The 57,671-nt window shown below is 65.3% G+C and carries 36 protein-coding genes and 1 pseudogene (2 of these 37 running past the window's edge); 20 read left to right on the top strand and 17 right to left on the bottom strand.

Annotated elements, in window-relative coordinates; translation table 11 throughout:
• Positions 1-192, bottom strand: partial view of a hypothetical protein gene (locus H3005_RS09560; protein ID WP_100552529.1) — the 5' end (the start) only. The gene continues 519 nt to the left of window position 1, outside the view; the window shows 192 of its 711 coding nt (coding positions 1-192); the start codon lies at positions 190-192; its stop codon lies beyond the left edge, outside the window.
• A gap of 578 nt (positions 193-770) precedes the next feature.
• Here H3005_RS09560 and H3005_RS09555 point away from each other — a divergent pair.
• Both H3005_RS09555 and H3005_RS20930 read left to right on the top strand, forming a co-directional pair.
• Complete coding sequence (locus H3005_RS09555) at positions 771-1,127, top strand: hypothetical protein (protein WP_100552530.1); 357 nt, start codon at positions 771-773, stop codon at positions 1,125-1,127.
• Positions 1,128-1,139: 12 nt separating this feature from the next.
• Positions 1,140-1,643: a hypothetical protein gene (locus tag H3005_RS20930; protein WP_223880157.1), complete on the top strand. Its 504-nt coding sequence runs from the start codon at positions 1,140-1,142 to the stop codon at positions 1,641-1,643.
• Positions 1,644-1,733: 90 nt separating this feature from the next.
• Here the strand turns inward: H3005_RS20930 and H3005_RS21095 are convergent, their stop codons facing one another.
• The 4 genes from H3005_RS21095 to H3005_RS09530 form a co-directional block, all read right to left on the bottom strand.
• Positions 1,734-9,104: a calcium-binding protein gene (locus H3005_RS21095; protein ID WP_191078031.1), complete on the bottom strand. Its 7,371-nt coding sequence runs from the start codon at positions 9,102-9,104 to the stop codon at positions 1,734-1,736.
• A gap of 747 nt (positions 9,105-9,851) precedes the next feature.
• On the bottom strand, positions 9,852-11,273 hold the full coding sequence (locus H3005_RS09540) for an HlyD family type I secretion periplasmic adaptor subunit (protein WP_191078030.1): 1,422 nt from the start codon (positions 11,271-11,273) through the stop codon (positions 9,852-9,854).
• Positions 11,270-13,432 (bottom strand): type I secretion system permease/ATPase, encoded by a 2,163-nt coding sequence (locus H3005_RS09535; protein WP_100552532.1) that lies wholly within the window; start codon positions 13,430-13,432, stop codon positions 11,270-11,272. Before H3005_RS09535 ends, H3005_RS09540 begins: the two co-directional genes overlap by 4 nt.
• 273 nt (positions 13,433-13,705) lie before the next feature.
• The gene (locus H3005_RS09530; RefSeq protein WP_100552533.1) at positions 13,706-16,348 is read right to left on the bottom strand and encodes an excinuclease ABC subunit UvrA; all 2,643 of its coding nucleotides are present in this window, start codon (positions 16,346-16,348) and stop codon (positions 13,706-13,708) included.
• A gap of 204 nt (positions 16,349-16,552) precedes the next feature.
• Here H3005_RS09530 and H3005_RS09525 point away from each other — a divergent pair, with 204 nt between their 5' ends.
• From H3005_RS09525 to H3005_RS09515, 3 genes are all read left to right on the top strand, one after another.
• The gene (locus tag H3005_RS09525) at positions 16,553-25,264 is read left to right on the top strand and encodes a glycoside hydrolase family 94 protein (protein WP_223880155.1); all 8,712 of its coding nucleotides are present in this window, start codon (positions 16,553-16,555) and stop codon (positions 25,262-25,264) included.
• The gene (locus H3005_RS09520) at positions 25,261-25,521 is read left to right on the top strand and encodes a hypothetical protein (RefSeq protein WP_191078029.1); all 261 of its coding nucleotides are present in this window, start codon (positions 25,261-25,263) and stop codon (positions 25,519-25,521) included. The genes H3005_RS09525 and H3005_RS09520 overlap by 4 nt, the downstream gene beginning before the upstream one ends.
• Before the next feature lie 228 nt (positions 25,522-25,749).
• A complete protein-coding gene (locus H3005_RS09515; RefSeq protein WP_191078028.1) occupies positions 25,750-26,997 on the top strand; it encodes an arsenic transporter in 1,248 nt (415 codons plus the stop codon).
• A 38-nt stretch (positions 26,998-27,035) separates the two neighbouring features.
• On the opposite strand, the gene H3005_RS09510 is transcribed toward H3005_RS09515, so the two are convergent.
• The 3 genes and pseudogenes from H3005_RS09510 to H3005_RS09505 all read right to left on the bottom strand — a co-directional run bounded on the left by H3005_RS09510 (position 27,036) and on the right by H3005_RS09505 (position 29,804).
• Complete coding sequence (locus H3005_RS09510; protein WP_191078027.1) at positions 27,036-28,385, bottom strand: chloride channel protein; 1,350 nt, start codon at positions 28,383-28,385, stop codon at positions 27,036-27,038.
• Positions 28,386-28,616: 231 nt separating this feature from the next.
• A pseudogene (locus tag H3005_RS21125) lies at positions 28,617-28,804 on the bottom strand (hypothetical protein); the annotation flags it as partial.
• A 37-nt stretch (positions 28,805-28,841) separates the two neighbouring features.
• Positions 28,842-29,804 (bottom strand): helix-turn-helix domain-containing protein, encoded by a 963-nt coding sequence (locus H3005_RS09505; protein WP_191078026.1) that lies wholly within the window; start codon positions 29,802-29,804, stop codon positions 28,842-28,844.
• Positions 29,805-29,898: 94 nt separating this feature from the next.
• Between H3005_RS09505 and H3005_RS09500 the strand changes: the two genes are divergently transcribed.
• Positions 29,899-30,354: a tautomerase gene (locus H3005_RS09500; protein WP_100552539.1), complete on the top strand. Its 456-nt coding sequence runs from the start codon at positions 29,899-29,901 to the stop codon at positions 30,352-30,354.
• Between the two features lie 41 nt (positions 30,355-30,395).
• Here the strand turns inward: H3005_RS09500 and H3005_RS09495 are convergent, their stop codons facing one another.
• Entirely contained in the window at positions 30,396-30,935 is a 540-nt protein-coding gene (locus H3005_RS09495; protein ID WP_100552540.1) for an NADPH-dependent FMN reductase, read from the bottom strand.
• Positions 30,936-31,058: 123 nt separating this feature from the next.
• Between H3005_RS09495 and H3005_RS09490 the strand changes: the two genes are divergently transcribed.
• The 4 genes from H3005_RS09490 to H3005_RS09475 all read left to right on the top strand — a co-directional run bounded on the left by H3005_RS09490 (position 31,059) and on the right by H3005_RS09475 (position 35,232).
• A complete protein-coding gene (locus H3005_RS09490) occupies positions 31,059-31,754 on the top strand; it encodes a response regulator transcription factor (RefSeq protein ID WP_191078025.1) in 696 nt (231 codons plus the stop codon).
• A 45-nt stretch (positions 31,755-31,799) separates the two neighbouring features.
• A complete protein-coding gene (locus tag H3005_RS09485; protein WP_100552542.1) occupies positions 31,800-33,020 on the top strand; it encodes a HAMP domain-containing sensor histidine kinase in 1,221 nt (406 codons plus the stop codon).
• Between the two features lie 60 nt (positions 33,021-33,080).
• A complete protein-coding gene (locus tag H3005_RS09480; protein ID WP_100552543.1) occupies positions 33,081-33,473 on the top strand; it encodes a diacylglycerol kinase in 393 nt (130 codons plus the stop codon).
• Positions 33,474-33,540: 67 nt separating this feature from the next.
• Entirely contained in the window at positions 33,541-35,232 is a 1,692-nt protein-coding gene (locus H3005_RS09475) for a phosphoethanolamine--lipid A transferase (RefSeq protein ID WP_331273759.1), read from the top strand.
• A 13-nt stretch (positions 35,233-35,245) separates the two neighbouring features.
• Here the strand turns inward: H3005_RS09475 and H3005_RS09470 are convergent, their stop codons facing one another.
• From H3005_RS09470 to H3005_RS09455, 4 genes are all read right to left on the bottom strand, one after another.
• On the bottom strand, positions 35,246-35,827 hold the full coding sequence (locus H3005_RS09470; protein WP_100552545.1) for a hypothetical protein: 582 nt from the start codon (positions 35,825-35,827) through the stop codon (positions 35,246-35,248).
• A gap of 70 nt (positions 35,828-35,897) precedes the next feature.
• On the bottom strand, positions 35,898-37,031 hold the full coding sequence (locus H3005_RS09465) for a serine hydrolase domain-containing protein (RefSeq protein WP_331273758.1): 1,134 nt from the start codon (positions 37,029-37,031) through the stop codon (positions 35,898-35,900).
• 153 nt (positions 37,032-37,184) lie between these two features.
• On the bottom strand, positions 37,185-39,128 hold the full coding sequence (locus H3005_RS09460) for a MacB family efflux pump subunit (RefSeq protein ID WP_191078022.1): 1,944 nt from the start codon (positions 39,126-39,128) through the stop codon (positions 37,185-37,187).
• A 2-nt stretch (positions 39,129-39,130) separates the two neighbouring features.
• Complete coding sequence (locus H3005_RS09455; RefSeq protein ID WP_191078069.1) at positions 39,131-40,312, bottom strand: efflux RND transporter periplasmic adaptor subunit; 1,182 nt, start codon at positions 40,310-40,312, stop codon at positions 39,131-39,133.
• Positions 40,313-40,548: 236 nt separating this feature from the next.
• Between H3005_RS09455 and H3005_RS09450 the strand changes: the two genes are divergently transcribed.
• The 3 genes from H3005_RS09450 (at position 40,549) to H3005_RS09440 (ending at position 43,408) form a co-directional block, all read left to right on the top strand.
• Positions 40,549-41,265, top strand: a complete 717-nt coding sequence (locus H3005_RS09450) for a response regulator (protein ID WP_165377186.1) — start codon at positions 40,549-40,551, stop codon at positions 41,263-41,265.
• A gap of 3 nt (positions 41,266-41,268) precedes the next feature.
• On the top strand, positions 41,269-42,345 hold the full coding sequence (locus H3005_RS09445) for an ATP-binding protein (RefSeq protein ID WP_100552549.1): 1,077 nt from the start codon (positions 41,269-41,271) through the stop codon (positions 42,343-42,345).
• Positions 42,346-42,475: 130 nt separating this feature from the next.
• Positions 42,476-43,408: an ABC transporter six-transmembrane domain-containing protein gene (locus H3005_RS09440; protein ID WP_100552550.1), complete on the top strand. Its 933-nt coding sequence runs from the start codon at positions 42,476-42,478 to the stop codon at positions 43,406-43,408.
• Here H3005_RS09440 and H3005_RS09435 read toward each other — a convergent pair.
• Positions 43,359-44,306: a methylenetetrahydrofolate reductase gene (locus H3005_RS09435; RefSeq protein ID WP_100552551.1), complete on the bottom strand. Its 948-nt coding sequence runs from the start codon at positions 44,304-44,306 to the stop codon at positions 43,359-43,361. The genes H3005_RS09440 and H3005_RS09435 overlap by 50 nt on opposite strands.
• The gene (locus tag H3005_RS09430; protein WP_100552552.1) at positions 44,306-45,220 is read right to left on the bottom strand and encodes a LysR family transcriptional regulator; all 915 of its coding nucleotides are present in this window, start codon (positions 45,218-45,220) and stop codon (positions 44,306-44,308) included. The genes H3005_RS09435 and H3005_RS09430 overlap by 1 nt, the downstream gene beginning before the upstream one ends.
• A gap of 175 nt (positions 45,221-45,395) precedes the next feature.
• On the opposite strand from H3005_RS09430, the gene msuE reads away from it, so the two are divergent.
• The 3 genes from msuE to H3005_RS09415 are packed head-to-tail and all read left to right on the top strand — an operon-like array spanning position 45,396 to position 48,093.
• A complete protein-coding gene (gene msuE, locus H3005_RS09425; protein WP_100552553.1) occupies positions 45,396-45,977 on the top strand; it encodes an FMN reductase in 582 nt (193 codons plus the stop codon).
• 57 nt (positions 45,978-46,034) lie between these two features.
• Positions 46,035-47,012: a DUF1852 domain-containing protein gene (locus H3005_RS09420; protein WP_100554123.1), complete on the top strand. Its 978-nt coding sequence runs from the start codon at positions 46,035-46,037 to the stop codon at positions 47,010-47,012.
• A 40-nt stretch (positions 47,013-47,052) separates the two neighbouring features.
• Entirely contained in the window at positions 47,053-48,093 is a 1,041-nt protein-coding gene (locus H3005_RS09415) for a methionine synthase (RefSeq protein WP_100552554.1), read from the top strand.
• Between the two features lie 117 nt (positions 48,094-48,210).
• Here H3005_RS09415 and H3005_RS09410 read toward each other — a convergent pair whose 3' ends face one another.
• Together H3005_RS09410 and H3005_RS09405 are read right to left on the bottom strand one after the other, a co-directional pair.
• Positions 48,211-49,215 carry a PHB depolymerase family esterase gene (locus tag H3005_RS09410; protein WP_100552555.1) on the bottom strand — a complete coding sequence of 335 codons (1,005 nt, stop codon included), beginning with the start codon at positions 49,213-49,215 and terminating at the stop codon, positions 48,211-48,213.
• Between the two features lie 87 nt (positions 49,216-49,302).
• Positions 49,303-50,706 carry a GntP family permease gene (locus tag H3005_RS09405; protein WP_100552556.1) on the bottom strand — a complete coding sequence of 468 codons (1,404 nt, stop codon included), beginning with the start codon at positions 50,704-50,706 and terminating at the stop codon, positions 49,303-49,305.
• A 170-nt stretch (positions 50,707-50,876) separates the two neighbouring features.
• Here H3005_RS09405 and H3005_RS09400 point away from each other — a divergent pair, with 170 nt between their 5' ends.
• The 4 genes from H3005_RS09400 to H3005_RS09385 all read left to right on the top strand — a co-directional run.
• Positions 50,877-53,051 carry a TonB-dependent receptor gene (locus H3005_RS09400; RefSeq protein WP_191078068.1) on the top strand — a complete coding sequence of 725 codons (2,175 nt, stop codon included), beginning with the start codon at positions 50,877-50,879 and terminating at the stop codon, positions 53,049-53,051.
• 11 nt (positions 53,052-53,062) lie between these two features.
• Positions 53,063-53,941, top strand: coding sequence for an alpha/beta hydrolase (locus H3005_RS09395; protein WP_191078021.1), 879 nt, complete (start codon positions 53,063-53,065; stop codon positions 53,939-53,941).
• Positions 53,938-54,423, top strand: a complete 486-nt coding sequence (locus tag H3005_RS09390) for a MaoC family dehydratase (protein WP_191078020.1) — start codon at positions 53,938-53,940, stop codon at positions 54,421-54,423. The genes H3005_RS09395 and H3005_RS09390 overlap by 4 nt, the downstream gene beginning before the upstream one ends.
• Positions 54,424-54,493: 70 nt before the next feature.
• Positions 54,494-57,671, top strand: the 5' portion of a protein-coding gene (locus H3005_RS09385) for a PAS-domain containing protein (protein WP_191078019.1). It continues 155 nt past the right edge of the window; the window shows 3,178 of its 3,333 coding nt (coding positions 1-3,178); it begins with the start codon at positions 54,494-54,496; the stop codon falls past the right edge of the window.

The following is a 57,671-nucleotide window of genomic DNA, read 5'->3' as shown; positions in this document are numbered from 1 at the left end:
CAACACCATGCCGATGCCTGCCAGGCCGGCTAGGGCCAGCTCGCTCACGGCGACAAACTGAAAGGGATCAAGGCCAAAGTGGCCCCAGTACGCCTTCAGATAGAGCGCGCCTTGAATCAAGCCAAACGTGACGACGGCCGAACCCCAGCCAGCCACATCGGCCATCGTTAGTTTTTTTTGCGTACTTTCCATGTACTACCCCTTTCAAGCGCCCCTGACGCATCCCGGATAGTGCCATGGCGTGGAGCGCGGCGTCAGCCACGCAGTGCAATCGGATTGCAGCGGACCAGGGCGGACCTGAAGGGTGCGTTGAGGGTTCGACCCGCCCATCCCTTTGTCGCATCCGCCCCGCTCGCAATCCCGCCGGGCGGATGCCGACAGTCCGCAGGCAGGCACAGCCGACATCGCCGATAGCATTGCAGCGCAAGGCTCCAGCGTCGCTGCGTCGTATGCAACGATTCTGAAAATGTTGAAAGTGGTGTCGGCTTCAGCCCTACTGCATTGGCATCGCGCACAACCGGGCGTATTCCTTGCTGTGCCACCTTGAACAGGTGGCCGGGCTTCGAAACCCCGGTTCTACGCTGAAGTAAACGCTTGCCAGCCGGCATCACCCATCAGGTGGTGCCGGCTGGCAATCCGTCGGCCGGCTATGGCGGGCGGTGCGTGGAGGCCTTGTGCCTGCCGGTTCCAGCGTAGACCGGGTTTCGAACCACGCACCGTCCGCCACCTTTATCGGTGGCGGCTTCTGCCTGCACGCAAGGAGCCCAGCCATGACCACGCCCTACTCCCCTGCCCCACAGCCCATCCATGAGGCGCCCTCCCCCGGGCCCGCCGTGGACCCCAACACCCTCATCGCGCTGCTGCACAGCATCGGCTCGGGCGTTGCCGCCAACGGCCAGCCCTGGCCAGAGCGCCATCAGCTACGTGGCCGGCAGATGGCCCTGGCGGATACCGATTGCTCACTGACAGGCCTGCGCGTGGTGCTGGAAGTGCTGCTGGCCGCAGAACGCACCCGCCAGAACGGCGAGCCGGAACAGTACGTTGGCGACCGGGTGATGGAAGGGCTGATCATGGCCGGCATGGGGCTCGTAGCCCACGCAAGCGAGCGGCTGCAGCCGGCAGACTGAAGGATTGCCCTGGTGAAGTGCACGGTGGTTGCGCGCACTCCGCTGATGAAGGTGCACCACGCAGTGATGTGGGTGCTTTTCCTGGCGCTGGTCGTTGCAGCACGGATTCATTGGCCAGAGCCTGAAGAGCCAGAGATCCTCGCGTACCGGGGCGTATCCGATGAGACGTTCTGGACGCTGCGCCGCCACGCAGTCCGCTTCGCAGAGGCGCGGGCGCGGGAAGGCTTCGAGTTCACAGATGGGTCGAACGCAGCGTCTTCCTTCCAGATCCAGTGCAGGGGTGTACCCGTCCTGTACGTGGAGAGGGAGCAGTCCCTTCTATTGATCAGCCTGCCACTTGGGGCCGGGCGACGGGCGCCTGCCATCTTCTTCCTGCAGGCCACGCTGGCGTGGCCACTGCAGCCATTGAGCTATCTGGATCAGGTCCTCGAGGGTGTGCAGGAGCCAACGTTGCAGGATCGATTGCTGCTGATGGTTGCTGGCGATGTGCCAGAGGATGAGCGCTGTGGCAGGTAAGAGCAGTCGAGCCGGTGCCGAAGGACTTGGGTCTAATCGTCGATGACCATGTGCCGAGGCGCCTTCGCGGGCGCCTCGGCGGCCGCTCCCTTACGCGCTGATGCGCGCCGCGGCGCTCATGGCATGCCCTTGATCGTAAGCCGCATGACCCAGCAATGGCTCCGCCACCTTGCCCTGCGCCTCACTCCAGCCGGTGCTGGCATCTCCGGCAAATCCGCCGATGGCCTCAATCAGCTGCCGCACTTCGGCACTGGTCGACGCATCCACCGCACGGGCCGAAGCAAGTGAGGTTGCTGCTGACAGCGGCTTTAGCTGGCCGGCGATCGCCGATGCCGAGATGGCGTTGCCTCCATCCCCAGGCTGCACGAACGCGATGGCGTACTGCCCGCCCTGGAAATGCTTCAGCACCCGCATCTGCTGAGCAGAATCGCCGTCAACCCGCACGAGCAGATCATCGCCATCACGGTAGTAGCTCAAGCGGCTGCGTGCGATGCCGTCGAAGTACAGCCAGTCGGTGCCGCCGCCGGTGTTATCCACGGTATCCACACCGCCACCTGCACGGTAGAAGTAGGTGTCGTTGCCTGTACCACCGAACAACAGGTCGTTGCCGTCTTCGCCCACCAGCTGGTCGTCGCCCGCACCACCGATCAGGATGTCGTTGCCTGAACCACTGAAGCTGCCATTGCCGCCTGACAGGTAGTCGTTGCCATCGCCTCCCTCGAGCTTGTCATCCCCACCCATGCCGAACAGGGTGTCGTCGCCGCCCAGCCCCTGGATACGGTCGCGGCCATTGGTGCCCACCAGCTGCTCGCCCGCGGCAGTGCCAGCAATCTGGGACGGGTAGTCGCCATCGTTGCCGCCCCCCGGGTTGCCGCCGGCACCTGGCACCAGGGCGTTGATGGCGGCCGTATTCAACGCATTGCCGCCGACAGGTTGCAGGTAGTCCAGTGCCATGTCGCCACCGAGGAAGTGATTGGTGACGGTTACCTTCTGGTTGGCATTGCCGTTGACGGTGATCACCAGGTTGTCGCCGTCACGGGCGAAGGCCAGCTTGGAGAGCGAGATGTCGTTCTGGAAGATCAGCCAGTCCGTACCGCCGCCCGTGTTGTCTATGACATCGATGCCGCCGCCATAGACGTACTGATCATCACCTGCGCCGCCGATGAGTGCGTTGCTTCCGTCCTCGCCGCGCAATGTGTCATTGCCCAGCCCGCCTTCGAGGCGATCGTCGCCTGAGCCGCTGCCGCTGCCATTGCCGCCGGACAGGTAGTCGTTTCCGTCGCCGCCGCGCAGGGTGTCATTGCCGCCCATGCCGAACAGTGTGTCGGCGCCGGCCAGGCCCTCGATGAGATCCTTGCCCGAGCTGCCCGCCAGCTGTTCGCCGGCGGCCGTTCCCTGGATGACTTGGTCGAACTGCCCGCCGGTGCCGCCACCGGCGACAATCTGGTTGATCTGCGCGGTGGTCAGGTACGAACCGCCATCCGGTTGCACATAGTCGATCGCGGCGTCGCCGCCGATGAAGTGGTTTGTGACGCGGACGGACGGCGTGGCCGCGTTGTCCAGCGTGATCAGCAGGTCGTTGCCGTCGCGGCTGAACGAAATCCGCTCGCGGCTGATGCCGCCGGTGAAGAACACACCGTCAAAGCCTCCCCCGGTGTTGTCCACCTTATCGGTGCCGCTGCCGGTGTCGAAGACGTACTTGTCATCGCCGCTACCGCCGACCAGCGTGTCGTTGCCGCCCCCGCCGACGATCGTATCGTTCCCCCCCAGCCCGTGGATGATGTTGGATTCCGCATTGCCGGCAAGGTAGTTGTCGAGCGCATTGCCACTGCCATTGATGGCACCAGCACCGTTAAGGAACAGATTTTCGATGTTGTCCGACAGCGCGTACGAGGCGCTCGACTGGACCTGGTCCTTGCCGGCACCGACGGCCTCGATCACCACGTCGGCACTGTCATCGACAATATAGACATCATCGCCGGCGCCGCCTTCCATGCGGTCGATACCTTCGCCGCCATCGTGGTAGTCGTTGCCGTTGCCTCCGTACAGAGTGTCGCTGCCGCTGCCACCAAACAGCGAATCATTGCCATCCAGGCCGTACAGCAGATCGTCGCCATCCCAGCCGCCCAGGGTGTTGGCACCGGCATTGCCGGTGATCACGTTGTCCAGCCCGTTACCATTGCCGGTCTGGATGCCGACGGCCAGAATCAGATTCTCGACCTCATCGGCAAGCACCAGGTTCGTTTCATAGCGCCGCTCTATGGTATCGACACCCTCCCCGACATGCTCGACGATCCAGTCGCCGCTGCTGTCGTTGATGTAGTAGTCGTCTCCTTCGCCACCCTGCATCCGGTCGCCACCGGCGCCACCGTCGAGGCGGTTGTTGCCTGCATTGCCGGTCAGCTGGTTGTTGCTGCCGTTGCCGGTGCCATTGATGTTGCCGGTGCCGGTCAGCACCAGATCTTCCAGGGTATCGCCGAGCACATAATCGATGCTGGATTCCACCGTGTCATGGCCTTCGTCGGCGAGTTCGACTACGACATCGCCCGCCTGGTCGACGACGTAGGTGTCGTCCCCCAGGCCACCCAGCATGCGATCAGCGCCCGCCCCGCCGTCCAGGCGATTGCTGTTGCTGTTGCCCATCAGTTCGTTGTCATCAACGCTGCCAATGGCGGTGATGGCGTTGCTCCCTTCCACCAGCACCAACCGCTCGATGTTGCTCGACAGAGCGTAGTCACTGGTGGCATGCACGACATCGAGCCCCTCGCCTGCGAGTTCGACGATGCTGTCCAGCTGACTGTCCACGTAGTAGATGTCATCACCGGCACCGCCCTCCAGGTGATCGTCCCCGGACTGGCCATCAAGCACGTCGTTGCCGCTGTCACCCAGCAGGCGGTCGTTTCCTTGGCCGCCAAACAACTGGTCATCGCCGGCGCCGCCATCCAGCCGGTTGGCACCCTCGCTACCCGTGAGCACGTTGGCCAGTTCGTTGCCGGTGCCGTCGATGTCGGCTGCACCTGTCAGGGTCAGGGTCTCCAGCTGCGCGGATAGCGCGTAGGTCGCACTGCTCAATACATGGTCGTGTCCGCCGCCGGCGATCTCGACGATGCGGTCATTGCTGCTGTCCACGACATAGGTGTCGTCACCCGCACCGCCGCGCGCCTCATCCACACCCTCGCCACCGTCGAGCCAGTCGTTGCCAGCTCCGCCCTCCAGCAGGTCGGCACCCTGTCCGCCGAACAGACGATCATCACCGGCTTCGCCGTACAGTGAGTCATCGCCGTCATGGCCATGGACCATGTCGTCGCCATCTCCGGCGTGCACGGTGTTTTGGCCGGCGTTGCCATGGATGACGTCGGCCAACGGGGTCGATTCGAGCACCGCCAGATCCAGAGCTGCAGGATCCAGCAGGCGGGTGTGGCCGCCGGCCACCAGCGACAGACCCAGGACCGCCAGGCCGGTGATCGGATCGAAATAGCGCTCAAGGCGGATCTGGTCGGCACTGCCGTCGAGGAATGTCAGGACCAGATCGGCATTGTCACGTCGCAGTACGGCCGAGGCCAGCGCCCGATCGACAAGCTGCACGGTGGTTGTGCCCTCTGTATCCAGGATCATGTCCTGGCCGTCACCGATGGCGAACCGGTACTGGTCATCACCACTGCCACCGGCCAGACGGTCATTGCCCGCATCGCCCTGCAGGAGGTCATTGCCCTCCCCGCCCATCAGCTCATCGTCGTCGGCACCGCCGCGCAGCTCGTCGTTGCCCTGCTCGCCGGCCAGCCAGTCGCGCCCCTCGCCGCCATCCAGCACGTCGTTGCCGCCACCGCCGTAGAGCGCGTCCATATCCGCGCCACCGGACAACTGGTCATCGCCTTCGCCGCCATCCAGCGTGTCGCTGCCCTGGCCGCCATCCAGCAGGTCGCTGCCATCGCCGCCCTGCAGTGTGTCGTCGCCTTCGCCGCCGAACAGCTGGTCATTGCCTTGCCCGCCGGACAGGGTGTCATGGCCACCCTCACCGGAAAGCACGTCGTCGCCTTCATAACCCTGCAGGTGGTCATCGCCGGCAGTGGCCACCTGCACCCGCTGGCGCACGGCTGCAACGGTCCATACGGTGCCATCGGCAAAGCGGATCTCATCCACACGCGAGGGTCCATTGCCGTCGTTCTGGAAGTAACGCGATACCGTCAGGCGATCGGTGCTGCCTGCACGCACCAGCAGCAGGTCGTCGCCGACGCGGCTGGCAATGATGTTCGCCGGCGCTATGTCCGCTGCGAACGAAATCGCGTCAAGGCGTCCAGCACTGTCATCATGATTGTCGATCACATCCTGGCCGAATCCAGCGGCGAACGCGTACACGTCATTGCCGTGGCCACCACGCAGCTGATCGTTGCCGACGCCGCCCCACAGCTGGTCATCGCCGGCCCCTCCATCCAGTGTGTCGTTGCCGCTGCCGCCCACCAGCAGGTCCTGGCCGTCACCACCATTGAGGCGGTCGTCGCCCTCTCCACCGTCAAGCTGGTCATTGCCATCGTCGCCGTTCAACGTGTCCGCGCCACCACCACCGGTCAGGGTGTCGTTGCCGCCGCGGCCACTGAGCCACTCGTTGCCGTCCCCGCCATGGATGATGTCGTCGCTGTCGTAGCCATAGAGATCATCCACGCCCGGCACCGGGATCAGGACCAGCGCCTTGACGTCGGCAATGCTCCACTGCACCCCGTTGGAGAAACGGATGCGATCCAGGCGATAGTCACTCTGGCCATCCGCGCGGAAGTAGTCCTGGATATCGACGCGGTCGCCGGTACTGATGATCTGGATGCACAGATAGTCGCCACTGCGCCATACCTTCAGGTCTGAAGGCAGGATGCCCGCGCCGATCTCGAGCGTGTCGATGCGGCCGCCGGAGGAATCGTAGTTGTTGATGCGGTCATGACCGCTGCCACGCCCGAACAGATAGCGGTCACTGCCTTCGCCGCCCTGCAGATAGTCATCCCCCGCGCCGCCGTCCAGAACATCGTTGCCAGCACCGCCGTAGAGTGCATCCGTGCCCAGCCCGCCTTCCAGGCGATCCGCACCGGCACTGCCGCTCAGGCTGTCGTTGCCTGCGTCGCCGTACAGCAGATCATCGCCCTCCCCGCCATCCAGATTGTCTTCACCTTCGCCTCCGGACAACAGGTCGGCACCGGCGCTGCCGGACAGGGTGTCGTTGCCTGCACCGCCGTACAGGGTGTCGCTGCCCTGGCCGCCGTCCAACAGATCGTCGCCGGCACCGCCGAGGATGAGGTCATCACCTGCGCCGCCGCGCAGCTGCTCGCGCACATCGGAGGCCTGGTCGCGTCCAACAAGGATTCCATCATTGCTGCCCAGGTTGCCTGCCACCGAGCCGTCCGTCGCTACGCTGCTCAGCAGCAGGCCTGCGGCGGCCAGTGCCGCACCAAGGTCAGGCTGGGCCTCCGCCTGCAGAAGCCAGGTGCGCAGCATGGTCTCGCCTGCGGACCATCCGTTGCCCAACAGGAAGCGCCCCTGCGCCCGCAGCAGCTCGGCCAGGTCGATGATGGCATCGGCCTGGCTGTTGGCGAAGCGCGTGTTGAGCTTCGCTTCAAGTGGCGCAAAGGCAAAGCTGACCTGGCCCGCCTGCACATCCCAGGTGGGCTGGATCAGGTCGGTGTAGCCCTTCAGGCGCGACTTGCTGCTGAGCGTTGCGTAGAAGGCTTCAAAGATCGCATCGTAGACCTGTACATACTGCTGCACGGTCTGCGTTCCCCACCAGACATCGGTAATCGGCGCGTAGCCCATGATCGCTTCGACCACGCGCATCTTCATGGTCTGCACCTCATCCAGCCAGGTTGGTTCAGGCCATACCAGCACTTCATTGGGGCGCAGCCGCACCACGTTGGTGGAGTTGGGGTCCTCCACGCCACCGCCGCTGTTGACGCGGATGGCCTGCGAAGAGAAGTAGGGACTGGTACGCGCCCATTCCAGGATCAGATCATCAAGCAGGTCACGCTGTACCTGGCGGGTCTCTCCCGCAGAGAAGCTGACCAGCAGGGCCTGCAATGCGGGAGACAGTGCGGCGGCCTGGTGCAGAGAGCGCAGGTTGCCGATGCCGCGGCTGTTGACCAGCCCGCGGATGGCCTCCGGTACCGCAACATCCTCGGCATAGTCCGAGCGCAGGCTGTCGTTGTCGAAGTTGAAATCCTGAAGCAGATGCGTCTGTTCCGCACCATTCGCATCGCGCCGGCCAAATGTTGAAGAGCCCAGGAGTGCCCCCCCCTCCACGTCGCCGCTGGCGCCGCCCATGGTGGTACCGAGGAAGGTGATGCCCAGCTCCTGCAGGGTCAGCAGCTCCCCTGCATCGGTGATGCCGTTGCCATTGGCGTCGCGCCACACCGACAGCGACGCGAAGGACGCATCGTTCACATCGATCCGGCCGTCGGCGTTGTCATCCAATGCCGCCAGTGCCTGGAAGCCATCAGCGGCTCGCTGCCCGTTGGCCAGACGTGTCTGGTCGCCGAACAGTTCGCGACCCGAATCGATTCGACCGTTGCCATCCAGGTCACGAACCAGCAGACCATCGCGAGCATCCACCCAGCCGCTGGCGGTGCGGATACCATCGCCATCGTGGTCGAAGAGGGTGCCGGCCCAGCCTCGTTCGGCCACCGTGCGCACTTGGCCGTCTCCATCCAGATCCAGTGCCAGTGGATCGTAACGCTCGATGCGGTAGGTGTTGTCGCCGCGGATGCGCCGCGCGAGGTCCTCGAACCGATCAATGAAGCGGCCCAGGCCATTGTCCATGGCCCAGCCCATTCCCTCGCCGAGCAGGTCAAGGAACCGACCGAACCCATGGTCCATGGCCCAGCCCATCGCCTCGCTCAGCGGCGCTTCCAGGCCGGCCGCGCGCAGCACGCCGTTGATGTTCGACAGGATGGCGGCGGCAAGATCCTGCACGTAGCCGGTCACCGTACCGTCCTCGCTCTGCACCTGGACGAAGTCCTCCCCCAGCCCCAGCGGCGGATCGAACTGGTCACCCAGCGTGCCCGCCCATCGGTCAGCCTCACCGAGCTGCATATCCTGCACGGCGGTCATCACATCCTTGCCAATGATGTCACCCAGCGATTGCACATTGCCGCCCAGTACGTCGTTCACCACTGTGTTGGCAAGGTGATCGGAGCCCTGCTGGAACCATGCCTCATTGGCGTTGAGTCCATTGATCGTGCCCTGCCACATCGTGGCACCACGGACCAGGTCGCTTACCAGGCTGCCGTCATTCGCATTGATCTTGCCAGCGGCATCGAACCAGTTGGACATCTTGTTGAGCTCGGTAGCCGTGGCAGCGTCCGAGGTGCGGGCCTGGGCTGCGGCCAGATCTCTGAGATAGCGATAGGCCTCGGCATGCTGGCCTGAGTTGCTGTAGTTCTGAAGCGTTGTGCGCTGGGACGAATCGAGATTGAGAATACCGGACATGTTCTTCCTTGATGCGGCATGGTGAAGGTTGAGGGGTAAGCAAGACCGTTACGAAGTGCACTGCAAATGCATCAGGGGGCATGCCCGCCGGGCGCGATGCGCGTTCCCGTGCGCGGGCCCCTCTCGAAATCCTGTAGCGGCTGCGAGCAAGGCCGACCCTTGTACCAGGCATATGCCCAAGCCGCGAAGCGCAGATGGTCGGCGTGGCTCTCCGCGCCATATGAGTACTGCAGGTACAATCCATCCATCTGCATTTCTGCACGGTAGATACCCCTGCTCGGTGAGTCGTTCGACCATGCGGTGGCAAGCACCTCGTGTCCGCAGGGACCTATGAAGCGAAGCACGCTGTGCACCCGGGACCCGCTGTCGCGTTCCAGTCGCTCGAATCCACCGCCTTCATCAGTGACGCGCTCATCGCCTCGAAGTGACATTGACGAAGGCAGCGTGGCACCGACGCCCACAAGCAGGCGGAGGGTTGTCCATGGCGTCCCTGCTGCTCTGCCCGGTCCTTCCTTTACGCGGCCGTTGTCGCGGTTCAGGTAGACCACCACGGCGTTGGCGCCAGCCGGGTCAACGCCGGGCCGCAGCAGGTAGGGTCGAAGCATCACATGTACTGGGCGCTGGGGTGGCGGATCCTGGCACGCGGACAGGACTGCCAGCAGCGGAAGCAGGAGCAAGCGCAGAATTCGCACGAATGACCTCATTTGTAGAGTGGTATGGACGCCCGCCGCAGGCGCCAGGCGTGGATCAACGCTCGCGCAGCGACTCGCCGGCATGCTGGCGCAATGGACTCAGCAGGTAATCGATGACCCGCCGTTTCCCGGTCTTGATCTCGGCACTCAGGCTCATGCCCGCCGTCATGCGCACGCTGACACCGTCGATCTGCAGGGTGGCCTTGTCCAGTTTCACCCGAACCGGGAATATCAGGCCCAGATTCTCGTCCTGCATCGCATCGTGGGAGACGCTCACTACTTTTCCTGTGAGGTAGCCGTAGCGGGTGTACGGGAAGCTCTCCACCTTCACGGTTACCGCCTGGCCGGTGCGCACAAAGCCGATGTCCTTGTTGAGGATGCTGGCTTCAACCTCCAGCGCTTCCTCGCTGGGGACCACAGCCAACAGCGGTTGCGCCGGAGTAACTACGCCGCCCACCGTGTGCACGACCAGTTGCTGCACGGTGCCATCGACCGGGGCGCGCAGGGTCATCTGGCGGTCGCGCTGTTCCGTCCGCGATACTTCCGGAGTCATCTGCCCGATCTGTTCCTGTGCCGCGCGCAGCCCGTCCAGGGCTTGTTGCCGAAAGTCGGCCACCAACACCCTCAACTCTTCTTCAGCTGCCCGCTGGGCCGACCGGATCTCCTGCACGCGATTGCGCTGTGCGGCAAGGTCACGCTCGCCTGCGATGCGTTCCTGCTCGCGCAGCAGATAGTCGTGGCGACCCACGTAGTTGCCTTGCAACAAGCTGCGGTAGTCGTCTGCGCGCAGCCGAGAGATGCGTGCAGACTCCTCCAACGGTTTCACCGAGGCCTGGGTGGTTTCCAGTTCCGCGCGCCGCTGTGCGATCAATGCCTGCAGATTGTGGCGCTTGGCCTGCAGTGCCTCGTACTGGCTGCGCGCCAGCGCCTGCTCGGCCTGCACACGGTCGGCAGGGAGGTCGTTGTCGACACGGAACACGGGAGCCGCGCCGTCCTCCAGAGCCTCGGTGAGGGCGCGCAGGCGCAGAGCGGACATGCGCGCGTTCAGCAATGCATCGTCCGCTTTGGCAACGTCGGCCGCAGTGGCAGTGGCATCGAGCTCGATCAGCACCTGCCCTGCTTTCACCGTCTGGCCGTCACGTACCAGGATCCGCCGCACCACGCCGGTTTCCGCGGGCTGCACCACCTTGGTCCGCGAGTCCACGACGGTCCTGCCGGGCGCCACTGCGACGATATCGAGCTTGCCGAGGGTAGCCCAGAGCAGCGCCACGCAGAACAACGCGATGATGATGCGCATGGTCCACCGCGCGGTGGGCGACGCAGGTGTTTCAATCAGTTCCAGGTGCGCGGGCAGGAAGGCGCGCTCTTCGGCCTCGCGCGAAGGCGGATCCATATCGTGCCGGACACGCCAAGCGCTACGGAACACTGCCAGGTAGCGCGCTGCGAAGACACGCACTCCGTCACGGATGTGCTTCATGCCGCACCCTGTTGCAGGCGATGCAGCTGAGCGTAGTGCCCGCCTGACTGCGTCAGCAGCTCATCGTGCGTTCCGCTCTCGACGATGCGGCCGCGATCCACGACCACGATCCGGTTGGCCCTGCGCACAGTGGACAGGCGGTGCGCGATGATGATGACGGTACGACCCCTGCAGATCTCGCGCATGTTGGACATCACCGCGTGCTCCGACTCGTAATCCAGTGCACTGGTGGCCTCGTCCAGGATCAGAATGCGTGGGTCGGTGATCAGTGCACGGGCAATCGCCACGCGCTGTCGCTGGCCGCCTGAAAGGCCTGCGCCTTGCTCACCTACCTTGGTGTCGTACCCTTCAGGCAGCGCCGAAATGAACTCGTGGGCGCCGGCCAGGGTTGCCGCCTTGATCACTCGCTCGAGCGGCATGCCTGGATCGCTCAGTGCGATGTTCTCGCGCACGCTGCGGTTGAACAGGAAGTTCTCCTGCAGCACGACGCCCAGCTGCCTCCGCAACCAGGCTGGATCGGCCAGGGCCAGATCGTGCCCGTCCACCAGGACCCGCCCTCGCTCAGGCGTGTACAGGCGCTGGACCAGCTTGGTCAACGTACTCTTGCCGGATCCTGAGCGCCCAACGATGCCGATCACCTGCCCGGCGGGAATATGCAGGTCGATGCCTGCAAGGATCTCGGGGGTATCTGGGCGGTAGCGGAATCCAACCTGCTCGAAAGTGACATCACCACGGATGGGAGGCAATGCCATCCGGCTGCCTGGGAGCTCGGTGCGGGTATTGAGGATGTCACCCAGTCGCTGGACCGAGATGCCCACCTGCTGGAAGTCCTGCCACAGCTGCGCAAGGCGGATGATTGGGGCGGCCACCTGCCCGGACAGCATATTGAAGGCGATCAGTTGCCCCAGTGACAGCTTGCCATCGATCACCAGCTTCGCGCCCCAGAACAGGATGGCCACGCTGACCAGCTTCTGCACCAACTGCACGCTCTGCTGGCCGACGGTGGCGATCTTGGTGACTCCAAAGCCGGCATTCACGTACCCGGCGAGCTGGTTGTCCCAAGTGCGCGTGACGCGTGGATCGACTGCATTGGCCTTCACTGTGCCGATACCGCTGATCGTTTCGACCAGGAAGGACTGGTTGTCAGCGCCTCGTGCGAACTTCTCATCCAGCCGTTTGCGCAGTACCGGTGTGATGCCCGCCGAAATGAGCGCATACAGCGGTAACGAGATCACGACGATCAGAGTCAGCCAGCCACTGTAGTGGAACATCACTGCCAGGAAGACCACGGTGAAAAGCAGGTCCAGTACCGAGGTCAATGCCTGTCCGGTCAGGAAGTTCCGGATGTTTTCCAGCTCGCGCACGCGTGCGATGGTGTCGCCCACGCGGCGGGATTCGAAATACGCCAGCGGCAATGCCAGCACATGCCGGAAGAGGCGGGCGCCGAGCTCTACGTCGATCTTGCTGGTGGTGTGGGCGAATACGTAGGTACGCAGTCCACCGAGCACGATGTCGAAGACGGCGATGGACACCAGGCCGATGGCAATCACATCCAGTGTAGTCAGGCCTCGATGCACCAGCACCTTGTCCATCACCACCTGATAGAACAGGGGTGTGACCAGTGCGAACAACTGGATGAAGAACGAAACCGCGAAGACCTCCAGCAGCATCTTCCGATACTTGACCACCGCTGGGATGAACCAGCTGAAATCAAACCGGGCCAGTTCGCCGAGAACCGAAGCCCGCGACGCCACCTGCAGCAATCGCCCACGATAGCGTTGCTGGAGCGTCGCCATGTCGATACTCTGCGGGCGCTTCTGGGCCAAGTCGTGGATCAGCACCTGATCGCCATTGATGCGGGCGATGATGAACGCATCACCATCCTCACCGAGCGCCAGTGCAGGCAGGTTGGCCAACGCGAGGCGCGCAGGTGGCGTCGACACCATCCGCGCCTTGAAGCCCAGCTTGCGGGCCGCCAATACCAATGTTGTCTCGTCCGTGGGGGTATTGCCCAGCCCAGCGTCGTGCGCCAGCTGACTTGCGTCAGCCGCAATACCGTGGAATTGAGCAAGCAGTACCAAACCGCGCAGCGCGAGATCCTGCTGATCCTGCACATGCACTTCCCCCGGCACCGAAGGTGCCGCGTCTCCCTGTGGCATAACATCCCCTGCGCAGCTTCCATTGTGCGCAACCCCGCGCGGAGCTTGGAGCCAGTGAATAGCCCTGTCAAGTGGAAGCGGGGCTGGATACGGCTAGCCCCGTCAACAGACCCAATCTGCTTGTTGAAACTTGAGTGTCACGTGCCGGCGGGGCCCCTTGGCTTCAATGCGTGAGAGGTTTCGGTCATCTCAAGTGCGTGTAGGCGCTCTCAAGCAAAAGCGTCATCTTCGCTTGCAAGTAAAAGACGCACCGAAGACATCGGCTCAGCCACGCTACGCCAGCTCGCGCGCAAGGAACGGCGCCGTCCGGCTTCCTTTGGCGCGGGCCACCTGTTGCGGCGTTCCCTTCGCCACAATGGTGCCACCCGCACTGCCCGCGCCAGGCCCGAGGTCGATTACCCAATCTGCCTGCGCGACAGCACGCATGTCGTGCTCGATCATCACCACCGTATTCCCCGCGTCGACCAGCCGCTGCAGTTGGACCAGCAGCCTGTCCACATCCGACGCATGCAGGCCGGTGGTGGGTTCGTCCAATACGTAAAGCGTGCGCCCACGCTGGCTGCGCTGCAGTTCGGTCGCCAGCTTGATGCGCTGTGCTTCACCGCCTGACAGTTCCGTGGCCGGCTGGCCCAGCCTCAGGTAGCCCAAACCGATTTCCTGCAGCAACTGCAGCGGGCGGGCAATGGCATCCTCCTCGATGAAGAACGCATGCGCCTGCTCCACCGTCATCTGCAGGACCTCGGCGATGTTGCGGTCATTCCACAGCACGGCCAGCGTGGCTTCGTTGTAGCGGGCGCCGTGGCAGGTGGGGCACGGTGCATAGACGCTGGGCATGAACAGCAGTTCGACGCTAACGAAGCCTTCGCCCTCGCAGGTCTCGCATCGGCCCTTGGCAACGTTGAACGAGAAGCGGCCCGCGTCGAAACGCCGGCGGCGCGCGGCGGGCGTCGCGGCGAACAGCTTGCGCACGTGGTCGAACAGCCCGGTATAGGTGGCCAGGTTGGAGCGTGGCGTGCGGCCGATGGGCTTCTGGTCCACCTGCACTACCCGCTGGATTGCGTCGACATCACCTGCCAACTGGCCTCGCGTGGTTTCGATCACGGTCGGCCCGTCCGTCGGCGAGGCCTCCGCGCCATCATCCGCGGGCTCATGCCCAAGATGCAGCAGCATCAGCTCAGGCAGCGCCTGCGCCATCAGGCTGGACTTTCCGGAGCCCGAAATGCCGGTCACTGCGGTCAGCAGCCCCAGCGGCAGCTGCGCATCCACACCCTGCAGGTTGTGGCGGTGGATGCCCTTCAGTTCCAGCCAGCCCCCAGCGCTGCGTTGCCGGCTGGCAGGCGCAGGTACCTGCTCGAACAGATACAGGGCCGTGCGTGAATCCTGTACGTGCCGCAGGCCATCCGGCTCGCCGCTGTAGAGCACGCGCCCGCCATGCTCGCCCGCCTCAGGGCCTACATCCACCAGCCATTGCGCGCGGCGCATCAGCTCCAGATCATGTTCGACAACAAACACCGAGTTCCCGCCGTCGCGCAGTCGGTCCAGCGCGTCGTACAGCGCTTGGCTGTCGGCGGGATGCAGACCGGCCGAGGGCTCGTCAAGCACGTACAGCACACCAAACAGCAATGAGCTGAGCTGCGTGGCCAGCCGCAGGCGCTGCAGTTCGCCGGCCGATAGCGTTGGCGTGGCGCGATCCAGCGAGAGATACCCCAGGCCCAGGCCTCGCAGCTGGTGTACACGCGCCATGACACCGCCTGCGAGCCGCTGTGCAGCCAGACGTTTCTCCTCCGACAGTGCCGAGGTCAGCCGTACGTCGGGGGCCGAAGCATGGACAGCACGACCACTCGCTGCCCGCGTGGTGCGGTCGCGGCGGGTGGCGCTTTTGCTGGTGCGTTCACCCCGGCCATGCGCGCTGAAATCGCCCTGCGCGATGGGCTCCAGCAGGTCCGCCAGTTGATCCAGCGGCAGTCGCATGAATTCACCGATATCCACACCGGCGAAGGTGACCGAAAGTGCCTCCGGCTTCAGGCGCTTTCCGTGACAGGCCGGGCACAGCTTGCCTTCCATGTAGCGGGAGACCCGCTTCCTCATCAGCGCGCTCTGGGTATTGGCAAACGTGTGCAGTACGTAGCGGCGGGCGCCGGTGTAGGTGCCCATGTAGCTGGGCTCAAGTTTCCGCTTGAGCGCGGCACGGGTCTCGGCGGGTGTGAAGCCGGCATAGACCGGCACGCTGGGCGTTTCCTCGGTGAACAGGATCCACTCCCTGTCCTTCTTCGGCAGCTTCTTCCACGGTATGTCGATGTCGTAGCCGAGCGTGACCAGGATGTCGCGCAGGTTCTGGCCATGCCATGCCGGCGGCCAGGAGGCGATGGCGCGTTCACGGATGGTCAGCGACGGATCCGGAACCATCAGCGCTTCGGTCACCTCGTAGACATGCCCCAGGCCATGGCAGGTGCTGCAGGCGCCCTGCGGCGTGTTGGGTGAGAAGTCCTCGGCGTACAGCATGGGCTGATTGGCCGGGTATGCCCCTGCACGCGAATACATCATGCGCACCAGGCTGGACAGCGTGGTGACACTGCCCACAGACGAACGTGCATTGCTGGCGCCACGCTGTTGCTGCAGGGCCACTGCCGGTGGCAGCCCATCGATGGCATCCACATCGGGCACGCCCGCCTGGTCGATCAGGCGTCGTGCATACGGCGCAACCGACTCGAAGTAGCGCCGCTGCGCCTCGGCGAAGACGGTGCCGAAGGCCAACGATGACTTGCCGGAGCCCGACACGCCGGAGAACACCACCAGTGCATTGCGCGGAATGGAGACATCGACATTCTTGAGGTTGTGCTCGCGCGCGCCGCGTACCTCGACGCAACCGCTGGCGGCGGCAGCGCATGACGACTCGCCAAAGGGGGTGTTGGACATCTTCGCGATCCTGCGGGCAGTGAGCGACGCGCATCAGAGCGCGCCCGGTGATGCATTTTCGCTGCTGCGGGGTGAATGTGGCGAGGGAGTTCCGTCCTGGGGGCTCAACTCCGGCATCACGGGCCGACAGCCCGGCCTTCACGGCTACCACGGCACCTGCAATGCAACCATGCAGAACGCACCCTCCCCCCCCCTCGGTAACCCATGCCCCACCTTCGTCGTCTATTTGGCCGCTGGCTGCGCCTGCGTCGTCGCGTGCGTTGGCGCTGGCGTGAGCACCAGGCCTCGGTGCCGGCCATCGAGGCCACCGAGGGTCCACTGCGTGCCGCGCTGTACAGCGTTGAACAGATGGAGGTGTACGGCCGCGCGCTTGCGCGCCAGCATCGCGTGCGGATGCGCCCCGGCCCGGAGCGCTTGCTCGAACGCCTGCAGGCCAACGAGCGTGTGCTGGAAGACGCCAATACGCTGCTGAGCAGCGTGGTGCGGGAACAGCGGCCAGTAACCCCGGCGGGGGAATGGCTGCTCGACAATTACTACCTCATCGAAGAACAGATCCAGACCGCGCGACGCCACCTGCCGCGCGGCTACAGCCGGCAGCTGCCGTCGCTTGTCTCGGGCCCCTCTGCCGGGTTGCCGCGGGTGTATGAACTGTCGATGCAGGCCATTGCGCACGGTGACGGCCGCATTGACGCCGATACGCTGGGCCGTTTCATCGCCTCGTACCAGTCGCTTGCGCCGCTGAGCCTGGGCGAGCTGTGGGCGGTCCCCATCATGTTGCGCCTGGCCCTGCTGGAGAACCTGCGGCGCATGGCCGCACGGGTGATGCGCGATGGGACTGACCGTCGCCTGGCTTCACAATGGGCGGACAACCTCAATCAAGCCGCTTCCGAGACCCCGACCGATGTGGTCCTGGTGGTTGCGGACATGGCGCGGTCCGCGCCGCCCTTGACCGGCGCGTTCATCGCCGAGCTGACGCGGTCGCTGCATGGCCGCGGCGGTGCGTGGGCCATGCCCGTGGCCTGGCTGGAACAGTGGGCGGCAGCGGCTGGGCAGCGCATTGACGAACTGGTCGCCGCCGAGGGGCAGCAGCAGGCGGCCGACCAGGTATCCATCGGCAACAGCATTGGCAGCCTGCGCTTTCTGTCCACCATGGATTGGCGCACCTTTGTTGAAGACATGAGTGTGGTGGAGCAGCGGCTGCGCGAAGACCCGATGGCCGTCTATGCGCAGATGGATTTCGCCACCCGCGACGCGTATCGCCACGTGGTGGAGAAGATCGCCCGCGGCAGCCGCATGGCAGAGGAGCGCGTCGCCACCATCGCGCTGGACCTGGCAAGGGCGGCTGCACCGCCGGAGGGACCGCGCACGCACGTGGGCTACTGGCTGGTTGGCGAAGGCGTGAACGCCACCGTTGAAGCAGTGGCCGAGGCAGCACCGCGCCACCGCAAGGCACGGCGACTGGCACATCGCGTGCCGCTTGCGCTGTACCTGCTGCCCATTGTCCTGCTGGCGGTGCTGGCCACCGCTGGCCTGCTGGCAACCGGCAGTGGCGCGGTGCCCCTCTGGCTGGCCGCGCTGCTGGGGCTGCTGGTGTTCAGTGAGCTGGGCATCGTGCTGGTGAACTGGACCGCGACGGTTCTGGTCGCCCCCAGGCCGCTGCCCAAGCTGGATTTCAGCGAGGGCATCCCTGCCGCCTGCGCCACCGTGGTCGCGGTCCCCTCGATGCTGTCCAGCGTCGACGGGATCGATGTGCTGGTCGAGGCGCTGGAAGTCCGGTTCCTGGCCAACCGCGATCCTCAACTGCGCTTCGTGCTGCTGACGGACTTTCTCGACGCGGCGGAGGCCACGGCGGCGACGGACGCCCCCCTGCTTGCGCACGCCACGGCACGGATCGAGGAGTTGAACAGGCGTTACGCGCCCGAGCGCGGCGACCGCTTCTACCTGCTGCACCGCCCCAGGCAATGGAACCCGGGCGAAGGCGTGTGGATGGGACACGAGCGCAAGCGCGGCAAGCTGGCCGCGCTCAATGCCCTGCTCCGCCTGGGCGATGCGGCCGCGTTCATGCGCATCGTGGGTGACGCAGCTGCGCTGATCGGCGTCCGCTACGTGATCACGCTGGATTCGGACACACAACTTCCGCGCGATGCGGCACGCGCGTTCGTCGCCACCTTGGCGCATCCGCTCAACCGCCCGCGCTTCGATCCCACGCTGCAACGGGTGGTGGAGGGCTACGGCATCCTGCAGCCCAGTGTAGGCACCAGCCTGGGGCGGCGCCGCACTTCGCGTTTTGCCCGGATGTTCGGCAGCGAACCTGGCATCGATCCGTACACGCGCATGGTCTCGGACGTCTACCAGGACCTGTTCGACGAGGGCTCGTTCGTCGGCAAGGGCATCTATGACGTCGAGGCCTTCGAGCATGCGCTCGAGGGTCGCCTGCCCGAGAACCGCATCCTCAGCCACGACCTGCTGGAAGGCTGCTATGCACGCGCGGGTCTGGTCAGCGATGTACGCCTGTACGAGGACTACCCCGAGCGCTACGCCGCCGACGCCAAGCGCCGTGCACGCTGGATCCGCGGTGACTGGCAGCTGTTGCCGTGGTTGATGCCGTGGACGCCGCGTCCGGGCCCGGGATGGGAGCGCAACCGGCTCAGTCTGCTGTCGCGCGGCAAATTGCTGGACAACCTGCGCCGCAGCCTGGTGCCGATCGCTGCCCTGGCCTTGCTGGTGGTGGGCTGGCTGTATGCCGCAAACCCTGCTGCATGGACGGCGTGGGTGCTGGCACTGTGGTACGCGCCGCCGCTGATAGGCATGCTGCGCGATGCCCTGAGCGTTCCGGACGACACGCCGCTGGAGGCGCATTACATCAAGGTCGGGCGCGGTACGTTGCAGTCATTGCTGCGCGCGTCGACCCAGGTTGCGTGTCTGCCCTTCGAAGCGTTGCTGGCCAGTGACGCGGTGCTGCGCACGCTCTGGCGCATGGCCGTCACACGCCGCCACCTGCTGCAATGGAACCCCTCCAGCGAAGTTGAGCGCCGCCTGGGCAGCGACCGCGGCGCGGAATGGCGGGTGATGGCGCCTGCCTCGCTGCTGGCGCTCGCGCTGGTGGCCGTGGTGGCCGTCGCGCGTCCACAGGCATTGCCGCTTGCCCTGCCCTTGCTGTTGGCGTGGACCTTCGCACCGGCGTTGATGGCGTGGCTGGGCCGGCCACCGGCCGCGAGCGTGGCCGAGCTTTCCGTTACGCAGCGCGCATTCCTTGGCCGGCTGGCGCGGCGTACTTGGTCCTTCTTCCAGGCCTGGGTACGCGAGCAGGACCATTGGTTGCCACCGGACAACATTCAGGAGCATCCGTCGCTGGTGGTGGCGCGGCGCACCTCGCCAACCAACATCGGCCTGTCCCTGCTGGCCAATCTGTCGGCGTGGGATTTCGGCTATCTGCAGCTGGGTGCGGTCGCTGAACGTACAGCCCTCACCTTCGACACGCTGGACCAGCTGCCGCGCCATCGCGGTCACTTCCTGAACTGGTACGACACCGAAACCCTGGAGCCGCTGCCGCCGCGCTATGTCTCCACCGTGGACAGCGGCAACCTGGCCGGCCATCTGCTGACGCTGCGGCAGGGGCTGCTCGCGCTGGTGGATGCGCCGGTGCTGGCACCGCACACCTTCGATGGCCTGGCCGATACGCTGGGCGTGCTGGAAGAGGAACGGCAGCGCCAGCGCCGCGACGATGCAGCGCTGGTCGAGGCGGTCAACCACCTGCGCCAGCGCCTGGCGTCAGCGCGTGTCGATCGCCCCGCCGGAACCGCGCAGATCCTCGCCCGTCTGCAGGAGCTGGTCGACCTGGCCGACGCTGTGCTGGTGCAGTGGCCGGCAGCGGAATCGCCAGAGGAAGGCGAGCTGCACTGGCCGGCCCTGTTCGCCGCCGAATGCCATGCCGCCCACGCGACGCTGGCCGACCTCCCTGCCGATGCCGGCGCGGACGCCGAGGCAGCGGTGCCAACCCTGCGCCAGCTGGCCGCGCTGCCGGGTAAGGTCGGTGCGGATGCACGCGCGCGCATCCAGCAGTTGCAGGCCTTGGCGCACCGCGCCGGGCAGTTCTCGCTGATGGAATACGGGTTCCTGTTCTACCGCACCCGCAACCTGCTCTCGATCGGCTACAACGTCGACGACCACCGCCTCGACAACAGCTTCTACGACCTGTTGGCCTCCGAAGCACGGCTGTGCGCCTTCGTCGCCATCGCCCAGGGACAGTTGGCGCAGGAGAGCTGGTTCGCGCTCGGCCGGATGCTCACCGAGGTCAACGGCACGCCGACGCTGTTGTCATGGAGTGGCTCGATGTTCGAGTACCTCATGCCGCAGCTGGTGATGCCCAGCTATCCGGACACGCTGCTGGACCAGACCACACGGCATGCGGTCGAGGCGCAGATCGTCTACGGCCGTACCCTGAACCTGCCGTGGGGCGTGTCCGAGTCCGGCTACAACGCTGTCGATGCCCGCCTGAACTACCAGTATCGGGCGTTTGGCGTGCCGGGGTTGGGGCTGAAGCGCGGCCTGGGCCAGGATCGGGTCATCGCGCCCTATGCCAGCATGATGGCGCTGATGGTGGCGCCGGAAGCGGCGTGCCAGAACCTGCAGGTGCTGGAGGGATTGGGCTTCTCCGGGCGCTTTGGCATGTACGAGGCGATCGACTACACCCCTGCCCGGCTGCCGCCGGGGCAGGATCACGTGCTGTTGCGTTCGTTCATGGCCCACCACCAGGGCATGGGCCTGCTGTCGCTGGATTACCTGTTGCGCGACCAGCCGATGCAGCGCCGCTTCCTTGCCGATGTCGAGTTCCAGGCCACCTTGCTGTTGCTGCAGGAACGCATCCCGCGCATCGGCGTCTTCCATCCACATGAGGTGGAAGCGCTGGGCGAGCACTCGGCCATGGCCGAAGACGAGACGTCCCTGCGCGTGCTGCGGGACCCGGGTGGCCCGCGCCCGGAGGTACAGCTGCTGTCCAACGGACGCTACCACGGCATGCTGACCCATGCCGGCGGCGGCTACAGTCGTCACGGCGACCTGTCACTCACCCGCTGGCGCGAGGATGGCACCACCGATGCCTGGGGGTCGTTCTGCTATCTGCGCGATGTGGACAGCGGCGAGTTCTGGTCTGCCGCCTACCAGCCCACCTGCGTGGCGGTGGACAATTACGAGGCGATTTTCTCTGACGCCAAGGCGGAATTCCGTGGTACGCGCCGCGGCTGCGAGAGCCATCTGCAGGTCGCCATCTCCGCTGAGGACGACATCGAGCTCAGGCGCCTGCGCCTGACCAACCGCAGCCGTCGCCCGCGTACGGTGGAGATCACCACCTATGCCGAAGTGGTGCTGGCACCTGCGGCGGCCGACGATGCGCATCCGGCCTTCAGCAACCTGTTCGTGCAGAGCGAGATCCTGGCGGCCAAGCAGGCCGTGCTGTGCACGCGCCGGCCCCGTTCGCACGACGAAGTGCCACCGTGGATGTTCCATCTGGTCGCGGTGCATGACGCGGAGGTGGTGTCGATCTCCTACGAAACCGACCGTGCGCGCTTCCTCGGCCGTGGCAATACACCGCGGACGCCACAGGCATTGACCACCGATACCGATCTTTCCGGCACCGACGGTTCGGTGCTCGACCCGATCGTGGCGATCCGCGTCCGCGTGGTGCTTGAGCCCGAGCAGACGGTGCAGCTGGACATGGTGTATGGCGTCGGCGCCGACCGCCCCGGTTGCGAGGTGCTGGTGGACAAATACCGTGACCGACGCCTGGCCGACCGCGTCTTCGACCTGGCGTGGACGCACAGCCAGGTGGTGCGCCGGCAGATCAACGCCAGCCAGGCCGAGGCGGCACTGTACGAGCGCCTGGCTGCCCACGTGCTGTATGCCGGTCCACTGCTGCGCGCGGGCGCCGGCGTCCTGCTGCAGAACCAACGCGGACAATCCGGGCTGTGGAGTCATGCGATCTCGGGCGACCTGCCGATCGTGCTGCTCAAGGTCACCGACGCGGACAACGTGGAACTGGTCCGGCAACTGGTGCAGGCGCACGCCTATTGGCGCCAGAAAGGGCTCAACACCGACCTGGTCATCTGGAACGACAGCAAGGCCGGCTATCGGCAGGAACTGCAGGACCAGATTCTGGGAATGGTGGCCGCCAGTTCGGAGACCGGCCTGCTCGACCGTCCTGGCGGCATTTTCGTGCGGCCGGTGCAGAACATGACCCACGAGGACCGCATTCTGTTGCAGGCGGTGGCGCGGGCGGTGATCAGCGACGAGGACGGCACCCTGGCCGCTCAGGTCGGCCGCCAACCGCTGCCTCCGCGACGGATCCCTCCGCTGACACCGCAGGCGGTGCAGGAGGAACTGGCACTGACGTCGGAGCCGACCCCGGGGCTGCCCATCATTGCCGATTCGGCCCCCGATGCCGGCTTGCCCCCAGGCGCGGAGCACGACGAGGACGTGGATGACCCGTGGCCCTTCCTTCCCTACCGCGGCGCCGGCCAATTCGACAACGGTACCGGCAGCTTCAGCGAGGACGGCCGCGAGTACGTCGTGGTGCTGCGGGAAGGCGCGCCGACGCCAGCGCCATGGGCCAATGTGATCGCGAACGCCCGCCTGGGCACGGTCGTCAGCGAGAGCGCACCGGGTTACACGTGGTTCGAGAATGCACACGAATTCCGCTTGACGCCCTGGCTCAATGATCCGGTATCCGACACGGGCGGCGAGGCGTTCTACGTGCGCGATGAGGATACCGGTCGTGTGTGGTCGCCGATGCCGCTGCCACGCAGGGGCACCGGGGCCTACCGTACGCGCCATGGATTCGGCTACACCGTCTATGAGCATGTAGAGGACGGCATCGCCAGCGAGTTGTGGGTCTTCGTCGACGTCACCGCGCCGCTGAAGTTCTCGGTCCTGCGCTTGCACAACCTGTCGGGCAGGACACGGCGGCTGTCGGCCATCGGCTACGTCGAATGGGTGATGGGTGACCTGCGCGCGAAGTCGCGCATGCACGTGGTCACCGAACGCGACCACCAGACCGGGGCGCTGCTGGCGCGCAACGCCTACAGCACCGATTTCGGCGGCCGGATGGCCTTCTTCGACACCGATGCCGACGGCTGCGGCTGGACCTGTGATCGCTTGGAGTTCATCGGCCGCAACGGCAGCCTGCACGCACCGGCAGCGCTGCGGCGCGAGCGTCTGGATGCACGGGTGGGTGCGGGCCTGGATCCCTGTGCAGCGATCCAGGTGCCGCTGGAACTGGCCCCGGGCGACCGCAGTGAAACGACCTTCCGCCTTGGCGCAGGGCGCGACCGCGAGGAAACGCTGGCGTTGGCACGAAGCCGCCAAGGCGCTCAGGAGGCCATCGACGCGCTGGACGCGGTGCGCATCCACTGGCGCAATGTGCTGGCCACGGTGCAGGTGCGCACCCCGGACCCTGCGTTGGACGCATTGGCCAATGGCTGGCTGGTCTACCAGACCCTGGGCTGCCGCTACCTGGCGCGCAGTGGCTACTATCAGTCAGGCGGCGCGTTCGGCTTCCGCGACCAGCTGCAGGACGCGCTCGCCCTGGTGCACGCTCGCCCCGACCTGACCCGCGAACACCTGCTGCTGTGCGCTGCACACCAGTTCACCGATGGCGATGTGATGCACTGGTGGCATCCGCCGCAAGGTCGCGGCGTGCGCACCCGCTGCTCGGACGACTATCTCTGGTTGCCCCAGGGCGCATGCCGCTATCTGGAGGTCACCGGCGACGCCAGCGTGCTGGACGAAGTGGTCAGCTTCATCGAGGGGCGCGCGGTGACGGCGGAAGAGGAAGGGTATTACGACCTGCCTACACCGTCGACACAGCGCGACACGCTGTATGCGCACTGCGTCCGTGCCCTCGAGCGCGGTTGCCGGCTTCTTGGCGAGCGCGGTCTGCCGTTGATGGGCAGCGGCGATTGGAACGACGGCATGAACCGCGTCGGCGACCAGCAGCGCGGTGAGAGTGTGTGGCTCGGGTTCTTCCTGCATGACACGCTGCACCGCTTCATCGGGCTGGCCAATGCGCGTGGCGATGCCGCCCGTGCGCAGTGGTGCCTACAGCAGGCCGAAAGCCTGCGCCAGAACCTGGAACAGCATGCCTGGGATGGGGCATGGTATCGCCGCGCCTGGTTCGACAATGGCGCCGTGTTGGGCTCGTCACAGAACCAGGAATGCCGCATCGATTCGATTTCCCAGAGCTGGTCGGTGCTGTCAGGCGTCGCCGCGCCCGAGCGTGCCCAGCAAGCCCTGGAATCGCTCTACACGCATCTGGTGCGAAAGGACGCCAAGCTGATCCAGCTGCTTGATCCGCCCTTCGACCAGACCACGGAGGACCCTGGTTACATCCGTGGTTACGTACCGGGCGTGCGCGAGAATGGCGGCCAGTACACCCACGCGGCGGTGTGGGCGGCGATGGCATTCGCACAGCAGGGAGACGCGGTGCGTGCCTGGGAGCTGGCCGACATGATCAACCCCCTCAATCACGCGCTGGACCCGGAGGCGGTGCAGACCTACCGCGTCGAACCCTATGTGTTGGCTGCCGATGTATACGCCGTGTCACCGCATGTGGGGCGCGGCGGCTGGACGTGGTACACCGGTTCGGCCGGCTGGATGTATCGCCTGCTGGTTGAATCCCTGCTCGGCATCCGTCGTGAAGGCGATCGCCTGTCGCTTGCACCGTGCCTGCCCGATCACTGGCCGTCATTCGAACTGAGCTACCGCTTCGGCCGCAGCTTCTATGAGTTCGTGGTGACCCGCACTGCGCAGGGCCAGCCAACGTTGCATGTGGATGGCGTGTTGCAGCCGGACCTCAGTGTCCTGCTCCGCGACGACGGCCATCACTACCGTGTTGCGCTCGACCTGGGTGCGGCCCCGGGATGAACGTTCGCCCCGAAACACAGGTGCAGCTTGATGCGCTGGCCGACATGCTGGTGCACTGGTTGGCGCAGGTGCGCCATCCGGCGCAGTTCTGGCCGCAGTTTGAAACGCTGGCTGCAGAGATTCTGGACCAATGTGAGCACGTGGAAAGGGAGCATGCTCACGCTTGCATTCAGGCCATGCTGAAGCGCCATGCGCTGGAGCTGCCGGCCTGGCACCAGCGTGACGACTGCCTGCCGCCGAGGAAGCCGGGAGAGTGACGGCTGGTGCTGTAACTGCAGGGTTTCGCATCTGCAGGCTCGCCGCGCGCGACGCGATCATCACGGCGCAACACGCATAACTCCGCAACCCGGCACTGGCCGGGAGTACCTGCCGGGCTGGTGGTTCAGCCGGCAGGGTATGATGCCGCCTTTCTCGCACTTGCCGTGATTGCAGCGGGCGCGTTCCTGTTGGCTATGCGCCGGTGCAGCTGAGACCCCATTTATTCAATGCTTGCTTCCCATTCTCCCCTCATCATCTGGGCGGCCGTGGCGGTTGCCACCGTCGGCCTGCTGTTCCGGCCGTTCCGTATTCCGGAATACGTGTGGGCGCTGGGCGCTGCCGCGTTGCTTCCACTGCTCGGGGCGGTGTCGCTCGGCACGACCTGGCACGCGGTTGCCGAAGGGCGGGATGTCTATCTGTTCCTGATCGGCATGATGGTGCTGGCCGAGCTGGCGCGGCGCGAGGGTCTGTTCGACTGGCTGGCGCTGTATGCGGTGCGGCATGCTGGCGGCTCGGGGCGGCGCCTGTTCGATCTGGTGTTCCTGGTCGGCACGGTGGTGACGGTATTCCTGTCCAACGACGCCACGGCGGTGGTGCTGACGCCGGCCGTCTATGCAGCATGCAAGGCGGCCCGCGCCAATCCCCTGCCCTATCTCTTCGTCTGCGCGTTCATCGCCAATGCGGCGAGCTTCGTGCTGCCCATTTCCAACCCGGCCAACCTGGTGGTGTACGGCAGTCACATGCCGTCGCTGCTGCAGTGGCTGGCGCAGTTCGCGCTGCCTTCGCTGGCTGCGATCGGCGCCACCTATCTGGTGCTGCGCTGGGTGCACCGCCGAGAGATCGCACAGCCGCTGGCAGCGGCGCCCGCGCACCGCCCGCTTACCCAGGGTGGGCGCCTGAGCGCGCTGGGCGTGCTGTTCACCGGCACCGTGCTGCTGGTGACCTCCGCAATGAACGGCCCACTGGGCCTGGTCACCTTCTGTGCGGGCGCGTTGAGCGTAGCGGTGGTGGCGATCCGCCAGCGCCGCAGCCCGTTGCCGCTGTTGCGCCACGTGTCCTGGGGCGTGTTGCCGCTGGTGGCCGGCCTGTTCGTGCTGGTTGAAGCGGTCTCGCAGACCGGTGTCATCCAATCTGCGGCCAGCGCGCTGCAGACGCTGGCACAGACGTCGCCGCATCAGGCCGGCTGGCTGGCCGGTGCCGCAGCTGCGCTGCTCAGCAACGTGGCCAACAACCTGCCGGTGGGTCTGGCGGCCGGCTCGCTGGGGCAGATGGCCGAGCTGCCGGCGCAGACGCGCGCGGCGTTGCTGATCGGCGTGGACCTGGGCCCGAACCTGTCGGTGACCGGCTCGCTGGCCACCATGCTGTGGCTGGTGGCGCTGCGCCGCGAAGGCGAGCATGTCAGCACGCTCGACTTCCTGCGGGTCGGCGCGCTGGTGATGCCGCCCGCGCTGATCGGGGCGTTGCTGCTGCTCTGATCAGGGCGCGGGCTGGAAACCCTCCGGCAGGCGAGCGCCTAGTCAGCAGAGCGTGTGGCGGAGGCGGCTTGCTGTCCGCCTGGAACGGCGCTGCTGGCCAGCAGCTGCTCGGCCAGGCCGCGGTAGATCGGCACCCGGCAGACCATGCCGGACACGCCCCGGGCAATCAGCACGGTAGCCAGGATCGGCAGCAGCAGGTCGCCGCTGTCGGTCAGCTCCAGCGAGATCACTGCCGAGGTCAGCGGCGCCTGGGTCACGCCTGTGAGGTAGGCGCACATGCCCAGCAGCACGAATGCCTTCGGGTCCACCGCCGGCATCAGCACCGCCAGGTTGTGCCCCAACCCTGCCCCCACCGCCAAGGCGGGTGAGAACAGCCCGCCTGGGATGCCCGCCACGTAGGACGCCAGGTTGGCGAGCAGCTTCATCAGGCCGAACTCGTGACCGACGACTGCCTGGCCCTGCACCAGACTGCGCGCCTGCTCGTAGCCGGTACCGAACGCACCGTCGCCGAACAGCAGGGCCAGCACCACCACGATCAATCCACAGGCCGCGGCCAGTGCCACCGGATGGTCCCCCTTGAGCCTGCCAAGCCAGCGTGGATGACCGGACATGGTCAGCAGTACGACCCGGGCGAACAGTCCGCCCAGCAGGCCGGCGACCACGCCGCACAGCACGATGGCGCCCCACGCCTGCCCCAACGGCAGCAACGCGGAGACGTGGCCGAAGTAGGTGTAGTTGCCCAGCAAGCCCAGGGACACCACGCCGCCCACGATGACCGCCGTGAGCAGCGTGCCCGAGAAGCGGTGCTCGAAGCGCCCGCTCAATTCTTCGATGGCGAACACGATGCCCGCCAGCGGCGTATTGAAGGCCGCGGCGATGCCGGCCGCGCCACCTGCCAGCAGGAAGTGCGACAGCTCACGGGGATCCTTGAACCCGAACCAGCGCCCGAACAGGTACATCAGGCTGGCCCCTACATGTACGGTGGGGCCTTCGCGGCCGACCGACGCGCCGCCGAGCAGCGACAGCGACGTCAGCAGCAGTTTGCCCACCGAAACCGCAGGCGAGAGGTTGACCCGTCGGAATTCCGGGTCGGGCTGTTCCAGCGATGCGATGACCTGCGGAATACCGCTGCCACGGGTGGGCCTGAGCGCACCGGCGGTCAGCCAGGCCAGCAGCGCGAAGATGCCCGGCGTGAGCAGCAACGCCCACCATGGGGAATGGGCAATGACACGCTGGAAGACATGGAAGGCGGCATCGCTGGCCTTGGCGAACACGATGGCAACCAGTGCTACGGCCACCGCGCCGCTCCACAATGCCGCGCGCCGGCGCCATCCTTCGGTCAGCACCATCGCTGATAGGCGAGCGCGGAGACGTTGAAGATCGAACATCGGTTGATTCTGTGAGCGCCGATGGGACCAGGGAAGTGGCGAGTGTGGCGGTTGGCGCTGCGGTATCCGGTGAAATGGCCGCCTGTTTCCCAGACACTGCTGGCGGCTGCAGGACTACATGCAGTCGACCCGTTCCTGAGCAGGAAGCCGCCCAGGCCCGCCCGGTTTCCATGACCGCAAGCCAAGGCCCCGGAGCGGTGGCGCGACACCTGGCGCCCTGCGCTGGAATCCCTAGCGGCGCAAGGCGTCGATGATCACGCCGGTCGCAATCCCCACCCACAGCCGGTCAACCTCGGCCCACGGCAAGCGATCAGCACGGCGCCACGCCTTCTTCTGCCTGCCCGGCGGTGGTGCGTCACGCTTGTGGGCCCGCCTGCATGGGGCGATGGTCCGTTGCCACGTGGATGATGCGGCGAATCTGGGCGCTCGCAAGCCGGCGCTTCGGGATGCGCGCTCTCACTTTCGAACCTGGGTGGGGTTCAGGCCCAATCGCCTCTGCAGTAGTCGCCTGAGCGTCGCAGAATCGCCGAGTCCCACCTGCGCGGTCACCTCTTCCACCGAAAGCCCGCCGCTTTCCAGCAGCACCCGCGCCCGGTTCAAGCGCACCGACTGGATCAGCTGCTGCGGCCCGTAGCCGAGTACTTTGTTCACTTGGCGGTTGAGGGTGCGTGTGGACATGTTGGCCCGCGCTGCAAGCGTGCCCACGGTGACTGGTTCCGGGAGCGTCTCTGCAATGTGGCGGGTCAACAGCGCTATCAGGCCATTCTCGGTCGCCATCATCGCCGGCGACATATACAGCGATTGGAGGCGACGCTGCTCGACCAGCAGCGCCTGGCCCAGCATGGCAGTAAGCTGCTCGCCGAAGCGTTGGCGCAGCACGTAAAGCACCAGGTCCATGTGTGCCATCGCGGCGCCGGCAGTGACCAGCGGACCATCGACATACACCATCCGGTCAGGCTCCACACGGGTAGTGGGCGCCACGCGCCGCAGCGCAGAGGCCAACCACCACGTTGTGGTCACGCAGCGTCCCTCCAGCAATCCGGCTGCGTTGAACAGAAACACGGACGAACAGGAGCCTGCAATCGTGCCGCCCGCTCTGGCGTGGCGGCTCAGCGCAGCGACCAAGGGTGGAATGTCCGGCTGGCGCAGGCGCGCGTCGAGCTGGCAGGCATCGTCGATGTCCAGGCCCGGCAGGATCCAGCATTCATGCGCAGAGGAGCGCGCAGGCAACGTGTCCACCTGCAGGTGCAGGCCGTTGCCAAGCGGAATGCTTCCTGGCGTCACCGCGCAGACCCGCCAACGCGGCGGTGCAACCCCGACCCGGCACGCCAGCTTGGCCGCGGTGGTCAGAAGATCAAGGGTGAGGGTGACGCTGGAGGCAAAGGGGGCCTGTGGCACCACTAGGGTGAAATCATGCATTGGCTGATTCTGCGCGATTGTTGGCAAATCGGCCACTTCAGGCCCGCGCCGTAGCACGATTGAATGGGCGCTCCCTCACCCACGAGCGCTATCCATGCCCACCATCCTCATCAAGACACCCGCCGACGCACTGACCGCTCTTCAGCGCGAGCGGATGATTGCCGCGGTGAATACCGCTGCAACGCAATGCAGCGGCCTGGGGCCTGATCCCCGCCAACGCAGCCTGTGCTGGGTGATTGCCGAGGAGGTGCCGGCCGGCTTCTGGCGCTGTGGCGGCAGTGCCGACTTCCTCCATGTCATTCCGTGCCTGGTCCACGTCCTCGCACCCGCCGGCGTACTCGACGAACAGCACCGGTCCCGTTACGCGGTGGTTGTGCACCAGGCCATTCTGGAATCGCTGGCCCTGCCGGATACGCAGCGGCTGGCTGCTTCGATCATGGTGAGCGATGTCACCGATGGAACGTGGGGGCCCAACGGCCAGCTGTGGACACTGCCGCAGTTCGTGGAGGCCGCGGGGTATTCCCATCTGCAAGCACCGGTGAACCGCTGACGCCACAAGCCCTTGTCAGCAGACTGCACCAACGATCATGTTCAATCACCCTCTGGTCGCTGGCAGTAGCGGGCAAATTCCTGAAGAAAGGCCTCCGCCGGTCCGCGATTGACCGGCTCTTTTACGGCATCGGCAATGGCCTCCGGCTCCATCTTCATGAAGGGGAAGCGCAGGAACAGTTCTTCGTTGAAGCGGGAGCTGATTGTCGACAGCACAAGCCGCAGAGACGCGAGCATGTCGTCGCCGCGGTGGGATGCATGCACCAGCGCGATGGGCTTTGCAATCACAAGATCGCCCGATACGAGCCAATCGATGGCGTTCTTCAGGCCGCCTGGAATGCCTCGTGCGTACTCTGGGCTCGAAATCAGAATGCCATCGCAGGCTTCAATGCAGCGCTTGAAGTGCACAACGCTGTCATGCAAGGGCAGATCTTCAAGATCGGGAGAAAAAACGGGCAGTCCGCCGAGGCCGGCGTAGGTACTCAGTGCGATATCCGGTGGCGCGATTTCTTCCAGCGCCCTCAGCAATGCGGTGTTGGTGGACAGCCGGCGAGCGCTACCGGATAGGGCAAGGATCTTCATCCCGGCACGCTATCACAGGCACCTGCCGCCGTGTCCGGCAATGACCCGCAGCGATCCGTTGCACGTGGCAAACTAGCGGTGGTCGTTCAACGTCCATTGATCATGCACGGATGCGCATAGCCCATGACACGTCTGCTCATCATTGAAGACAACCCCGAGCTGGTTGCAAATCTCTACGCCTTCTTCGAGCCACTGGGCTACGTGCTTGACGATGCGCGGGATGGTGCCACCGGCCTGCGCAGGGCAACGCAGAACGATTACGACGCCATTCTGCTGGACCTGATGCTGCCCCGCCTTGACGGCATGGCGCTGTGCCAGACGCTCCGTCAGGAGTTCCAGAACCCGGTGCCGATCCTGATGCTGACCGCCCGTGATCCGGTGGAGGACCGCGTGCAGGGGCTCGCGTTGGGTGCGGATGATTACCTGATCAAGCCCTTCTCCCTGAAGGAGCTGGACGCACGCATCAAGGCGCTGGTCCGCCGCGCCCAGGGCCGGCAGGTCCAGAGTGTGCTGGACTGGGGCGATCTGCGCGTCGACACCCGCTCACCGCAGGCGTGGCGCCAGGGCCGCACCCTCAATCTGACCCCGACAACGCACAAGCTGCTGATGTGCCTGGTGCGGGCTGCCCCCGCAGTGGTGCGCAAGCAGGAGATGGAATACCTGATATGGGGCGACGAGCCGCCGGAGAGCGGTGCCCTGCGCACGCACATCCATGAGCTGCGCCTGCAGGTGGACAGGCCGTTCAACCCTGCACTCATTGCCACGGTGCACAGCGTTGGCTGGCGGCTGGACAGGCCGGCACTGGCACCTGCGGAGTAGTCGCTGCCGATGACTACCCGCTCGCTGAGGTCGCTCTATCGAAGCATGACACTGAGAACGCGCATCACGGTGTCGTTCGTGTTGCTGATGGCCGGTGCAATGGGCTTCATTGTGCTGGTCGAACTGGTGGACTACGACGAGGTAAGAGCCTCCGTCGTTTCGATGACACAGGACCGCGAGGTCCATCGGCTGCAGGCCGCACTGGCCAGTGGCGAGCAACCGGAACTGACGAAGGGCAGCCAGCTGTATGACGCGCGCTCGGCTCCTCAGGTGCTGCGCAGGTACGGGCCGGGCTACCACGGTGAAAAAGGCCCGAACGAATGGCATCTGCGGGTCTTCGAAAGCGACGGACAGCGCTACTACCTGCTGCAGGACGGTCAGCACTACGCCTACCTGGAACATCTGATCAACGCCTTTGCGGCACTGGTCATCCTCACCTGCGTGCTCTGCGCGTTCTGGATCGGTCGCCGAACCGCGGCCCATGTCATCGCGCCCATCACCCGTCTGGCCGAGGCGGTGCAGAACAAGCACAAGCCCTTCCCCTACCAGGATGCACGCGATGAGATAGGCGTGCTGGCGCGCGCTTTCGCCCAGCACAGCGACGAGCTTGAGCAGTTCCTGCAACGCGAACAGTGCTTTGCAGGCGATGCCAGTCATGAGCTGCGCACGCCCTTGGCGATCATCGGTGGCGCGGCCGAGACACTGGTGCACCAGCTGCCCGCCGACAGCCACCTGGTGGCCAGCGCCGGTCGCATCATGCGCACCACCCAGGAAATGCAGCGGCAGTTGACCTGCCTGCTGCTGCTTTCGCGTGACCCCAGGACGGTGCCGCGCAGCCTCGTTCCTCTGCGGGCGCTGATCGAGGAATGCATGGAGCGATGTTCGCCGTGGATCTCGGGAAAGCCGGTGCGCCTGATTCTGGATGCGCCGCAGGACGCGCAGGCGCTGACCAATGCCGAGCTGGCGCGGAGCGTGATCTGGAACCTGCTGCGCAACGCCTGCCAGTACACGGAAGAAGGTGAGGTGCGGCTCGAGCTGCGGGGTGCCACGCTGCGGATCGCCGACACCGGCCCGGGGCTGCCGCCCAGCATCGATGCGCAGCAGTTCAAGCGTTTCATGCCCAGTGCCCGGCAGAGCGGTGAAGGCCTGGGCTTGTCCATCGTGCAGCGTGCGGTCGAGCATATGGGGTGGCAGATGACGGTCGAGACATCGGCGCAAGGTTGCCTGTTCACCCTGCAGATGCACCCAGCCCCGGCGGGCACCTGACAGCTTCCTGACACGGGCCTGCACATCCTTGCCGGATTTCCACGTGAAGGCAGGACAGAAATGCAGCCAGGGCACCCCAATGGCGACGGCAAGTACCCCCACGGAAAGACCGGCCTGCGCCGCATCTTCCATACCCTGATCCATTCCCGCGATGGTTTCATCGCCACCTTCCGGGGCGAGGCAGCATTCCGGCAGCTGCTGTTGCTGCATGGCGTGCTGGCGGTCGTCGCCTTCCTGCTGGATGTCAGCCGAGGCGAGCGTGCCGTGATGCTGATGGTCTGCTTCATCAGCCTGATTGTGGAACTGCTGAACTCGGCGATCGAAGCGGTGGTCGACCGCATCTCGTTGGAACATCATCCGCTTTCCAAGAACGCCAAGGACATGGGCAGTGCGGCGCAGACCACTGCGCTGTTGATGGTCGCTACGGTATGGGCGGTGGTTCTGCTGGGCTGATCATGAAAGCTGACAACTTCCTGATAGACGCATCCAGATACTGCGCGCACTTCTCGTACAACGGATTGTGCACGTGCGTCCATGTTTCAGACTTTCCCCTCATCATCCGATCGTGCTTGTGTGGTGCACCGCGTTGTTCTTCGCGACGCTGGGAAACATCGCACTCTGGAAAACACTGTGGTCTGTCATGGACATCCATGACCTGCGCAGCGCCCTGTTCTTCTTCAGCCTGCCGGCACTGTTGTTCTGCCTGTTCAATCTGTTGTTCACGCCCATCGGCGTGCTTCCTTATGTGCGCAAGCCGGTCCTGGCGATTCTGGTTGTCACCAGTGCGGCGTGCAGCTACTTCATGCTTCATTACGGCGTACTGATCGACCGCGACATGGTGCAGAACGCGCTGGAGACCAACCAGGCCGAGATGACGTCCTATCTCTCGGTGCCACTGCTGCTGACAGTGCTGCTGCTGGGCGCCCTGCCCTCGTGCGTTCTGCTGGTGATGCGCACCGGAAACAGCGGTCGGCCCCTGCGGGCGGCGCTGGTATGGCTGGGAAATGTGCTGGCGACGTTGATGGTGCTGACGGCGGTGACGTTTGCGTTCTACAAGGAGTATTCGTCGTTGCTGCGCAACAATCGCTACATCCGCGAGCAGGTGTTGCCGCTGAACGTGGTCCGCCACACCTATGGCTATCTCAAGAGCAGCTACAGCGCCAAGGCGCAACCATTGCGGGCTATCGGCGAGGATGCAATACGTATCCCCGGCAAGCGCCCACGCCTGGTGATCGTAGTGGCTGGCGAGACGGCACGATCGCAGAATTTCCAGCTCAACGGCTACCCGCGTCCGACCAATCCGTACCTGTCACAGAAAGATGTCATCAGCTTCCGCAACGTTTCCTCTTGCGGTACCGCAACGGCGGTGTCATTGCCCTGCATGTTCTCGCAGATGACACGGTCGCAGTACGACGGCGTCACCGCGGCATCGGAAGAGAACGTGCTGGATATCCTGCAACGGACTGGCGCCAGCGTGCTTTGGCGTGACAACAACAATGGCGGTTGCAAGGGCGTGTGCGATCGCGTGCCTACCGATGGCATGCCTCCGCTGAAGGTGCCCGGGCTCTGCATCAACAAGGACGGTACCTGCCATGACGAGATCCTGCTGCACCAGCTGGCCGCGCGCATCGAGGCCATGCCGGGAGCGCGCATCGAGGCCATGCCGGGAGATGGACTGATCGTACTGCATCAGCTGGGCAGCCATGGGCCCACCTACTTTGAACGTTATCCAGCCGATGCCAGGGCCTTCAGTCCGACCTGCGACAGCAACCAGATACAGAAGTGCAGCAATGAAGCGCTGGTCAATACCTACGACAACACACTTGTCTACACGGACCGGCTGCTGGGCAAGGCCATCGACCTGCTGCAGACCTATGCGGACCAGCGCGACGTTGCCCTGATCTATGTCTCTGACCACGGCGAATCGCTTGGCGAGCACGGCATGTATCTGCACGGAACGCCCTACTTCATCGCGCCACGGGAGCAGACCCAGGTGCCGCTGGTGATGTGGTTCTCTGCCGGGTTCGCGGACAACGCACGCCTTGATCTTGCCTGCCTACGCCACGCTGCAGGCACAGGATCCTATAGCCACGACAACCTCTTCCACTCGTTGCTGGGATTGTTCGAAGTCAGCAGCAGGGTGTACCGGCCGGATCTGGATATCTTCAATGGCTGTCGAGTGCCCCTTGCCGGCCTTCTGGTTCACCCGTAGGAGGTGCCGGGACTCACCGGGTGAAGTACAGGCAACCGGCTACGGCGATTGGCGTCGGGTCGGCCTCTATCCGCTGGGCGACCAGTGCCATCACTTCGATGCCATCGCCTTGGGCTTCCGGTGCTGACTGCACCACGCGCATCCCTGCAGGCGTGTGCTGTGTCCCGCGTGCGTCGAGGGACAGCGCCTTGCTGAGATCCGCAGCAAGGGCTTCATCAAAGACAGCCACTACGGAGCTGCGCGAAAGTATCAACCGTTCGGACGGATGGCCGAAGACCAGAACCGGCGATGGAAGCTGCATTTCCGCCACAACGCCGGGCAAATCGCCTAGTGCCCTGCTGTAACCCTCGCCCCTGCCTGCGACCGATTCCCAGCCAGCCGACGGCTTTCCGCTGGATGCGATGCCACGCAACTGATAGGCCAATGTTCGGAATGCGGTGCGATCCGCCTTGCAGGACACGAGCGCCAGCGCACGATCAATGTCTTCCTGTTTGGGAACGTTCTTGCGGATCGATTCTGCTGCTGGCGCGGTGGGCGCCATGGAAAGTGCCAGGCCTGCGAACAGCAGAACCTTGTTCAACGTACGGGTGATCAACGCGAAATGCTCCTGCCTGGGGGTGCCAACACCATTCGGCACTACACCGGACGGACGGGAAGTACAGTCTCTATCGGGAAACTTCACTGCCAGCGGCAGCCTCCCGCGCGGCGATCTTCTCGACCAGCGTATCGATCGCCGTCTGCATGGCGCGCGCAGTCTGGTCGCCGCTCTGGTTGGTGATGACGAAGATGCCAAGATCGTACTTGGGCACGATGTAGATGTAGCACTGCGAACGCGGTACGCCACCATGATGGGCGTAGTACACGCCCTTCAGCTGATCGCCGGCGACGATGTTCCAGAAGTAGCCGATGCTGAACTCGGAATCGAATTTGACCAAGGGGCGATGCGATTCCTTTACCACGGGCCCGTTCGCCAGCTGGAATCTGAGGTACTTCACCATCTCCGGAACAGTCGCCTTTACGTTCCCGGATGCGCCCCACGGCAACTGCGGCATCGGCGTGGTCGGCGCCGGGTTGTCGCTGTGATAGCCGACTGCAAGGCGCAGCGCCTCGTCGTCGCTCAGTGTGAGTCGTAGCCCTGTCATCGCTGCGGAATCGCCAAGGTATCCGCGCAACAGCGACGCGTAGTCGCGCTTGTAGACGGTCTCCAGGATATGCGCCGTCAGCTCCGTCCCGGCACTGGAGTACGCGTAATCCTTACCGGGCGCCCGGCCAATCTCGAAAGCGTGCAGATCCTTGAAGAAATCGGCCTTGCCGTAGTGCGCGTAGATGGCGTTGAGTTCGCCTGGCGTACGATGATCGGTGAAGTCCGCCAGCACCGTGTTCGCACGCTCCGGCAACATGTTCGGCAGGCCGCTGGTGTGCGACAACAGATGGCGGATGCGGATGGGCTCACCCTTGTACTGCAGGTTCGGATAGTCCCCCTGCAGGTACTGTCGAACATCGTCGTCCAGACTCACCTTGTGTTCCAGGACGGCATTGGCCATCAGGGTGCCCGCCAGGGTCTTGCTCAACGAACCGATCTCGTAGAGCGTCGCATCGGTCGGCAGGCCTGGCCTCCCGGTTTCCATGTCGCCGCGATGACGGATGAATTCCTTGCCCCGGTACACGACGCCGATCGAGGTTGAATGAAACAACGGCTGCTGGATCAGCGTTGCGGCAACGTCGTCGATCTCCGCACCCAGCTCCTTCGTTGGAACCTTTTCGCTGGCGCAGCCTGCAACCAACAGCGCGGCGGACACCACGAGACAGCTGAGCCATCGCCTGTTTCGAAAACTCATCGAAGTCACGTGCATGCGTCGCCGCTTGAAGGGAGGTGCGGAATGGGGCCTTAAGATAGCCGATGGCCAAGGCCCACGCCTGTGCCGGTTCTCACGGCTGGGCAGGCTCGCACCCTACTCCGCCGCCAGCGCCCGGATCGGGTCCAGCTGTGCGGCACTGCGCGCCGGGAAGTAGCCGAAGCCCAGGCCTATGGCTGACGAGCACGCCAGTGCGGCCAGCACCGGCGCGGCGGTAAACAGAAACGGCACGCCCAGCGACAACAGGCTGGACAACGCACCCGCGCTGAAGGCCAGCAGCACGCCGAGGACGCCGCCGAAGAGACAGATCAGCACTGCTTCGATCAGGAACTGACGCAGGATGTCACCCTGCCGCGCGCCCACCGCCAGGCGTACACCAATCTCGCGCACGCGCTCCTTCACCGATACCAGCATGATGTTCATCACCCCTACCCCGCCCACTATCAGGGCCACGGCGGCGATGGCCGACACCAGTGCGGCCATGGTCTGGCTGGACTTCATCACCGCCTTGCGGATCTGGTCGGCGTTGTAGATGAAGAAGTCGCGGCGGCCATGCCGCAGCTGCAGTTCGGCGGCCAAGGAAGCTTCGGCTGCGGTGGTGGAGACATTGTCGCGCACGCGCACGGTGATGCTCTCCAGCCGCTGGCTGCCCAGCAGGCGCGAGGATGCCGAGGTATACGGCACATAGACAGTGGGCGTTGCACCGCTGGCAAATGCGCTGGCGCCGACCACGCCGATCACCTCTACCGGCATGCCGCCCAGCAGTACCGTGCTGCCGATCGGGCTGCCGCTGAAAAGTGCGGTGGCGGCCTTCTGGTCGACCACGCCCACTGCGCGGTGCGCATCCACTTCAGCATCGGTGAAGAAGCGCCCGGCCTTCAGGCGCAGGCCGCGTACGCGCGGCAGATCTGCGCCAACGCCCATCACCTGCGTGTTGGCGCGTCGGCTGCCCTGTAGCGCGGCCACCGAGCCGCTCAAGGACGGACTGACGCTGTCCACGTAGCTGAGTGCGGCCAGATGGTCGGCATCAGCGACCACCAGCGTTTCGATTTCCGCCGAACGCGGGTCACCGAAATCGACGCCCGGGAAGATCTCCAGTGTGCTGGCGCCAAGCTCGTTGATCTGTGATTCCACCTGGGCCTGTGCGCCTTTGCCCAATGCCACCACGGTGACCACAGCGGCCACGCCGATGATGATGCCGAGCATGGTCAGCAACGTGCGCAGGCGATGGGCCAGCATCGAGCGCACTGCCATCTGCGCAACCTCGCGCACGCCATCCAGTCGAGCACGCCGCTCGACACGCGACGACTGGCCGCGCTCGGGCGCGGATCTGGCCTGAACGGCCGCGCGACCGCCCGCGCCGCGATCGGCCACGACGTGCCCGTCGGCGATCTCGATTACCCGGGCCGCGTGGGCGGCAACCGATGCATCGTGGGTCACCAGGATGACCGTGTGGCCCTGCGCATGCAGGCGCTTCAATTCGGCCATCACCTGTTGGCCGCTGGCATGGTCCAGCGCACCGGTGGGTTCGTCGGCCAGCACGATGGCACCGCCGTTCATCAACGCTCGGGCGATGGACACGCGCTGCTGCTGGCCGCCGGACAGCTGGCTCGGCCGGTTGCCGGTACGCTCGCCCAGCCCCAGCGTTTCCAGCAGTACGCGTGCCCGCGCCGTGCGCGTCGGGACATCCACGCCTGCGTAGATCGCTGGCAACGCGACGTTCTCGGTGGCGCTCAGATTCTCCATCAGGTTGTAGCGCTGGAAGATGAAGCCAAAGTGCTCGCGACGCAGGCGCGCCAGCTCGTCCGGCGACATCTGCTCGGTGGCCGCGCCGTCTACGCAGTAGCTGCCTTGGGTGGGGCGGTCCAGGCAGCCCAGGATGTTCATCAGCGTTGACTTGCCCGAGCCCGACGGGCCGATGATGGCGATGAACTCGCCGGCATCGATGCGCAGCGATACGTCCTTCAGCACCACCACTTCACCGGCGGCAGTACGGTAGGCGCGCGATACGCCATGTAGTTCAAGCAGCGCGTGGGTCATGTTCACATCCCCAGCAGGCTGCTGGCCTGCGGTTCGCCACTACTGGGGGCCTGGCCGACCACCACATTCTCGCCAACCCGCAGGCCGGACAGGATCTGCACGGCGGTGGCAGTGCGCAGGCCGGTGGTCACCGCGCGCTCGTGGGCGCGCCCCTTGGCATCAACCACGCGCACGCTGCCGCGACTGTCGTCGCCACTGTCCGATCCGTTCAGTGCGGTCAACGGTACCTGCAGTGCGTTGTTGGCCCGGGCCAGCTGCAGCGTCACCTTGACGGTCATCGAAGGTTTCAGCTTCAGGCCAGGGTTGCCCACATCGAACAGGCCCGCGTAGTACACCGCCTTTGGTGTCTGCGCCGAGCTGCCGGTAGCGGCCGAAGCCGCGTCGGCAATCGAGGACGGCGCGGGCTCCAGCTGCTGCAGGTGCGATTCGTAGCGCCGTCCGCTCGGCCCCAGCGTCGAAAACCACAACGGCTGGCCAACTGCGATCAGTTCCACGTCAGCCTCGGCGATCTCGGCACGCACAGTCATCGTGTCCATCTGCGCCAGCATCACGATGGTCGGCGTGGTCTGCATGGAGTTCAGCGTCTGCCCAGCCTTGGTGACGATGGCAACGATGTAGCCGTCAGTTGGCGAGAGAATGCGGGTATAGCCCAGATTGATCCGGGCCGTTTCCACCTGGGTCACCGCCTGGTCGATCTGCGCCTGCAGTGCAGCCACCTCCGAGCGTGCCGCATCGCGGGCCACCCGCGCGGCCTCGAAGCCCTCCTGCGAGACCAGCCGCGATGCCACCAGCTGCGACTGGCGATCCAGCATGCGGCTGGCCTGCACATAGCGGGCCTGGCTGGCGGCATGCTGCGCGCGCAGTGCGTTGGTGGATGCTTCAGCACTGCGCAGGGCGATGCGCTGCGGTTGCGAGTCGACTTCGGCGATCAGGTCACCGGCCTGCACGCGCTGGCCCAGCACCACGTGCAAGCGTTTGACCTGCCCGGACACCTGCGCGCCCACCGCCACCAGTTCCTTCGGATTGACCCGGCCCACCGCCTGCACGGTCTTCTCCAGATCAGCCACCCTTGCCGGCGCGATGATCAGGGCGCCATCATCGCCATCGGCGAACGCCCACCAGCCGACACCGCCTGCCAGGACGGCCACGGCGGCGGCGATGATCAGAGTCTTGCGGGTTTTCATCGAGATGCCCGGCTGCTTGCGGTCACCCATCGCGACCGCCAAGGCCTCAGTCTGGGAGCCTTGGTTGGAGGTTTCCTGGAGCCAGTGTGGAGATCGCATGGAGCCAGGGCCTGCGTTCAGGTGTACCACCCGCCGCTGAACCCTCCAGTGCGGGTCCACACAATCTCGACACAATCTCGACCGGGCCTCCATCAAGGGGCGCTAGCCTCGCCGGGTTCTTCCGCCCCCTGCCTGCAATGAAGCGCGATATCCGCACCCATCAGATGCCTTTGATCCTGATTGCCGAAGATGAAGGCGAAATCGCCGATATCCTTGGCGCTTACCTTGCGCGTTCCGGAATGCGCAGTGTCAGGGCCAGCGATGGCGAGGCAGCGCTGGCGAGCCACCACCAGCTGCGCCCCGACCTGGTGCTGCTGGATGTACAGATGCCGAAGAAGGATGGCTGGCAGGTGCTGAGCGAACTGCGCCGGCGCGGCAACACCCCGGTCATCATGCTTACGGCACTCGACCAGGACCTGGACAAGCTGACCGGCCTGCGCGTGGGCGCCGATGACTATGTCGCCAAGCCCTTCAACCCCGCCGAGATCGTCGCGCGCATCCAGGCGGTGCTGCGCCGTAGCGCGCCTTCCGGGGCCGATGTGCCCAACGGCGTGATCCGCCAAGGGCCGTTCGAGATCGATCTGCGCAGCCACGATGTGACGGTCCATGTCGAAGGCCAGGGACATGCGTTGACTGTCACCCTCACTGAGTTCCGCCTGCTGGTGCACATGGCCCGTGCGCCGCGCCAGGTACATGCACGTGCCGATCTTCTGCACGCCTGCCTGCCCGAGGGCGATGCCCAGGAGCGCACGGTGGACAGCCACGTGAGCAAGCTGCGCCGCAAGCTGGAGGATGTGGGCGTGCGCGGCATTCCGGCGACCATCCGCGGCGTCGGCTACCGGCTGCTGGGCTGACGGATGACCACCAAAGGCAAAAGCATCGGCCGCCAGATCACGCTTTCGATCGTGGTGGCATCGCTGTGTTCGACGGTACTGTCGATCGCCGGCTTCTATCTGTTCTATTACCTGATGGAAGTCTTCTACCCGCGCTGGTACGACACGCCGCAGACGATGCTGCCGTCGGGGCTGGAATGGCTGTGGATCGGCCTCACTGCCACCGTGGTCATCGTATTGGCTTCGCTGATCGCTTCGCGCCTCACCTGGCGCATCATCACCCCCTTGAACTCGGTGGCCGAAAGCCTGCGCCGCGTGGCCAGCGGCGATCTGGATGCACGTGCGCGCGGCGACCACACCTCGATGACCGAAGCGGCCACGCTGGTGAGCGACTTCAATTCCATGGCCGAGCGGCTGAGCCGCATGTCGCAGAACCGGGTGTTCTGGAACGCGGCCATCGCGCACGAACTGCGTACACCGATGACTATCCTGCGCGGTCGCCTGCAGGGCATCGCCGACGGTGTGTTCGAGCCACGGCTGGAGCAGTTCACCAGCATGCTGACCCAGCTGGAAGGCCTGACCCGCATCATCGAAGACCTGCGGGTGGTGAGCCTGGCCGAAAGTGGTCATCTGGACCTGCGCCTGCAGCGCAGCGACGTCAGCGTGCAGGTGGCTGCGGTAGTGGAGGCGATGTCCGACGCCCTGGCCGAGAGTGGCTTTTCAGTGACGCTGGAGGCACGCGCCGCGCTGGCGGACTGCGATCCGGCACGCATCCGCCAGGCGGTACTGGCCTTGCTGGAAAACGCGCGCCGGCACGCTACTCCCTGCCCGCTGCGGGTGTATGTGAAGCTGGCCGAGGGGCACTGCAGCGTGACCGTGGACGACGGCGGACCCGGCGTGCCGGATGAACTGCGCGACAGCATCTTCGAGGCCTTCCAGCGCACCGATGTGTCGCGGTCGCGGCAGAGTGGCGGTTCCGGGCTCGGCCTGGCCGTGGTGCGTGCGATCGCCGTGGCCCATCACGGAACGGCACAGTGCCGGCCGAGCGGGCGTGGCGGCACTGTATTCGAGATCCGCTGGCCGGTGCACGCCCGTCGCTGAACGCCACCGGTTTCTCCACGCGATCTCCATCGTTCCTCCATCCCCGCTCCAAGGCGTTGCCGATACTGGGTGCGGCCGGGGAGAAGCCTTCGTCCATCCCCTGCCCCACCCTCGATCCACCCAGGTTCCCATGAAGCACCCACACGACCCGGCTGCTGCAGCCGGCAGCATCGGCCAGCAGAATGCGGCCGCTACGTTGAAAGCCATCCTGCGCACCTATCCCTGGCAGCTCACCGGAACCTTCTCGCTGGTGGCGCTGGAGAATGCGCTGCTGCTGGCCTATCCGCTGTTCGCCGGCTTCGCGGTGGATGCGATCATCCGTGGCAACGTCGGCCATGCCATTTCCTACGCCGGCGTGGTGCTGTTGTTCTGGCTGGTCGGCGCCGCCCGTCGCGCAGTGGATACGCGCACGTTCACCCGCATCTATGCCGATCTGGCAGTGAACGTGGTGCAGGCGCAGCGACGCATGGGCCAGGCCACCTCCACCTCGGCGGCGCGCGTGGTCTTGGCCCGCGAGTTCGTCGACTTCTTCGAGAAGCACGTGCCGATCATCGCTACGGCGCTGGTCTCCATGTTCGGCGCGGCGGCGATGCTGCTGGCGATCGAACCCCTGGTTGGCGCGGCCAGTCTCATTGCCCTGCTCGGTGCGCTGCTGTTGTTGCCCTCGTTCGCTCGCCGCAACGAGCAGTTGCACGGACGTTTGAACAACCGGCTGGAGCATGAAATCCGGCTGGTCGACCGGGTCAGCCCATCGGTGCTGCGCCGTCACTACGCCACGCTGTCGCGGCTACGCATCCTGCTGTCAGATCGCGAAGCCAGTGCCTTCGTGGTGGTCGGCGCGGCGGCCGCGGTGCTGTTCGCCTTGACCATTGGCCGCCTGGCCACAACCGATGGCGTGACCCCGGGCCACGTCTATGCGGTGATGACCTACCTGTGGACCTTTGTCGGCAGCCTCGACGATGCACCGTCGATGGTCGACCAGCTGGCCAGGCTGAAGGACATCGGCCGCCGCGTCAGCCCGGGGATGGACGATGCGGAGAGCGACGTTCGTCCTGGGTCATGAGCTCACCCGCACGCATCCGGTAGTGCTCCACCCATTCCATGGACTGTGCGATGCCACCGAAGGGAAATAGATGCGGGCTGACCTGCCCATGGGCTTCGGTCAACCCATCCACCAGGCGGTCCACGAACACATCCGGCCCAGCTCTACCCAGCAGGCGGCCCATGGAGATGCCATACCGCGACAGCATCGAGGTGCTTGCAGCTACGCCGCACATCGCCGCATAGCGTACAAGCCGCGCGATGCTGGCGGGCCCGGGAACGCCGACCAGCACCGGATGGGTGATGCCACGGGCGCGCAGTTCATTCAACCAGGTCAGCACGACATCGGCATCGAATGCGAACTGGGTGACGACAAGCGGCGCCATGCCTCGCGCTTCGATGCGTTGGCACTTGCGTTCAAGCACGCGCCACCGATCGGCGCTGGTCATCACCGGATGACCTTGCGGATGCGCGCCCACAGCCACGACCTTGATGCCGGCGCGCTCGAGGACACCGCTCTCGATGATCGATGCACTGTCGGCGAACGGTCCGGCAGGTGTGGAGAGATCCCCCGCGATCAGCAGACAGCGCTCGACACCGGCGTCGATCACGGCACGGTCGATGAAGTGCTCAAGCGCTGCCCGCGAGCCGATGCGGCGCGCGGAAAGGTGTGGCATCGGCTCGAAACCCAGTTCGCGCACTGTGCGTGCCGCAGCCAGTCGGGCAGTGTCGTCCTCGCTCGGCAGGTAGGGAATGGAGATGGTCGTGCCCCGCGCCATGCGCGCAGCCTCGGCGCGCAGCGCAGGCATGGCCTTGGCACTCACCTCCAATGAAACGGCGCTGACGAAGGCCTGCGCCCGCTGCGCGCGGTCAGCAGTCCCGTTCGAAGGCTGCCCCAAACGGCCGGTGCCACCTGACATCAGCCGGCTCCGCGCAGGTTGCCGGCGCTGGTGGAGCTGTGCCGTGCCAGCTCGACAAACGCCTGCAGGTAATCGATGCCGGTATCCGCCTCGCGCGCACCCAGATAGATCTGCTTGGGAATGCCTTTGGCGCCCAGCCGTACCGGCACCACGTCCATGCGGGCGGCGTACTCTTCCACCAGCCAGCGCGGCATGGCGGCCACGCCACGGCCACTGGCCACCATCTGCATCATGATGTCGGTGGTTTCAATGGCCTTGTGCCGCCGTGGCGTGATGCCGGCCGGCAGCAGGAACTGGTTGTAGATGTCCAGCCGCTCGAACGGCACCGGGTAGCTGATCAGCACTTCCTGGCTGAGCTGGCGGGGCTTTACGTAGTCGACCTTGGCCAGCGCGTGGCCCTTGGCCACCACCAGCACCTGCTCGTAGTCGAAGACGGGGATGAACTTCAGGCCGGGCTTCAGCAGCGGGTCGGGCGTGACCAGCAGGTCGATCTCGTAGCCGAACAGCGCGCCGATGCCGCCGAACTGGAACTTCTGCTTGACGTCCACATCCACGTCCGGCCAGGCGGCCAGATAGGGCGAGACGATCTTCAGCAGCCACTGATAGCAGGGATGGCATTCCATGCCGATGCGCAGCGCGCCGCGCTCGCCCTGCGCGAACTGGCCCAGCCGCTCTTCGGCCAGGTCCAGCTGCGGCAGCACCCGGTTGGCGACGGCAAGCAGGTACTGCCCGGCTTGGGTCAGCCGCAGGCTGCGGCCTTCGCGCAGCCAGACGTTGGTGCCGAGCTGCTGCTCCAGCTTCTTCATGCTGTGGCTCAGGGCTGACTGGGTCAGGTTCAGCACGCCGGCAGCGGCAGTGAGTGAGCCCTGCTGCTCGACCTGCTGCACGATGCTGAGATGGATCCGCTCCAACATGACGATGAATCTCACTCATGGATTGGTGAAGTAATACCATTTTACGTCATGGGAAGGGCTGGCTAGCATCGGCCCATGCCTTCGGTTACCTGCCAGCCCGGTCACCCCGCCGGCCTGCAGGACTGCGCCCCTGCAGATCATCCGAAGGAGCCCCTCCCCTGCTGAAAGCGAAGAGATGACCCGCCCCCTCCGTATCGTCGCCGTTTCCGGCGGGCTGCAGCGCCCCTCAAGGGCCGCGACCCTGGCCGAGCACCTGCTGGACCTGATCGGCGAAGGCGTGCCCTGCGATCAGCACCTGATTGAACTGGGTGAACTGGCGCCGCAGTTGGCCGGTGCGCTCTGGCGCTCGCAGTTGCCCGAGACCGTGGAGCGGCAGTTGGCCGCTGTCGAGCAGGCCGATGTGCTGGTGGTGGCCACGCCGGTCTACCGAGGTTCGTACACCGGCCTGTTCAAGCACTTCTTCGACTTCATCGACCAGGACGCGCTGGTCGATACCCCCATCCTGCTGGCCGCCACCGGCGGCAGCGAGCGCCACGCACTGATGATCGACCACCAGCTGCGACCGCTCTTCAGCTTCTTCCAGGCCCGCACCCTGCCCTTGGGCGTCTACGCAACCGACCGCGATTTCGCCGAAGGCCGTGTACACGACGAAGCGCTGATCCAGCGGGCGCGCCTGGCGGTACAGCGGGCGATGCCGTTGCTTGCCCTCTCCCATCGCGCAGCACCTGCCCCCCTTGTGGCTGCTGCCGCTCTCTGAATGCCGACTGCCATCGACCTGCATTCGGATGTCACCCCGCAAACCGGAACGCCGCCCATGACGACCAGCAACTTCACCTTCAGCATCAGCCGTATTCCTTTCAACGAGGATTACCAGCCTGCTGATGGCACGCGCATCACCACCAACTTCGCCAACCTGGCCCGCGGCGAATCCCGCCAGGAAAACCTGCGCAACACGCTCGGCATGATCAACAACCGCTTCAATGACCTCGCGCACTGGGACAACCCGAGCGCGGACCGCTATGTCGTCGAGCTGGACATCATCTCTGTGGAGATGCACATCGATGGCAGCGACGGCGGCGATACGTTCCCGTTGATCGAGGTGCTGCGGCCGACCATCGTCGACACCCTCACCGGTACGCGCACCGAAGGCATTGTCGGCAACAACTTCTCGTCGTATGTGCGCGACTACGACTTCAGCGTGGTACTCCCGGCCAGCAACGAGGGCAAGGCCACCTTCGGCATTCCCGACGGCTTTGGCGATCTGCACGGCAAGCTGTTCCAGCACTTCCTGGAGTCGGAGGCCTACCGTGCGAACTTCAGCAAGGCGCCTGTCATCTGCATCAGCGTCTCCAGCAGCAAGACCTACCACCGCACCGAGAACCACCATCCCATCCTGGGCGTGGAGTACCGGCAAGGCGAGTTCTCCCCCACCGACCAGTACTTCGACAAGATGGGGCTGAAGGTGCGCTACTTCATGCCGCCGGGCAGCGTCGCGCCGCTGGCGATCTACTTCCAGGGCGACCTGCTGGGCGATTACTCGAACCTGGAACTGATCGGCACCATCAGCACGATGGAGGCCTTCCAGAAGATCTACCGCCCCGAGATCTACAACGCCAATTCCGTGGCCGGCAAGGTCTACCAGCCCAGCCTGAAGCACCAGGACTACTCCTCCACCCGCATCGTCTACGACCGCGAGGAGCGCAGCCAGCTCGCGGTCAAGCAGGGAAAGTTCACTGAAGAGCACTTCATCAAGCCGCACCGCGCCGTGCTTGAGCAGTGGGCCGCCCGCTGATCCATCGATCTTCCATTCGCCCCCCAGGACACAAGACGCAATGTCGACGAAGAAACTGCTCCCCACCTCCACCGCAGGCAGCCTGCCCAAGCCCTCCTGGCTGGCCGAGCCCGAGAAGCTCTGGTCGCCCTGGAAGCTGCAGGATGAAGCGCTGAATGAAGGCAAGCAGGACGCCCTGCGCCTGTCCCTGCAGGAACAGCAGCATGCCGGCATCGACATTGTCAGTGATGGCGAACAGACGCGGCAGCACTTCGTCACCACCTTCATCGAACACCTCAACGGCGTCGATTTCGAGAAGCGCGAAACCGTCCGCATCCGCAACCGTTACGACGCCAGCGTGCCCACCGTGGTGAGCGCTGTCAGCCGCCCGAAGCCGGTGTTTGTGGAAGATGCGAAGTTCCTGCGCAGGCAGACCACGCAGCCGATCAAATGGGCGCTGCCGGGCCCGATGACCATGATCGACACCCTGTATGACGCGCACTACAAGAGCCGCGAAAAGCTGGCATGGGAGTTCGCGAAGATCCTCAACGAGGAAGCGAAGGAACTGGAGGCCGCCGGCGTGGACATCATCCAGTTCGATGAGCCCGCCTTCAATGTGTTCTTCGACGAAGTGAACGATTGGGGTGTAGCCGCCCTGGAGCGCGCGGTCGAAGGGCTCAAGTGCGAAACCGCGGTGCATATCTGCTATGGCTACGGCATCAAGGCCAACACCGACTGGAAGCAGACGCTCGGTTCGGAATGGCGCCAGTATGAAGAATCGTTCCCGAAGCTGCAGACCTCCAGCATCGACATCATTTCGCTGGAGTGCCACAACTCCCACGTGCCGATTGACCTGATCGAACTGGTGCGTGGCAAGAAGGTGATGGTGGGCGCCATTGATGTGGCTTCCAGCACGGTTGAAACGCCGGAAGACGTGGCCAACACCCTGCGCAAGGCCCTGCAGTTCGTGGACGCTGACAAGCTCTACCCCAGCACCAACTGCGGCATGGCGCCGCTGTCGCGTGAGGTGGCACGGGGCAAGCTGCGCGCGCTCAGTGCGGGCGCACAGATCATCCGCGAGGAGCTTCTGGCACAGGGCTGAGCGGGAGGGCGCATGCTGTCGAACGCGCCCGGCTTCCCCAGGCAAAGGCCGCGCGCCAGTGCGGGAGCCCTCCACTCCCGCACTGGCGCCGCCTCCCCTACCCTTGCGCTCCGATACTCAGCGCTGCTGATCCTTCAGGAACAGCCACGTGATCAGCGTGGCATCCGGACCCTTGGGGTCGGTGAACGGCAACCCGGACTGGCTGCCGCTCCAGGCATGCCCCATGCCCTGCACCACGTAATGCTGGACCAGCGTCCTGCCACCGTAGGTGTAGGTGTCGACCGTGTAGGCACGCCCACCCGGCACCTGTCCGTGGAAAGTGTTGGTCGGCACATACTTCACCGAGTCGTTGTCCAGGCCATCGTCGGCCAGGTCATTGGTCTGCAGGAACTGGCGCACGGCCTGCTGTCCATTCACCGGGTTCACCGTGGCGTCGGCGGTGCCATGGAACACCAGCACCGGGATCGGTCGCGGTGACGGCGAACCCGAGCACTGCCAGGCCAGTCGCCCGTTGCTGTCCGGTGAGTAGATGCTGCCGGCCAACAGTGCGTAGGCGCTGCCGGAGATCGTGGTCGCACCCTTGTACATGCCACCGGAATGAATCGCGCCCGCAGCGAACACATCCGAATAGCAGGCCAGCATGATCGAGGTCATCGCCCCGCCAGCGGAAATGCCGGTGACGTACACGCGATGCGGATCGATGCTGTAGCCCGCTTTCACCTTGTCCACGATGCCGGCCAGGATCGAGGCCTCGCCACTGTCGCGCGCCTGGTTGATCGGCAACTGCCAGTTCCAGCAGCGTGCCGGATTGGAGGTTACGTTCTGCCGCGGGTAGACCACGATGAAGCCTTCGGTGTCAGCCACCTCGTTGAAGCCGGAGGCCTCGCCCATCAGGTTCGGCCCCGTCACGCAGCCGTGCAGCACCAGCAACAGGGGCAGCGGTTGCGTTTCGTCGTAGCCGGCGGGCACCCATACCTGGTACTCGCGGGCGCCGAACAGATTGCCGTACAGGCCAACATCCCAATGCCCGGGTGGGTCTGCCGCAGATGCGGTACCCGTCGTCGCCAGCCAGGTGCACAGCAGCAGCATCAACGCCTTGATTGAATCGATTCCAGATTTCATGACCAGATCCTCATGCGTGAGTCGTGGATGAAGTGGTACCGGAAATCCTCGTGGACCGACCTTCCAGAGGGTGCTGCGACGCCGCTGTCAAACCCAGCCGGTGGCGTAGTAGATGCCGATCACCACGAACACCGCGAGGGTCTTGATGACGGTCACTGCGAAAATGTCCTTGTAGGCCTGGCGATGGGTCAGCCCGGTCACCATCAGCAGGGTGATGACCGCACCGTTGTGCGGCAGGCTGTCCATGCCGCCGGATGCCATCGCCGCAACACGATGCAGCACCTCCATCGGAATGCCGGCGGCCTGTGCGTTGGCGATGAAGGTCTCCGACATTGCCGCCAAGGCGATGCTCATGCCGCCCGATGCAGAGCCGGTGACGCCGGCCAGGCCGGTTACGGTGACCGCTTCGTGCAGTAGCGGATCCTTGATGGAGCCCAGCGCGTTGGCCACCACCATGAAACCCGGCAACGCGGCGATGACCGCGCCGAAGCCATATTCCGAGGCGGTGTTCATGGCGGCCAGCACTGCACCACCGATCGCCGCCTTGGTGCCCTCTGCAAACTGGGTGACCACCGGACGCCAGGCCAGCGCCAGCACCGACAGGATGCCAACCAGCAGCGCACCCAGCACGGCCCAGATTGCAGTGATCTTCGCCACGTCCTGTACCACGGGCGCGGCGCTGCCCATGATCGACGGTACGAAGCTGTGCTCGGCGCCGTACCAGTGCGGCATGCCCAGGGTGAACAGCTTGTTGGAGACGAACACCAGCAGCAGCGGCAGCACGGCAATGCCCGCATGTGCCAGTCGAGTGCCGGCAAATAGTGTGGGCTCGTTCACCAGGGTGGCCGGATCGCCGTAGCCTTCGCCGTTGCGCAGCGCAACGCGACGGCGCCACTCGAGGTAGGCCATGCCAACCGCCAACACGAAGATGCCGCCAAGCGTGCCCAGCACGGGTGCCGCCCAGGTATCGGTACCGAAGAACGTGGTTGGAATGATGTTCTGGATCTGCGGCGTTCCCGGCAGCGCGTCCATGGTGAAGCTGAAGCCGCCCACCGCCAGCGTGGCCGGAATCAGGCGCTTGGGGATGTTGCTCTGGCGGAACATTTCCGCCGCGAACGGGTAGACCGCGAACACCACAACGAACAATGACACGCCGCCATAGGTCAGCAGGCCCGACACCAGCACGATCGACAGCATTGCCCGCTGAGGTCCGAACAACCGGATCGCAGCCCCCACGATGGAGCGGGAGAACCCGGACAGTTCGATCAGCTTGCCGAACACCGCGCCCAGCAGGAACACCGGGAAATAGAGCTTGAGGAAGCCGACCATCTTGTCCATGAACAAGCCGGTGAACATCGGTGCCACCAGCGAGGGGTCGGTCAGCAGCACAGCGCCCAGTGCGGCGACGGGCGCGAACAGGATCACGCTGTAACCGCGGTATGCCACCAGAATGAGGAAGGCCAGCGCTGCAAGTACGATCAGTAACGACATACGGCGCTTCCAGGTGGGGACGCGCCCAGTATCCGGATCTGGCGACCGCTGCCGACTGGACCTAGGTCCACTCGCCGGTGCGCCACGGCGCCGCTAGCCTAGGCAGCATGGGTGGCAATGGGCCATCTGCCTTGGGGGAGGACCGAATGAAACGGAATTGCTTGAGCCTGATGATCGGCACGCTGTTGGCCACCGGGCCGGTTCTGGCGCAGGACGCACCGCAGGGCACGCCGGCGGCGGGCAGGACCGCTTCGGCGACCAACCTGGACAGCATCACGGTGACCGCGCGCAAGCGCGAGGAAACCCTGCAGGAGGTGCCGGTTGCGGTCACTGCCTTTACCTCCGAAGCCCTCGACAAGATGAACGTCCAGGACATCAGCGACCTGGATGGACAGGTGCCCAACCTGACCATCTACGCGGCGCGCGGCGCCAGCAGCACGGTCACGGCCTACATCCGCGGCGTCGGCCAGTCCGATCCCACCTGGGGCGCTGACCCAGGCGTAGGCATCTATCTGGACGACGTCTACATTGCCCGCCCGCAGGGGGCATTGCTGGACGTGTTCGACGTCTCGCGCATCGAGGTGCTGCGCGGTCCGCAGGGCACGCTGTACGGCAAGAACACCATCGGCGGTGCGATCAAGTACATCTCGCGCGGCTTGCCCACCCAGACCGAAGGCTTTGCCCAGATCACCGTGGGCAACTACAGCCAGCTCGACGCCAAGGCGGCGATCGGCGGCCCGATCGGTGGCGCCGACAGTGGTCTGCGCGCACGCGTGGCGGTGGCCAGCATGAATCGTGACGGCTTCGGCGAGAACACGTTCACCAACCAGCCGGTCAGTGACAAGCAGATCAATGCGGCACGCTTCAACCTGGGTGCGTATGCGGGTGACGATTTCGATGTGCAGTTCGCTCTGGACTGGATCGATGACCAGTCCGGCATGCGCGGTTCGAAGATGCTGGCGCCCAACCCGTTCGTGCGTGCCTACCCGCCGATGGATGACCGCTACGACATCCGCTCGGGCATGCGCAACCTCAACAGCGTGGAGACCAAGGGCGCCTCGGCCACGGTGAACTGGCGGCCCAGCGAAGATGTTGCACTGAAGTACGTGGTGGCCAAGCGCGAATCGGACAGCGACGCGAACATCGATTTCGACAGCACGCCGGTCAAGCTGGCCGATGTGGGTGGCACTTACCATGACGACCAGGTCAGCAACGAGGTGCAGCTGAACTACGATGCCGGTGGACGCGTGCGCGGCGTGGTCGGCCTGTACCAGTTCAGTGGCGAAGCCGGCGGCCAGATCCGCAACAACTTCTTCAACCTGCAGTTCGGCGATACCCGCGGCAAGGTGCTGACCGACAGCATCGCGCTGTATGCCGATTGGACCTTCGACCTGGCCAGCAAGCTTAAGCTGGACGTCGGCGCCCGCTACACCGACGAGGACAAGCGCGCGATCGTGTTGAACCGTTTCTACGCCGACGCGACCTTCAGCAGACCCATCGCGGTGGCGGCGGATTTCGACAAGAAGACCAACTTCAAGAACGTCTCGCCGAAGGTGTCGCTGGACTACCAGATCACCCCGGACATCATGGTCTACGGGCTGGCCACGCGAGGCTTCAAGTCCGGTGGCTACAACATCCGCGCCAATGCCGTGGCGGTGCCACGCTCGGCCGAGCCGTTCGATGACGAGACCGTGGACAGCTTCGAGATCGGCAGCAAGATGGCCTTCCTCGACCAGCGCCTGTTCCTGAACCTGTCGGCGTTCCACAACAAGTACAAGGACATCCAGCTGTCGGTGTTCACCGGCATCGATACCAATGGTGATGGCGTCGACGATTCCTTCTTCGGCGACTTCACCAATGCCGGCGCTGGCACCATCAACGGCCTGGAAATCGAGTACCAGTACCTGCCCAGCCAGCACTGGTTGATCTCCGGCAACCTGGCCTGGCTGGATGCCAAGTATGACGAGTACATGGATCGTGGCGTCAACGTGGCCAAGCAGATGAAGTTCACCAACGCACCGGACTTCTCGGGCGCGTTGAACGTGGAATACCGCACCGAGCTGGCCAATGGCAGCAACCTGTCCGCTCGGGTGAGCTACAGCTACCAGAGCGAAGTGTGGCCGACCACCGACCTGAGCCCGGTGATCCGCCAGGATGGCTATGGGCTGGTCAATGCCGGCGTGATCTGGAAACTTGATGACGCCTGGACGTTCTCGTTGCAGGGCACCAACCTGGCCGACAAGGAATACCGCACCACCGGTTACAACATTCCGGCGGTCGGCACGCTGATTGGTTTCTATGGGCCGCCGCGCCAATATAGCCTCAGCGTCCGTTACGATTTCTAGGAAGCTTCTGCATGACACCGTCTTACGATGATCTGTACTGGAAAAGTGACGATGGGCTGCGCCTGCATGCGCGCGACCATGCCCCGGGTGCGGGGCGACCGCCCCGTGGCACGGTGGTCTGCATCCCCGGCTTGACCCGCAATGGCGCCGACTTCGATGCCCTTGCGCAGTCGCTGACCGCCGTCGGCTGGCGGGTGATCGCGGTTGACCTGCGCGGACGTGCGGGTTCGGAACGTGCGCCGGACCCGTCCAGCTACAACCCGCGCGCCTATGCCGATGACATGGTGGCACTGCTGCGGTCACAGAACATCGACAAGGCGGTGTTCGTCGGCACCTCGCTGGGGGTGCTGGTCACCATCACCCTGGCCTCGCGTGCGCCCGGGCTGATCGCCGCGGCGGTGCTGAACGACGCCGGCCCCAAGGTGCCGCGCGAAGCCCTGGCGCGGATCGGCAAGTACGCCGGCAAGCCCGTGCCACCGATGGACCTGGCACAGGCCACGAGCTATGTGGAGTCCATCGGCAAGGCTGCGTTCCCGCGCTTCACTACCGACGATTGGCGGGCGATGGCCGTGCGCACCTTCCGCCAGCGCAGCGATGGCCTGCTGGAACTGGACTACGACCCGGCGGCGATCCGCACCACGCGGCCGTGGGTGCTGTGGCTGCTGCGCCCGGTGTTGTGGCGGGCCGTGCGTGGCCTGACTTCGCGGGTACCGGTACTGGTAGTGCGCGGGGCGTTGTCGGACATCCTGCCTGCCGATGTCGCGCGGCAGATGGCAGCCACCTCGCCCAACACCCGCCTCGTTGAAGTACCGGAGGTGGGCCATGCGCCGATGTTGTCCGAGCCCGAGGCGCGCGATGCGATTCTGGCCCTGCTGGAGCGCGTGCGATGAGTTCCGGCGTTTCGACGGATGAGCTGCCTGCCGCCCTGCAGGCCCTGCGGCAATGGGCGGCAAGTGAACGGCTGAGCGGCAGCACGCGCATCACACAATCGCGCATCGATGCCTTCGCCGCCGCCACCGGTGATCACAACTGGATCCACACCGATCCGGTCCGCGCCCAGACCGGCCTGCCGGGCGGGCAGACCATCGCGCATGGTTTCCTCCTGCTCTCGCTTACCGTCGAGGACGATGTGGCGGCCCTGGCCGGCTTTCCCGGCATCGCCCACGTACTGAACTACGGATTGAACAAGGTCCGCTTCCTGGCGCCGGTGCCCAGCGGCTCCGAGGTGCGGGTGCGCTCGCAGCTGCTGTCACTGGAGGCGCGCAGGCCCGGGCAGTGGCTGCTGACCCAGCACAAGTCGGTGGAAGTGATCCCCGCCGGCGAGGTGGCCGTGGTCGCCGAACAGCTGTCGCTGATCGTGCTCGCCGGCTAGCGCCGCCCTAACTCTGCAGCGCAGCACCTGCCGGCTGCCCGCCGGACGCGGTTCTCTCTACACTGGAGCGATGTTGACGCCCTCCATCGTCCTGTTCGCCTGCATCGCGTGGACCGTGCTGCTGTTCGGCGTCGCCCTGTGGGGGGAACGCCAGGGGCATCGGCTGTCGAAGGTCTGGCCGGCCATCTACGCGCTGTCGCTGGGCGTGCACTGCACGGCATGGACCTACTACGGGGCCGCCTCGCAGGGCGTGCAATGGGGCTTTCCAATCCCGCCGACACTGATCGGCATGGCGCTCATTTTTGCCTTCGGCCTGCCGTTCCTGGTGCGACTGGGGCGACTGGCCAAACAGCACAACAGTGCCACCATCGCCGATCTGGTGGTCGCGCGGCTGCGAGCCGACCAGGGGCTGGGCATCACCATCACCCTGGTCGCGCTGTTCGGCATCATTCCCTACATCGCACTGCAGCTCAAAGCAGTCAGCCAGGGCCTTGGTGCCTTGCTTGGCGACCAGTTCGCGCCCGTCGGCTGGCAGCTGGACGTGTCGTTCTGGTTCGCGCTGACGATGGCGGCGTTCACCACGTTGTTCGGTGCGCGCAAGGCGTCGGCCACCGAACACAACCGGGGCATCGTGGTCGCACTCGGCTTGGAATCGCTGTTGAAGCTGACGGCACTGCTGGCGATCGGCCTGTATGCCGCGCTCTCGGTGCACAAGGCCGGCGCGCCGCTGCTGGAAAAGATGGCGCACCTGCCGCCACCGGCAGTTGTGCCGGATTATCTGACCATGGTGGCGCTCGGTGCGATGGCCGCGTTCACCCTGCCCCATCAGTTCCATGTGGGCGTGGTCGAACTGCGGCAGTCGTCGGACCTGAAGACGGCGCGCTGGCTGTTCCCGGTGTACCTGCTGTTGATCGGCCTGCCGTCGGTGCCGATGGCACTGGCTGGTGCCGCGCAGTTGCCGTCTTCGGTGTCGCCCGACCTGTATGTCCTGGCCCTGCCGCAGGAACGCGGCCACCATCTGCTGGCACTGCTGGCCTACCTGGGCAGCCTGAGCGCGGCCACCGGCATGATGATCCTGTCCGGGCTGACCCTGTCGATCATGCTCGGCAACCACGGCGTGGGTTCACGCCTGCTGAGCGGCGTCAACGGCTTCAACAGCGGCGCTGATCTGCGACCACGCGTGCTGGCTTTCCGTCGCGCCGGCATCCTCGCCGTGTTCCTGATGTCGTGGCTGTACAGCCGCGCGATGAGCGGCACCGAGGCACTCAGCGACTTCGGCCTGATGTCGTTCACCGCGCTCTCCCAGCTGGCACCGGCAGTACTGCTGGCGGTGTACCGTCCGCGTACGCCCTCCCCGGCCATCATCGCCGGCATCGTGCTGGGTTCACTGGTCTGGCTGTGGCTGGTGCTGCTGCCGATGGTGATCCCCGCCCCGCCACCGTCGGCCAGCCCCGACGGGCTGCACTGGTTGGCGATGTTCTCGCTGCGCATGCAGCCTGGCCATATCGCCATCAGCATGGGGGCGAGCCTGGCAGTCAACCTGGCGACCGTTGTGCTGGTGTCGCGTGCGGTGCGTCCCTCGCTGCCACGGCAGCGCGACGCGATCGCCGCAGCATCGTTGCGCAAGACGGCCGGTCGCTTCCTCGGCCAGGAACGGGCGCGCCAGCTGATGGACGGACACGCCGGGCAGATGCTGGATGACGAGCGCGTCACCGCCATCGAGCGGGAGCTGACTGCCGTGGTCGGTGCGGGCATGGCACGCCTGCTGGTGGAGGCTGCCCGCGATGGTGGTGCCGCACCGCTGGACGCCGTTACCCGCGCGGTCGGCGAAGCCACCCAGGTGCTGCGCTTCAACCAGCGCCTGCTGGAAGCCGCCTTGGAAAACATGAGCCAGGGCATCAGCGTGGTCGATGCGCAGCTGCAGTTGGTGGCCTGGAACAGCCGTTATGCCGCGCTGTTCAAGTTCCCGCCGGAGCTGCTGCAGGTGGGGCAACCGGTGTCGAACCTGACGGCGTGGGCGTTGGGACAGCTGAAGATCGGCGACGCCCCCGGCGACTCGCGCGACAAGGCGCTGCAACGCCGGGTGGTGCACATGCGGCGCGGTACCCCGCATCTGTCCGAGCGGATCTTCCCGGACAACACCATCGTTGAAATCCGCGGCAACCCGATGCCGGGTGGCGGCTACGTGGCCACCTTCACCGATGTCACCGCTTTCCGTCGGGCCGAGGACGCGCTGAAGCGCAGCAACGAAACCCTGGAGCGCCGGGTGCAGGACCGTACTGCCCGGCTGGAGCAGGCCGTGCATGAAGCCGAACGAGCCAACGTGGCCAAGACACGCTTCCTGACCGCTGTCGGCCACGACCTGATCCAGCCCCTGCATGCGGCGCAGCTGCTGACCGATGCCATGTCGCAGCACATCGAATCGGAGTTCCTGGACAGCTTCCTGCGCCAGATCCGTGGCGCGCTGGACTCCACCGACGATCTGCTGTCGGGCCTCCTCGATATTTCGCGGCTGGAAGCCGGCGGACTGGTCGCCGATCCGCGTCCGTTCGCGCTGTCGACCGTGCTGGATCCACTTGCACAGGAGTTCGCCGTGCTGGCGGCGGCGCGCGGCCTGCAGTTCCGCCATGTGCGGACCCGCGCGTGGGTGCACAGCGACCCGTTGCTGCTGCGTCGGGTGCTGCAGAACTTCCTGGCCAATGCCATCCGCTACACCCGCCGTGGCGGCGTGCTGCTGGGCGTGCGCCGGCATGGCCAGGCCCTGTCGATCGGCGTGCATGACAGCGGCCCCGGCATCGCACCGGAGCAACAAGCGGTAGTGTTCGAGGAATTCCATCGTGGCGACCGCAGCAACGGCCAGGGCCTCGGTCTGGGGCTGACCATCGCGAGCCGCATTGCCGACCTTCTGCACGCCCCGCTGCAACTGCAGAGCGCGCTCGATCGCGGCTCGACCTTCTCGATCACCGTGGCGCGGGCAGCGCCGCCTGCGGCCCCGCGCACTGAACCCGCCGCTGGCAACAGCAGCATCAAGGGTATCCGCGTGCTGGTGGTCGACAACGATCCGCAGGCCCTGGAGGCAATGCGACAGATGCTGCTTTCGTGGGGCTGCGATGTCATCGCGGCGCGCGATGTCAATGCGCTGGGTGCTTCAGCGCAGGAAGCTGCACTGTGGTTGTTCGACTACCACCTTGATGATGGCGATACCGGCGTCGCACTGTGGAAGCGCCTTGTCGCCGTCCACGGTACAC

Source organism: Stenotrophomonas sp. Br8 (assembly GCF_014763005.1).
Taxonomy (GTDB): Bacteria; Pseudomonadota; Gammaproteobacteria; order Xanthomonadales; family Xanthomonadaceae; genus Stenotrophomonas; species Stenotrophomonas lactitubi.
Note: the sequence above shows the minus strand (reverse complement) of the source record. Positions and strands in the feature narration are given on the sequence as shown.

Coding starts and splice junctions, on each gene's coding strand:
- H3005_RS09480 (WP_100552543.1), top strand. CDS start 33,081: ATGCAGCCAGGGCACCCCAATGGCGACGGCAAGTACCCCCACGGAAAG.
- H3005_RS09525 (WP_223880155.1), top strand. CDS start 16,553: ATGCCCCACCTTCGTCGTCTATTTGGCCGCTGGCTGCGCCTGCGTCGT.
- H3005_RS09430 (WP_100552552.1), bottom strand. CDS start 45,220: ATGTTGGAGCGGATCCATCTCAGCATCGTGCAGCAGGTCGAGCAGCAG.
- H3005_RS09495 (WP_100552540.1), bottom strand. CDS start 30,935: ATGAAGATCCTTGCCCTATCCGGTAGCGCTCGCCGGCTGTCCACCAAC.
- H3005_RS09555 (WP_100552530.1), top strand. CDS start 771: ATGACCACGCCCTACTCCCCTGCCCCACAGCCCATCCATGAGGCGCCC.
- H3005_RS09455 (WP_191078069.1), bottom strand. CDS start 40,312: ATGAAAACCCGCAAGACTCTGATCATCGCCGCCGCCGTGGCCGTCCTG.
- H3005_RS09510 (WP_191078027.1), bottom strand. CDS start 28,385: ATGTTCGATCTTCAACGTCTCCGCGCTCGCCTATCAGCGATGGTGCTG.
- H3005_RS09535 (WP_100552532.1), bottom strand. CDS start 13,432: ATGCCACAGGGAGACGCGGCACCTTCGGTGCCGGGGGAAGTGCATGTG.
- H3005_RS09415 (WP_100552554.1), top strand. CDS start 47,053: ATGTCGACGAAGAAACTGCTCCCCACCTCCACCGCAGGCAGCCTGCCC.
- H3005_RS09540 (WP_191078030.1), bottom strand. CDS start 11,273: ATGAAGCACATCCGTGACGGAGTGCGTGTCTTCGCAGCGCGCTACCTG.
- H3005_RS09390 (WP_191078020.1), top strand. CDS start 53,938: ATGAGTTCCGGCGTTTCGACGGATGAGCTGCCTGCCGCCCTGCAGGCC.
- H3005_RS09435 (WP_100552551.1), bottom strand. CDS start 44,306: ATGTCAGGTGGCACCGGCCGTTTGGGGCAGCCTTCGAACGGGACTGCT.
- H3005_RS21095 (WP_191078031.1), bottom strand. CDS start 9,104: ATGTCCGGTATTCTCAATCTCGATTCGTCCCAGCGCACAACGCTTCAG.
- H3005_RS09530 (WP_100552533.1), bottom strand. CDS start 16,348: ATGTCCAACACCCCCTTTGGCGAGTCGTCATGCGCTGCCGCCGCCAGC.
- H3005_RS09505 (WP_191078026.1), bottom strand. CDS start 29,804: ATGCATGATTTCACCCTAGTGGTGCCACAGGCCCCCTTTGCCTCCAGC.
- H3005_RS09450 (WP_165377186.1), top strand. CDS start 40,549: ATGAAGCGCGATATCCGCACCCATCAGATGCCTTTGATCCTGATTGCC.
- H3005_RS09515 (WP_191078028.1), top strand. CDS start 25,750: ATGCTTGCTTCCCATTCTCCCCTCATCATCTGGGCGGCCGTGGCGGTT.
- msuE (WP_100552553.1), top strand. CDS start 45,396: ATGACCCGCCCCCTCCGTATCGTCGCCGTTTCCGGCGGGCTGCAGCGC.
- H3005_RS09445 (WP_100552549.1), top strand. CDS start 41,269: ATGACCACCAAAGGCAAAAGCATCGGCCGCCAGATCACGCTTTCGATC.
- H3005_RS09440 (WP_100552550.1), top strand. CDS start 42,476: ATGAAGCACCCACACGACCCGGCTGCTGCAGCCGGCAGCATCGGCCAG.
- H3005_RS09405 (WP_100552556.1), bottom strand. CDS start 50,706: ATGTCGTTACTGATCGTACTTGCAGCGCTGGCCTTCCTCATTCTGGTG.
- H3005_RS09410 (WP_100552555.1), bottom strand. CDS start 49,215: ATGAAATCTGGAATCGATTCAATCAAGGCGTTGATGCTGCTGCTGTGC.
- H3005_RS09485 (WP_100552542.1), top strand. CDS start 31,800: ATGACACTGAGAACGCGCATCACGGTGTCGTTCGTGTTGCTGATGGCC.
- H3005_RS09460 (WP_191078022.1), bottom strand. CDS start 39,128: ATGACCCACGCGCTGCTTGAACTACATGGCGTATCGCGCGCCTACCGT.
- H3005_RS09490 (WP_191078025.1), top strand. CDS start 31,059: ATGACACGTCTGCTCATCATTGAAGACAACCCCGAGCTGGTTGCAAAT.
- H3005_RS09395 (WP_191078021.1), top strand. CDS start 53,063: ATGACACCGTCTTACGATGATCTGTACTGGAAAAGTGACGATGGGCTG.
- H3005_RS09420 (WP_100554123.1), top strand. CDS start 46,035: ATGACGACCAGCAACTTCACCTTCAGCATCAGCCGTATTCCTTTCAAC.
- H3005_RS09520 (WP_191078029.1), top strand. CDS start 25,261: ATGAACGTTCGCCCCGAAACACAGGTGCAGCTTGATGCGCTGGCCGAC.
- H3005_RS09400 (WP_191078068.1), top strand. CDS start 50,877: ATGATCGGCACGCTGTTGGCCACCGGGCCGGTTCTGGCGCAGGACGCA.
- H3005_RS09500 (WP_100552539.1), top strand. CDS start 29,899: ATGCCCACCATCCTCATCAAGACACCCGCCGACGCACTGACCGCTCTT.